Genomic DNA, 55,173 nt, shown 5'->3' on the forward strand with positions numbered 1-55,173 from the left:
ACGCTGTGGTTCTCGCTCTTCACCGCGCTCTGCTACGTCGCCCCCAACGCGAAGACCTTCGGCGCCTTCCGCTTCATCGCCGGCCTCGGCCTCTTGCCCAGCGCCGGCGTCCGATGCTGTCGCAGCAGGTCACCCGCCTGACCTACCCGACCATCACCCGCAGAGACCCTCGCCAACGATTCGACGGAGGTCAGGGTTTTGGTCTGAGGCAGGGGAGTCGGGGCGGGTCCGGCTGGACCCGCCCGCGCCACCACCTTTGGTCATTGCGGGGTGTAGGCCGCAGTGCCTTGATGGTTGGATGCGGCTGCGTCTCGTGGCCGGGGTGGCAGGGCCTCCCGAGGATTCACCCGATGCGTCGCAGCAGTGACACAGCGCGCGAATCCAAGGAGGCGACAGCCATGTCACGACGTCGAACCATCGCAGTCCTCACGGCGGTCGGGACACTCATCGGTGTCCTCGGCACGTCCAGCGCCTCGGCGCATCCGCGACCCCCGGCAGACGCCAGCGAGGTCGTCCACTGGAACCAGGTCGCCACGTCCACCCTGGGCGCCATCCCCGGCCCCGACGGCGGCGCCCCGCCCGCCTTCGCGATCAACATGGGCATCGTCCAGGGCGCCGTCTTCGACGCGGTCAACGCGATCGGCCCCAAGAAGTACCGCTCCTACGTCCTTCACCAGCGGACGGGCTCGAAGGCGTCGGTCGACGCGGCAGTCGCGACCGCGGCATACGACGTCCTGTCCTCACTCGTCTCGAGCGCACCGGAACGCGTCCCGTTCCTGACCCGTGCGGCCCTGCTGGGCACGCTGTCGACCGAGCGTGACGCCTCGCTCGACGCGATCCACCACGGTTCGTCCAAGCGGCAGGGCATCAGGATCGGCCACGCTGCCGCCAGGGCCATGCTCGAGGAACGCGAGGGGGACGGCCGGTTCGGAGCCTCCGCCTGGGTGTCCGACACCCGCGTCGGGCACTGGCAGCCGCTGATCGTCAACGGCGCACCGGCCCTCGACCCCACCCCGTGGGCCGGGAACGTCACGCCGTTCACGCTGCGGAGCACCTCGCAGTTCCGCTCGGCTCCACCGCCGGCCCTCGACAGCGCGCAGTGGGCGACCGAGTTCAACGAGGTCAAGCTCCTCGGCCGGGCGACCGGGTCCACGCGCACCGAGATGCAGACCTACATCGCCAAGTGGTGGCAGAGTCCGTCGGTCTTCAGCTGGAACGAGGTCTCGCGCCAGCTCATCCAGCGCACCCACCTGGGTGCGGCGGACAGCGCCAGGCTGCTCGCCCTGCAGAACCTCAGCGGCGCGGACGCGGCGATCAACTGCTGGAACGACAAGTACCACTTCGACTTCTGGCGACCGTGGAACGCGATTCCCCGCGCAGCGGACGACGGCAACGACGCGACCGCGCCCGACCCGACGTGGACGGCGCTCATCACGGCGCCCTATCCCGAGTGGGTGTCGGGGCACAACTGCCTCGACACGGCGAACACCACCGTGATGCGGGCCTTCTTCGGCGACGACCCGGTGGGCGGGCCGTTCGACATCACGAGCGTCGCCGCCAACCCCGGCGGTGCGGCCGTGAGGTCGTTCGACACGTTCAGCGAGCCGTTGAGCGAGCTCATCGAGGCGCGGATCTGGGCGGGTCTGCACTACCGCAGCGCCGACGTGGCCGGACAGCTCCTCGGCCGCAACGTCGCGAACTACGCGATGGTGCACTACCTCAAGCCCGTCCATCGGTGACGGCCGGAGGCGCCTGACCAACCGGTCAGGGAGGCGTGGGAGGGTCCGCGGGTGGCGCGGGCCCTCTCACCACGCTGAGGGCGTCAACCGCCTCAGAGCTTGGTCATCTTGCGGAACGGCGTGGGGATCCGCAGGGTGGCGTCGGTGAAGTCGACGGTGGCGCCGAGGGCGTCGACGCCGATGACCCGACCCAGGCCGTAGGAGTCGTGGAGCACCCGGTCATCGACGACGAAGAGCTCGACCTCTGGCTCGACGCGAGCCGCGAACGGGCTGTTGGCGTGACGAGGGCGCTGTGGTGCTGATGACGTAGCCATGGGATCCCAGTATGGCCGCTCCGGGACCGGGTGGCGAATGCCCCGTGATCCTGAGCACGCGCCGGGCGCGCCGAACGCGCCGACGAAGCTCCCTGTCGGGGGTTGACACGGAGCCCGGGCAGGGCGACCTTGAGGACATCGGTCACGTGGGCCATCTCGGCTCCTGGGAGGACGCCATGACGCTGTCGATCTTCGCCCGCATCGGGGACATCAAGGGCGAGTCGCACGACTCCCGGCACCGGGACGAGATCGAGGTCCTGTCGTGGCTGTGGGGGCTCTCCCAGAGCACCACCGCCGGTCGTCCGGGCGGCGCAGGCGGGGGTGGCGGGCGGACCGGAAGGCCGACCGTCCACGGCCTCACCTTCACGCACTCCGTCGACCGGGCGTCGCCGCTGCTCATGAAGGCGTGCGCGAGGGGCGAGCACATCAGGGACGCGACCATCACGGTGCGCAAGGCCGGCTCCGGCCAGCACGACTACCTCGTCGTCACGCTCACCGACGCCCTCGTCTCCAGCGTCTCGACGAACGTCGACGCCGAGGCGGGCACGACGATCGAGGTCGTCGTGCTCGAGTTCGGCAAGGTCGACATCGAGTACCGCCCGCAGAAGCCCGACGGCTCGCTCGACACGGGGATCCACTTCACCCACGACCAGAAGGCCCAGCACTAGCCGGGTCCCTTCGGGGCCGCCTGCGCCGCCGGGGCCGCCCGGGCGGCCTGCGCCGCCCGACCCTCGTCACTCGAGGGTGAGCAGGTCCCCGTCCGCGATGGTCGACGGCTCGGACCGCAACGCCTCGGTGAGCAGCGCCACGAGGGCCTCGAGCTGGACGTCGGCCGAGGAGCCGACCTCCTCGTCGGACCCGTCGAGCGCCCGGGCCGCGAGCCCGGCCTTGTCGTCGATGAGCTGCGCGAGCTGCGAGTCGATCGTCTGCGCCGCGATGATCCGCCACGCGGTGACGGGCTCGGTCTGGCCGATGCGGTGCACGCGGTCGATCGCCTGGGTCTGCTCCGCCGACGTCCACGACAGCTCGGCGAGCACGACGTTCGAGGCCACCTGGAGGTTGATCCCGACACCGGCCGCGGTGAGCGAGCAGACGATGACCTCGACCGAGTCGTCGGTGAGGAACGCCTCGATGTTCTCCTTGCGTGCCTTCGGGCTCTGGTCGCCACGGATCGATGCGTAGCCGATGCCCCGCTTCTCGAACGTCGCCTCGGCCACGTCCATGACGTCGAGGTGCTTGGCGAAGAAGACGACCTTGCCGACGCTGCGGGCGAGCTGGGCCGCGTAGTCGGCCGCGAGCCCGGCCTTGGCCTGGCCGATCTTGCGCATGAGCGTGAAGACGTTCTCGCCCTTCTCGCCCGAGCCTGTCCCGGTGTTCTTGAGCTCGGCGGCCGCGACCCGTCGCACGAGCTCCTCGTCGATGCCTTCCTTCTCGGCCACGACACCGGACTCCTTGCGGGTCGCGAGGGTGTAGCGGTAGCGCTCCATGAGGCGGGCCGCGAGCTCGGCCTCGGCCGCGCGGATCGATCGGCCCACGGCGTCGTCGAGCTCGACCGGCAGGTCCGCCACGCGTCGCGCCGGGATGTCGGAGGCGACGTCGACCTTGCGGCGACGCACGATCCCCATGTCGATGACCGAGGTGCGCGCGGCGGTGTAGAAGCCGTGGTCCGACGGCGCCAGCCCCGTGTCCTCGAGCTTGGCCATGAGCGCGGGACGCGGCTTCTTGTCGTCGATCCACCCGAGGAACTGCCAGATCGCCCGGAAGTCCTCGATGTCGTTGATGAGCGGCGTACCGGTGAGCGCCATGAAGAGCGCGTTGTGGGTCCGCTCGCGGATCTTCTCGGAGAGCGCGAGCACGTGCTGCGAGCGCTGCGAGGTCTTGTTCTTGATGAAGTGCGCCTCGTCGACGACCATCCCGCGGAAGCCGTGCCGGCCGAGCCAGCCGACGTGCCGGTCGAGGATCTCGTAGTTGACGATGACGATGTCGGCGAAGCCGTCGATGCTCTCGCCGTCACCGTGGATGACCGTCGCCGAGCGGCGGGGGGTCCACAGTGCCGCCTCGTGCGCCCAGTTCGCCTTGACGACGTTGGGCACGACGACGAGCAGGGGATAGGCGCTGGCGGCCTCGGCCGCGAGCAGCGCCTGCGCCGTCTTGCCCAGACCTGGCTCGTCGGCGAGCAGGAACGTCCGGTGCCCCTCCGCCGCAGCGGCGACGACCTGGCCCTGGTGGTGCATGAGCTCGAGGTCCTCGATGCCGTGCACGACGCGACCCGGCTCGGGCAGCGGCATGCAGGAGGACTCCCCGCCGTACTCGAACGACCGGAACAGCGGCGACAGCAGCTCCCAGCTGCCGAGCCGGTTCGTCTTCGGGCGGGGCGCCTGCGCCGCCGAGAAGTCCGGCGCGAGGAACGGGTTGGCCAGCTGACGGGCGATGACCGTCTGCGGGATGACGGTGCGCGGCGCCGGCGCGGCCGAGCCCATGACCTCGGGCTCCGGTGCCGCCTCGGGCTCCGGGTCGGGCTCGAGCCCCGCGGCCTTGAGCATGTCGTTGCGCAGGCTCGCGGCGGCGGGCGAGACGGCGGCGCCGTCGGCCAGCAGGGCGAGCAGCGTCGTGTCGCGCGCGGCCGTCTTGGCGAGGATCGTCGCGATCCCGTCGAGGCGGGTCATCATCGCGGTCCGCTCGCCCTCGGAGATCGTCGCGTCGCTCCTCACCCGGGCGCGCTCCTCACGAACCAGCAGGGCAACCACCTGGTATGCCGTGCGCTGGTTCGGGCGGATCCGTCCCCGTTGCGCTGCGGCCTCGACCTGGCGCACGGCCTTGGCCAGCACGGGGATGATGCCCTCGCCGTCGCGCTCCTGGGGATGACGGCGGTCACGTGACGGCGTGCGCGATCCGTTGCGGGTCGCACCGCCACGTCGCTGAGGTCGCTGTGCCAAGCGGAAACCTTCTCCTGTGTCAGGCACGGCCTGGGCGCGCGGAGCGGCGCCGGACCACCGTGCAGGGGCGCCGCGGTCGCCGCGCCGGATGCACGGCATACCGGCTCGAAGGCGAACGCGTTGCGGGGGTGACACCCCGGCCCCTTGTCGCTGAAATCGCCCCCGCCGAACGCCGGGACGCACTCCAAGGCTACGTCCTCGGTGGCCGCGACGGGTACTTCGGGCCACACGCAGGTCGATACGCTCGGGTCGTGACCGCACACGACGCCTGGCCGACCCTCGACGAGCTCGAGCGACAGGAGGCCGACGTCGTCCTCCCCGAGCTCACCGAGCAGGTCGCCTACAACCTCGGGCGTGCCGCCGTCGACGCGGCGTGGCCGGACGCGCTGCCGATCGTCGTCGGCATCTGGCGCGGCGACCACCAGCTCTTCCACTGCGCGCTGCCCGGGTCGACGGCCGACAACGACGAGTGGCTGCGCCGCAAGGGCCGGGTCGTGCGGCGGTTCGAGCGCTCCTCGCTCTACATGGGTCAGGTCTGCCGTGACGCCGGGACCACCCTGCAGGCCAAGTTCCTGCTCCCCGAGTCCGAGTACGCCGCGCACGGTGGCGCCGTCCCGCTGCGCGTCGCGTCGGCCGGGGTCGTCGGCTGGATGGGCGTCTCCGGGCTGCCGCAGCGCGACGACCACGCCTTCGTCATCCGCATCCTGCGCGAGCACCTCGCCTCACGCTCCTGACCTGCACGGCCTCCGTATGCCGGGCCCCCCGGGACGGGGGCGGCCGCACCGTGGGTTTGGGTGACCTGCGCGACCCAGTGGCACGATGACGCCCATGCAGATCGCCCAGACCTCCGCCATCGTCACCGGCGGCGCCTCCGGCCTCGGTGCCGCGACGGCCGCCGCCCTCGCCGCCCAGGGCGCCCACGTCCACGCCTTCGACCTCGCCTCGGCGATCGAGCAGGCCCCGCAGGTCGACGGTGTCACCTACGTCGCGACCGACGTCACCGACGAGGAGCAGGTCCGCTCCGCCGTCGCGCAGGCCTCCGCCGACCCCGCCGCCCCGCTGCGCATCGTCGTCAACTGCGCTGGCATCGGCCCGAGCGCCCGCATCCTCGGCAAGAAGGGCGTCCACGACCTCGCGCTCTACCGCAAGGTCGTCGAGATCAACCTCGTCGGCTCGTTCACCGTCCTCGCCATCGCGTCCGAGGCCATCGCGCAGACCGAGGCCGACGAGCACGGCCAGCGCGGCGTCATCGTCAACACGGCGAGCATCGCGGCCTACGACGGCCAGGTCGGCCAGGCGGCCTACAGCTCGTCCAAGGGCGGCATCGTCGGCCTCACCCTGCCGGCGGCCCGCGACCTCGCGCAGTACGGCATCCGCGTCTGCACCATCGCCCCCGGGATCGTCGAGACGCCGATGCTCGCCACCGTCTCCGACGAGTTCCGCGCCGGCCTCGCCGCCGGTGTGCCCTTCCCGCAGCGCCTCGCCCTGCCCACCGAGTACGCCAAGCTCGCGCTCGCGATCGTCGACAACGACTACCTCAACGGCGAGACGATCCGCATGGACGGCGCCCTGCGCATGGCCCCGCGCTGACGCGACGCCCCTCTCGCTGACATGTCCCTCACCCTCGAGCTGCTGCCGGGCGTCGACTGGTCGGTCCACGTCGTCGACCTCGGCAGCGGCGAGGTGCTCGCGTCCCACGCGCCCGACCAGCTGCTCTCGACGGCGAGCGTGGGCAAGGTCTTCGTCCTCGTTGAGCTCGCCGAGCGCCTCCGCGCCGGCACGCTGGCACCCGACCAGCCGCTCGACCGGCGGGCCGTCACCCCGGTTGCCGACTCCGGTCTGTGGCAGCACCTGTCGAGCGACGTCCTGCCGCTCGACGACGTCGCCCGGCTCGTCGGCACGGTGAGCGACAACTGGGCCACCAACGTCCTCATCGACCTGCTCAGTCTCGATCCGGTGCGCGCCCGCGCGCGCCAGTGGGCGCCCCGCGGCTCCGACCTCGTCGACGTCGTGCGCGGCCTGCGCGGCCCGGACGACCCTCCGCACCTCAGCCTCGGCTGCGCCGCCGACCACGTCGACGTGCTCGCGCGGCTCTGGGCCGAGCGCTCCACGCCCGGCTCGGTCGGTGAGCTCGTCCTCGGGTGGCTCTCGTCGGGCATGGACCTGTCGATGGTCGCGTCCGCGTGGCACCAGGACCCGCTCTCGCACGCGGAGGAGACCGCCGGTCCCGTCCTCGTCAACAAGACCGGCACCAACCTCGGCGTCCGCGCCGACGTCGGGGTGCTCGACAGCGGCGGGCGAGCCACGGCATACGCCGTCCTCGCCAACTGGACCGAGAACCCTCCCGGCACCCGCCGCGACGACGTCATGGACGCCCTGCGCGGCATCGGCGACGCCCTGCGCGCTGCCCTGTCCTGACCGCCGCCGGGCGTGACAGGCTGGCGTCCATGACTCCCAGTGACCACGGGCACTTCGACACCGCAGCCAGCACCTGGGACGACGACCCGGCCAAGGTCGAGCGCGCGCAGTCCACGGCGGCCCTCCTCGCGCAGAAGCTGCCCCTGCGCGGCGACGAGCGCGTCCTCGAGGTCGGCGGCGGGACGGGGCAGCTCAGCCTCGCGCTCGCGGACCGGGTCGGCTCGGTGCTCGTCACCGACGCCTCGTCCGGCATGGTCGAGGTGGCGCGCGCCAACATCGAGCGTGCAGGGGTGGGGGAGCGGCTGTCGGCGGAGCAGCTCGACCTCGTGTCCGACCCGCTGCCGGACGAGCGCTTCGACGGCGCCTGGGCGCAGCTCGCGTTCCACCACGTGCACGACCTCGACGCCCTGCTGGCGCGGGTCCACGAGGTCCTCGTGCCCGGTGGCTGGCTCGCCGTCGTCGACCTCGATGATGACCGCGCCGGAGCCTTCCACGCGAACCACGACGACTTCACCGGTCACCACGGGTTCGACCGTGGCGCCTTCGCCGAACGTCTGCGCCGCAACGGTTTTCGCGATGTCACCATCTCCGACGCGGGCTCGGTCGAGAAGGAGCTCGGCGGTGACGACCAGGGCCGTGGGACGTTCTCGATGTTCCTCGCGGTCGGCCACGCCTGAGGCGCGCCCCGATGACCCGCACGTTGCGCGACGACCTCGGCTTCGAGGTGTCCCTCCCGGACGACCCGGTATGCCGTGTCGTCTCGCTCGTCCCCTCCCTCACCGAGGCCGTGGCGGCGACCGCCCCCGACACGCTCGTCGGCGCGACCGACTGGTGCACGCATCCCGCCGACCTCGACGTGGCCCGGGTGAGGGGGACCAAGAACCCCGACCGCGCCGCCATCGCCGCTCTCGCACCGGACCTCGTCATCGCCAACAAGGAGGAGAACCGCGAGCTGGACGTGCAGCGGCTGCGCGCGGACGGCATGCCGGTGTGGGTCACCGACATCGAGACCGTCCCGCAGGCGCTGGCGTCGATGCGACGGCTGATCGTCGAGGCGTGCGGGTGGCACGAACCCACGTGGCTCGTCGAGGCCGAGCGGCTCTGGGCGGGCGACGTGCCCCGGGCGCGGGCCACGGTCGTCGTGCCGATCTGGCGCGACCCCTGGATGGTCGTGGGGCACCCGACGTTCACCGCCGACCTGCTCGCGCGCGTAGGGCTCGAGGTGGTCACGGCCGGTGAGCCCGGCCGCTACCCGCACGTCGACGTCGAGCGGCTCGACGCGGCGGGCGCCGACCTCGCGCTGCTGCCGGACGAGCCCTACGTCTTCACCGCTCACGACGGGCCGGAAGCGTTCTCGCGCACCGCAACCCGGCTCGTCAACGGTCGCCTCATCACGTGGTACGGCCCGTCACTCGTCGAGGCGCGATCCGCGCTGGTCGAGTCGACGTCGCTGGATCAGTCCGAGTAGAGGACGCGGAACCGCTCGCAGACGACGGGCATCTCGGTCGCGAACCCGCGGTCGTGGGTGGCCGCGTCGGTGAAGAAGCGCTGGTGCACCTCGCGCCAGTGGGCCAGCGACAGGTCGCCCTCGCCCTCGAGCCGGGCGTGCTCCTCGCCGACCTCGTCGAACGGCACGACCTCGACGGCGACCGTCTCGATGAGGGCGCGGGGCTGGCCCGAACCGTCGAGGACGATGCTCAGCGCGCCCGCCTCGGGCAGTGGCTCGTCGTCGGCCTCGTAGTCCCACAGCGCGCTCGCCGTGGCGGTCTTGGTCCCGGCGAGCACGAGGCCGAGCAGCTCGTCGGCCTGGGCCGGGTTCGCCCCGAACGACCACGCCGGCGGCGGCACCGAGTCGAGCGGCGTCGGGCCGAAGTAGGCCGCGGAGACGTTGAGCTTGGCGTGCACCCGCGCCAGCTCCCAGAAGGTGGCAACGGCGTCGTCGTGGCTCATGCGGCAACCCTAGGTGGGCAGCCCGGGCCCGGCTCGGCCGGGACGTGGAGACTGGAGGCATGAGAGCTGCGGTCCACACGGCATACGACGAGGTCCTGACCGTCCGCGAGGTGCCGGAGCCGACGTGCCCGAGCGACGGCGTCGTCATCGCCGTCGGCGCCACCGGCGTCTGCCGCTCCGACTGGCACGCCTGGAAGGGCCACGACCCCGTCGAGCTGCCGCACGTCCCCGGACACGAGCTCGCGGGCACGGTCGCCGAGGTCGGCGCCGACGTCACGCGCTGGCAGCTCGGCGACCGCGTCACCGTGCCGTTCGTCTGCGGGTGCGGTGTCTGCGAGTACTGCGCCGCCGGCGAGGCGCAGGTGTGTCCCGACCAGACCCAGCCGGGGTTCACCGGGCCGGGGTCCTTCGCCGAGCGGGTGGCGATCCACGCCGCCGACGTCAACCTCGTCGCCCTGCCGGACTCCGTCGACCTCGTCACGGCGGCGTCGCTCGGGTGCCGCTTCGCCACCGCGTTCCGGGCGATCACCGCGCACGGCCGCCTCGAGCAGGGGCAGGTGCTCGCCGTCCACGGCTGCGGTGGTGTCGGTCTGTCGGCCGTGATGATCGGCGTGGCCCTCGGTGCGACCGTCGTCGCCGTCGACGTCAATGCGGCCGCGCTCGAGCGGGCCCGCGAGCTCGGCGCCACCCACGTCGTCGACGCGAGCAGCGAGAGCGACCCGGCGGCCACGATCCGCGAGCTCACCGGGGGAGGGGCCCACGTGTCGCTCGACGCCCTCGGCGCCCCGGCGACGGCAGCCGCGTCGGTGGCCTCCCTGCGTCGCCGCGGCCGGCACGTCCAGGTCGGGCTGCTGCTCGGCGAGGCCTCGACGCCGCCGCTGCCGATGGACCGGGTGGTCGCCCACGAGCTCGAGATCCACGGCTCGCACGGCATGGCCGCGCACGAGTACCCCGCCATGCTCGCCCTCGTCGCCGACGGCACGCTGCGACCCGACCGGCTCGTCGGTGAGGTCATCGGGCTGGACGGCGCCGGGGAGGCGCTGGCCGCGATGGACCGGCCGGCGACGTCGCCCGGGATGACCGTCATCAACCTCTCGACCTGACGCCGGTCGGGGCTCCCGGGGGGTGGATTTCGTCCGCGCGCGGGAGTCCGTGTAGCATCGCCGTCGCACTCAGCCCGGGTCTGACCCGGTGCCTGATCGGCCCCCTTAGCTCAGTCGGTAGAGCGTTTCCATGGTAAGGAAAAGGTCGTCGGTTCGATTCCGACAGGGGGCTCTGGTCCGGACCAGCACCACCGCGTGATGGTCCTCGGCCCCCAAGGCGGGGTAGCTCAGCTGGTTAGAGCGCACGACTCATAATCGTGAGGTCGCGGGATCGAGCCCCGCTCCCGCTACTCAAGGCGATTTCGGGGAATACCCGAGGTCGCGTATTCTGTTGTGCTGGCGTCGCGCGAACTCGCTTCGTGAGTCGGCGCGACACGACCACCCAGATCAAACTTTTCGAGAGCAGGTTGCCCCGATGGCCAAGGCCACTGACGTCCGCCCCAAGATCACCCTGGCGTGCACGGAGTGCAAGGAGCGCAACTACATCACCAAGAAGAACCGTCGGAACGACCCCGACCGGCTCGAGCTGGCGAAGTTCTGCCCCCGCTGCAAGAAGCACACCGAGCACCGCGAGACCCGCTGACCCCAGCGTCTCAGCCTCGCCGAAGCCGCCCCCACGTCTCGTGGAGGGCGGCTTCGCCGTTCCGGGCGGGGGAGCGGGTTGCCTAGAGTGTCCGCATGCCCGTGAACGCAGACTTCCAGGGTCGGTCCTATCCGCCGAGCGGCCCGTATGCCGTGACCGCGGCCGACATCGCCGCCTTCGCCTCCGCGGTCGGTTCCGACGACCCCGTCCACCACGACCCCGAGGTCGCCCGGGGGGCCGGCTACGCCGACGTCATCGCCCCGCCGACCTTCGCCGTGACGATCGCCCAGCGGTGCGACGCCGAGTACGTCAAGGACCCCGAGTCCGGCATCGACTACAGCCGCGTCGTCCACGGCGAGCAGCGCTTCGTCCACCACCGACCGATCACGGCCGGTGACGAGATCCTCGGTGAGCTCACGGTCGACTCGATCCGTTCCGCCGGTGGGCACTCGATGATCACGACCCGCACCGAGCTCACCGCGGGCGGGGAGCCCGTGTGCACGTCGACGTCGACCATCGTCGTGCGAGGAGGGGAGGACGCATGAGCATCCGCACCGCAGCCGAGACCCAGGCCGGCGACGTCTTCGGGCCGCACACCGTGCCCGTGGCCCGCGAGACCCTCGTGGCCTACGCCGATGCCTCCGGCGACCAGAACCCCATCCACCAGGACGAGGACTTCGCGAAGTCCGTCGGCCTGCCCGACGTCATCGCCCACGGCATGTGGACCATGGGCGCCGCCGGCTCGGCCGTGTCGAGGTGGGCCGGCGGCGCCGGACGCGTCGTCGAGTTCGGCACGCGCTTCACCAAGCCCGTCGTCGTGCCCGCGACCGGTGCCGACGTCGTCATCGGCGGCACCGTCAAGAGCGTCGACAGCCAGACGCGTCGCGCCGTCGTCGACATGACCGTGACCGCCGGCGGCGAGAAGGTCCTCGGCCGCTGCGTCGCGACCGTCCAGCTCGACTGATGAAGGAGACCCACGACGCCCCGCTCTCCCAGCACACGACGATGCGGGTCGGCGGGCCCGCCCAGCGCCTCGTCGTCGCCGAGACGATCGACGAGGTCGTGGACACGGTGCGTGAGGTCGACGACGCCGACGAGCCGCTGCTCGTCCTCGGCGGTGGGTCCAACCTCGTCATCGCCGACGCCGGCTTCGCCGGGACGGTGCTCAAGCTCGCCACCTCCGGCATCGACGTCGAGTCGCAGGACACCTGCGGCGGCGCGATGGTCCGCGTGGCCGCCGGTGAGGTGTGGGACGACGTCGTGGAGCGTGCCGTCGCGGAGGGCTGGTCCGGGATCGAGGCGCTGTCCGGCATACCGGGTTCGACGGGCGCGACGCCCGTCCAGAACGTCGGCGCCTACGGCCAGGACGTCGCGCAGACGATCGCCCGCGTGCGCGTCTTCGACCGGCAGGCGCAGGAGGTGCGCACGTTCAGCGCCGCCGAGTGCGCCTTCACCTACCGGCACTCGCTCTTCAAGGCGACCTCGCAGTACGTCGTGCTCGATGTGACCTTCCAGCTGCGCGTGGCCGACCGCTCGCAGCCGATCGCGTACGCCGACCTGGCCAAGGGGCTGGGCGTCGAGGTGGGCGCGCGGGTGCCGCTCGCCGAGGCGCGCGAGGGCGTCCTCGAGCAGCGCCGTCGCCGCGGCATGGTGCTCGACCCTGCCGACCACGACACGTGGAGCTGCGGCTCCTTCTTCACCAACCCGATCATGTCGGCCCGGCGCTTCGACGAGCTCGCGACCCGGGTCTCCACTGAGCTCGGCGACGACGCCCCCACCCCGCCGCGGTTCGCCGACGCCAGCGGGGACGTCAAGACGAGTGCCGCGTGGCTCATCGACAAGGCCGGCTTCGGCAAGGGCTTCGGTATGCCGGGTCCCGCGGCCCTGTCGACCAAGCACACCCTTGCGGTGACGAACCGCGGCACGGCCACGGCGGCGGACGTCGCGGCGCTCGCCAGGCGGGTGAGGGACGGCGTGCACGACCGGTTCGGGGTCACACTGGTCAACGAGCCCGTCTTCGTCGGCCACGAGCTCTGAGAGGTGACGCATGCGGACCATGACCCTGGAGCTGTGGACCGGGGGTGAGGACGTGGTCCTCGACCTCACCGACCAGTGCGCGGAGTTCGTGCTCGACCAGGGCGACGGGCTGCTCCACGTCTTCGTCCCCCATGCGACCGCCGGCATCGCGATCATCGAGACCGGCGCGGGCTCGGACAGTGACCTCCTCGCGGCGCTCGACGACCTGCTGCCCGCGGACGGCCGGTGGCGGCACCGCCACGGCACGGTCGGACACGGCCGCTCACACGTCATGCCCGCGCTCGTGCCGCCCTACGCCTCCATCCCGGTCGAGGGTGGGCACCTCGCCCTCGGGCAGTGGCAGAGCATCTGCCTGGTCGACCTCAACGTCGACAACCACGAGCGCAGCGTGCGGCTCGACTTCCTCGCCGGCTGACGGGGCCGGCGGCGGCAGGGGCGGCTGCCCCGGCTGGGGCGGTGGGGCGGGTGGCGCGCCCGTGGTCGTCCTCGTGGGCGAGCCCGCACCGCTGGTGCTCGTGTGAGGAGTGTCTTTGCTGCACCCCGTGACGCACGTCGACGGCATACGCCGGATCGGTCGTCCGGATCGCTCGTGACGCGCGGTCACGCGACGTCGTCGTCACGGGGGAGCGCCCACGGTGCTTGCGCTGGCCGAGGTGCGTACCACTGCGGCTCCGGCACCAGCCCCCGGAAGAACTCGCGGTGCCACCACCAGTTCGGTGGGTCGACGACCGCGTGGGTCTCGTGGCGTGCAGGGAAGCGCCGGCTGCCGTCCCGCACGCGAGCAACCAGCTCGGTCTCGGACCACGAACCGGACCCCACGACCTCGGCAGCGCCCGCGTCGCCGTCGCGGTGCCGCACGAGGGCGAGGCCGAAGCCCGTCCCGTCGAGCGCCTCGACGACGTCACCGAGCGCGAACCGCGCGGCACCGGTCTCGAGGCGTGCGATGCGGCTCGCCGGCCATCCCCGCATCGCGGCGTAGGCCCGCTGCGACAGCCCGAGCCGTCGCCGGTGGTCGCGCAGGGCGAGCCCCACGGTGCCGGCGACCGTGAGCCGGGCAGTGGCTTCGTCGAGGTCCGCGGCTCGCTTGGCCGCGCGCTGCTCAGGTGTCATGCCGTCGACAGTGCGCCGACCTCCCGCCGCGCTCCAGAGCGCCACGCCCGACCTGTGGACGGCACCACCTGCCGGCCGAGGCTGTGGACAACCCGTGACTCCGTTGCCCCGCGTGCTGACGCAAAGACACCCCCATTCGCTCCCACCTGTGACGCACGGGCCTGTTGCGTCACAGGGTGGAGCAGATGGGGGTGTCTTTGCGTCCCGACGCGGAGCAAAGGCACTCCTCTGCCGGACACGTGCGCGGCGCCCCGCTGGGGCGCGACGATCAGGCTGCGCTGCGCAGCTTGAGGGTCACCGACCGGCCGCTGGTGCGGGCGACCTCGTGCGACTCCGCGAGCTGCTGGCGAGCGAGGTCGCGCAGCTCGGCCATCTGCGGCGTGACCTCCGCGAGGGTCAGCTCGGTCTCGATGACGTCGAGGTCCAGCCCCCAGACGTCCTCGAAGATCCGACGCAGGTATGCCGTGGCGTGGTCCCAGCCCTCGCGCGGGGTTCCCTCGGCGTAGCCGCCACCGCGGGCGATGACGAGGAACGCCGGCTTGCCCTTGACCGTCTCGGTGCCCGGCGCGAAGCGGGGGTCGGAGATCACGGTGTCGATCCAGGTCTTGAGGTGCTGCGAGACGCCGAAGTTGTAGAGCGAGGTCGCGACGACGATGGCGTCGGCGGCCACCAGCTCGTCGGCCAGCTCGGCGGCGACGGCCTTGGCGGCGACCTGCGCGTCGGTGCGGTCCTCCTCGGCGACGAAACCGGCGAACGCCGAGGTCGCCCAGACGTCGTTGGCGAGCGGGTTCATCCCGACGTCGCGCCGGACGACGGTCGTGTCCGCGTCCTCCGCCTCGACGATGGAGGCCTCGAGGGTGTCAGCGACGGCTCGGCTCACCGAGCCCTCGGTGCGGATGCTGGAGTCCAGCCGGAAGATCGTGCTCATCGCGTGCTCCTGGTTCAGAGGTGGGGAGACCGGGTGGTCTTCCGCCAAGATAGTATGTCAAACAGATCATCGTGCAAATCGATGATCGCGACAGCAGCCTTCTCCGCTAGACTCGACGTATGACCCAGGTGAACGACGTCCCCGTGCAGGCGCAGGCCCGCGCCGCGGACGTCGACCTCGGTCAGGCGCTCGGAGCACTGCTGCGGCGCTACCTCGAGTCCGCCCGCGGAGTCGTCGACCAGCTGCCCGGTGGACCTCGTGGGTTCCAGATCCTGTCGATCGCCGCCGAGGGTGTGTGCAGCAACCAGGCGACGATCGCCCTGCGGCTCGGCATCGACCGCACCGTCATGACCTACCTCGTCGACGACCTCGAGAAGGCCGGCATGGTGACGCGACGCCCGGACCCGGCCGACCGCCGCGCCCGGCAGGTGGTCCTCACCGGCAAGGGTGGCAAGACCTTGGGCAGCGCCTCGGCACGCATCCGCGAGGTCGAGCGCGGCGTCCTCGGCGCTCTCACGGATGACGAGGCCGATCTCTTCCGCTCTCTCCTCGCCCGCGTCACGGCCGACGTCCCCGCCGACCACTCCGCCTGCTCGGGCCCCGCGCCGGACTGCTGAGAGCCCCGCGGTCCGTGCCCAGCGGCCCGCGCTCAGCGCCCGCGCCCCGCGACCCGCTCAGCGCCCCCGCACCGGCAGGCGGTGCAGCTCGAGCCCGGAGATGACGCCACCACCGACCGTGCAGGTGAGATAGGTGCAGGTCGGCTGACGCCGCCGGTCCGTGGGCGAGCCCGGGTTGAGCAGCCGGAGCCCGTCGTGCTCGGTGTCCCACGGGATGTGGCTGTGCCCGAAGACGAGGACGTCGACGTCGGGGTGCTCCGCGCGCATCCGCTCCTCGCGCCGTTGCTTGGGGCCGGTCTCGTGGACCACGCCCCACCGCAGGCCGCCGAGCTCCACGTGCGCCACCTCGGGAAGCCGGCGTCGCAGCTCCGCGCCGTCGTTGTTGCCCCACACACCGACGACTCGTGCCGCCCTCGCCTCCAGCGCATCGAGCAGGTCAGGTGTCACCCAGTCCCCGGCGTGGATGACGACGTCGGCGGCCTCGGCCTCCGCCCACACCTGCCGGGGCAGGTCGCGCGCGCGAGCCGGAAGGTGGGTGTCGGCGAGCAGGAGGAGCCGCACGCGGCCACCATCACCGGCAGCGCCGCCACCAGCACCACCACTCCCTGACACCACCCCGGCGTCAGTCGTCGAGTCGGTCGAGCTCATCCAGCGCCTCCTCCCAGCGACGGCGCCGCTCGGCGTCGTCCTGGTCCCACCATGCCGTCCCGCGCTCACCGAGCCCGTGCTTGGCGAGGTCGACCCGACGACGCGAGGGTGCCGGGTCTTCACCGGCCTTCGTGGCCGAGCGCACCCCCGAACGTCCACGCCCGAGGTGCGACAGCAGCCGCTCGGCGACCTCGGGAGGCAGCGCCGGGTCCTGGCGCCGCCACCGGCGACCGTCGACCACGAGCCAGCGCTCGTCGTCGGTGCCCTGCGTCTCAGCCACCGTGCGTCACTGCGCGAGCCACGCGTCGATGTCGGCGTATGCCGTCTCGCGCACCTCGGTGGGCGCACGCGAGGCCCGCAGCGAGGCCCGGGCGAGGTCGGCGAGCTCGGCGTCGGTGAACTCCAGCACGCGCGCCACCTCGTACTGCTCCTGCAGCCGCGAGCCGAAGATCAGCGGGTCGTCGGCGCCCAGGGCCACCGTCGCCCCGGCATCGACGAGCTGGCGCAGCGGCACGTCGTCGATCCCGTCGTAGACGCCCAGCGAGATGTTGCTCCCCGGGCACACCTCGAGCGCGACGCCGTCCTCGACGACCCGGTCCAGGGTCCGGGGGTCCTCGATCGACCGGACGCCGTGCCCGAGCCGGTCCGGCGACAGGGATGTGAGGGTCCGCTCGATCGCGTCCGGTCCCAACAGCTCACCCGCGTGCGGCACGAGCGCGAGCCCGGCACGACGAGCGATCGCGAAGGCGGGCGCGAACGCCTCGGTCTCACCACGTCGCTCGTCGTTGCTCAGGCCGAAGCCCACGACGGCACCCGGTCCCTCGCCGGCATACCGGGCTGCGAGGCGCGCCAGGGTTCGCGCCTCGAGCTCGTGACGCATCCGCGAGGCCGCGACGATGACGCCGACCTGCGCCGCGCCCGGCTCACGCGACACCGAGGCCGCCTCGTCGAGGACGATCTCGAGGGTGGGGGTGATGCCGCCGACGAACGGCGCGTACGACGTCGGGTCGACCTGGAGCTCGAGCCAGCGCGACCCCTCGGCGCCGTCGTCGAGAGCGGCCTCGCGCACGATCCGGCGCATGTCCGACTCGCCGCGCACGCAGTGGCGGGCGGCGTCGTAGAGGCTCTGGAAGCGGAACCACCCACGCTCGTCGCGCGTCTCGAAGGTCACCGGCCAGTCGTCGCCGAGGGCGGACGGCAGCCGCAGTCCGTGCGCCTGCGACATCTCGCGCACGGTGGAGACCCGCATCGAGCCGGTGAAGTGCAGGTGCAGGTGCGCCTTGGGGAGGGTGGCGGTGTCGCGCTCGCGGACCGCCCCGGGCGGGTCGGGGCTCACTCCTCGACGATGTGCATGGCCGACTCCTCGGCCGACACGTCCGCGGAGTCGCCGCGGCCACCGAAGCCCTCCTCGGCCACGAGGGCCTTCTCCTCGTCGGGGCCAAGGCCCTCGTCCGGGCTCGTCAGCGACCCGGCGTCGAGGTCCTCGTCACCGTCGTCGTCCGGCTCCCCGAGGAAGTCGTCCTCGGCGGCGATGGAGTCGACGTCGTCCCCGCCCGCGCGCGGCTCGGGGTCGAGCCCCGACTCGTTGTCCGGTGCGCCGTAGGCCGAGTCGGGGTCAGGGACCTCCTGCGCGATGCGCTGGTCGATCGTCTCCTCCTGCGCCTGCTCCGACGCTGTGGTGCCCCACTCCGTGTTGCGCGGCTGCAGGTCCGGCGGCGACACCGGCAGGTTGTCGCCCTCGCTCGAGTCGAGCAGGTCGGGCTGGCCGCCTCCGGCGTCCACGCTGTCGTCGAGGCTCATCGAGCCCAGGTCGTCGTCGAAGCTCTCGGTTCCGGGCTGGTCGCTCATGACCTCAGCCTCGCACGCCCGCAAGCTTTTCGGCGGCAGCGAGGAGGACGCACGTCGCGACGCCCGCCATCGCGGCCTCGACCTCGTCGAGGACGGGGAACGAGGGCGCCAGGCGGATGTTGCGGTCGCGCGGGTCGTGGCCGAGCGGGAACGAGGCGCCGGCCGGGGTGAGCGCGATGCCCGCACCCTTGGCGAGCTCGACGACGCGGGAGGCCGTGCCGTCGAGGACGTCGAGGTTGACGAAGTAGCCACCCGAGGGCTTGGACCACGTCGCGACCTCACGACCGGCGAGGGCCGAGGTGAGCGCCTCGTCGACCGCGGCGAACTTCGGGCCGAGGATCTCGCGGTGCTTCCTCATGTGCTCGCGCACGCCGTCGGCGGTGCCGAAGAACTGCACGTGCCGCAGCTGGTTGACCTTGTCCGGGCCGATGGAGGCGAACTGCTGGTGCCCGAGGTACCAGTCGACGTTCGCCTTGGACGCCGCGAGGAACGCGACACCGGAGCCGGCGAAGGTGATCTTGGAGGTCGACGCGAACATGATCGGCCGGTTCGGGTGGCCCGAGCCCGAGGCGAGCGTGATGATGTCGGCGCTCTTGGCCTCGTCCTCGGTGAGGTGGTGGAAGGCGTAGGCGTTGTCCCAGAAGATGCGGAAGTCGGGGGCCGCCGTCTCCATCGACGCGAGCGCGCTGGCGACCTCCTGCGAGCAGGTCGAGCCCGACGGGTTCGCGTAGGTCGGGACGATCCACATGCCCTTGACCGCGGGGTCCTTGACGAGCTCGCGCACGGCGGCGACGTCGGGGCCGTCGTCGTTCATCGGCACGGTGAGCATCTCGATGCCGTAGGACGCGAGCATCGTGAAGTGCCGGTCGTAGCCCGGGACGGGGCAGACGAACTTCACCGTCTCCTCCTGCCCCCACGGACGCGGCGAGTCGGGAGCGCCGTGGAGCAGGAGCTGGACGAGGCAGTCGTGCATCATCGTCAGGCTCGAGTTGCCGCCGGCGACGACCTGCTCGGTCTCGACCCACAACAGGTCGGCGAACATCTGGCGCAGCTCGGTGATCCCCGACAGGCCGCCGTAGTTGCGCACGTCGGTCCCGCTCGCGTCCTTGTGCCCGCGCGGGAGGCTGAGCAGCTCGTTGCTGAGGTCGAGCTGCTCGACCGACGGCTTGCCGCGCGTGAGGTCGAGCGTGAGCCCGCGATCCTTGAGAGCGGCGTATGCCGTGCGCTGGGTTTCGAGGAACGCCTCGAGCTCGGCGGGGGAGAGGGACGACAGGGCGGTGGCGGTCGACTCGGTCACGGGTCCATGCTTCCAGACCCGGTGCAGCCGTGGCAGACCCGTTCACACTGGGGACGCCCACCGTGCGACCGGGGACTCCTCCCCATGGCCCGAGCCCTCTCACACTGCGATGGTGAGGACCCCGGGGGGCCGAGACGCGGCGTCCCATGTCCCGACTCGGGGGAGACATGACACGTACCCAGACCCGCCACGGCGCCGCGCTCGCGGTGGCCACGTTGGCCCTCACCGGCGCCATCGGCGCCGCCACCGCGACGAGCGCCCAGGCGGCGCCCTCGTCGATCTTCGTCATCTCGCACAACCTGCAGAAGAAGAACTCCGCCGTCGACCGGGTGGCCCAGCAGGCCAGGGAGCACCCGGGCGGTGAGGTCCTGCTGTTCCAGGAGGTCTGCGCCCAGCAGGTCGACCGCATCAAGAAGCTCGGCCAGGCGGTCTACCGCGAGCGCAAGGCGGTCAACAAGAACTGCGGCGGCAAGGGCGTGGGTGAGATGGCCGTGTGGACCGGCGGCAACCGTGTCGGCACGTCCAAGCACAACCTCGGCGCGCAGCAGGAGGGCGGTCACACCTACGGCCTGGCCTGCGTGACCTTCACGCACTCGGCCCGCAAGACGCGCGCCTGCTCGACCCACCTCGCCGCAGGCGGTGACCGGTTCGACCCGGTCCGTGAGGCCACCGCGTCAGCGATCCGCGACAAGGCGAACGGCTGGATCACCGGCGACAAGCTCAGGGTCATCGTCGGTGGCGACTTCAACAGCCGCCCCGGCGACGCCGCGATGGACTACATGTACGCCGATGGCGGCAGCACCGCGACGGGTCCGTTCCGTGAGCTGCACCAGATGAGGACCGGCAAGCCCGCGCGGGGCGGCCTCAACACCTTCTACAAGAAGAAGATCGACTACATCTTCGTCTCCAAGGTCGACTCGCGCTCGCAGGGTGGCACCGAGCACGCTCGCAAGATCACCGACTCCGACCACCGGGTCCTCTTCGGGTCCGTGCCGCTGAAGTCCCGCTGAGGCCATGAGTCGTCCCCGTCACGAGCGAGCGGCCCGTGACGGGGACGACGGGCGACCAGGAGCAGGGGGCGCCCTCGGCCCGGTTCCGCTCGGCTGACGGCGGTCGGGGCGCCTCGGTCCGACGGTTTCGCGTCGGGCCGGGGCGTCACGTATGCTGTTCCTTCGGTGAAAGCACCATGATTCGTCATGCCTGCCGACACCTCCGGAACCACTCACCCAACGGGTGCGTTCCTAGGGCAGTGGCTCAATTGGTAGAGCACCGGTCTCCAAAACCGGCGGTTGGGGGTTCGAGTCCCTCCTGCCCTGCACGTTCAGATCATCTCGGAGAAGAGGAACCGTGACGGAAGTGGGCGAGTCCCGCGACTCACGCCAGGCGAGCAAGCGCGCCGGCAAGAGTGGCAACCCCGTGTCACGGCTGTTCGGCTCCCTGGGTCTGTTCATCAGCCAGATCCTCGACGAGCTCCGCAAGGTCGTGCGCCCCACGCGCTCCGAGCTGTGGAACTACACGCTCGTCGTCATCGTGTTCGTCTCGGTGATGATGGCGCTCGTGTCCGGGCTCGACTTCGGCTTCCAGAAGCTCGTCGGCCTGGTCTTCGGCAACGGGGGCTGAGCCCCCGGGCGCGTCCGAGACGCCGCGCCCGCCCCACGATTGAACCCACCGCTGTACAGGAAGTAGGTCTGCAGTGTCCGACCACACGACGTCCCAGGACGCCGAGTCGACCTCCGGCGACCCCGAGACCCTCGCCGTCGACGACACCGAGAGCGCCGCTCAGCGTGAGTCGCTGTCCCTCGGCGACACCGCCCCCGCGTTCCTCGACGCCCCCATCTCCGACCCGGCCGACGACGTCGACACCGACGAGTCCGAGTCCGACGACAGCGACGAGTCCGACTCCGACGAGTCCGACGACGACGCCCCCGCCGAGAGCACCCTCGAGGCCGCGACGACCGAGTCCGACGAGGACGGCGACGTCGTCCCGACCGACATCGACCCGGTCAAGGCGTTCAAGGAGGACCTCGCCAGCAAGTTCGGCGACTGGTACGTCATCCACTCCTACGCGGGCTACGAGAACCGCGTGAAGACCAACCTCGAGACCCGGATCCAGTCCCTCAACATGGAGGACTTCATCTTCGAGATCGAGGTCCCCATGGAGGAGGTCACCGAGATCAAGAGCGGTCAGCGCAAGCTGGTCCGCCGGGTCCGGATGCCCGGATACGTCCTCGTCCGCATGGACCTCACCGACGAGTCGTGGGGCGCCGTGCGCCACACGCCCGGTGTCACCGGCTTCGTCGGCAACGCGCACCAGCCGGTGCCGCTGAGCCTCGACGAGGTCTACACGATGATCAAGCCGGCCGAGCTCGAGATGGCCGCAGCCGCTGCTGCGGCCCCCGGCTCGCCCGCCTCCTCCGGTGGCTCGTCCGCCGACACCCCGCTCGTCGACTTCGAGATCGGCGAGTCGGTCACCGTCATGGACGGCCCCTTCGAGACCCTGCCGGCGACGATCTCCGAGATCAACGCCGAGAGCCAGAAGCTCAAGGTCCTCGTCTCCATCTTCGGCCGGGAGACCCCGGTCGAGCTGTCGTTCAGCCAGGTCGCCAAGATCTGACGCTCCGCAGCACTGCAACCGGGTCATCGCCCACGGCGTGGGCCCACAACCAACAAAGGAACACAGAACATGCCTCCCAAGAGCAAGAAGGTCTCCGGCTACATCAACCTGCAGATCCAGGCAGGTGCCGCGACCCCGGCTCCCCCCGTCGGCCCGGCCCTCGGTCAGCACGGCGTCAACATCATGGAGTTCGTCAAGGCCTACAACGCTGCGACCGAGCACCAGCGGGGCAACATCATCCCCGTCGTCATCACCGTCTTCGAAGACCGCACCTTCACCTTCATCACGAAGACCCCGCCGGCCTCCGAGCTCATCAAGAAGGCCGCTGGCGTCCAGAAGGGCTCCGGCGAGCCGCACAAGACCAAGGTCGCCAAGCTCACCAAGGACCAGGTCCGCGAGATCGCCGAGCAGAAGATGCCCGACCTCAACGCCAACGACGTCGACGCCGCGATGAAGATCATCGCCGGCACCGCGCGCCAGATGGGCATCGAGACCGACCTCTCCTGAGGTCACCACGACCGTTCCGTATGCCGTCCGCCCACGCGGGCGGCCGGCATACGGGAAGCGTTTCCCCACCTGGGGCAAGCGCGTGGGAGGGCCAGCGCTGGCCCGGACCACAACTCCATCCCTGACACACAGGAGCAGACATGAAGCGCAGCAAGAGCTACCGCGCCACCGCGGAGAAGATCGACGGCGACAAGGCCTACGCCCCGCTCGAGGCCGTCCGCCTCGCCAAGGCCGGCGCCAAGGCCAAGTACGACGAGACGGTCGAGGTCGCCATGCGACTCGGCGTCGACCCCCGCAAGGCCGACCAGATGGTCCGTGGCACGGTCAACCTCCCCAACGGCACGGGCAAGACCGCCCGCGTCCTCGTCTTCGCCAACGGCGACAAGGCCGAGGCCGCCAAGGCTGCCGGCGCCGACTTCGTCGGTTCCGACGACCTGCTCGAGAAGGTCGCCGGCGGCTGGCTCGACTTCGACGCGATCGTCGCCACCCCTGACCTCATGGGCAAGGTCGGTCGTCTCGGCAAGGTCCTCGGCCCGCGTGGCCTCATGCCCAACCCGAAGACCGGCACGGTCACGATGGACACGGCCAAGGCCGTCACCGACATCAAGGGCGGCAAGATCGAGTTCCGCGTCGACAAGCACGCGAACCTCCACTTCATCATCGGCAAGGCGTCCTTCGACGAGAAGGCGCTCGTCGAGAACTACGCCGCCGCGCTGGAGGAGATCCTGCGTCTCAAGCCGGCCTCCTCCAAGGGCCGCTACATCAGCAAGGCCACGATGTCGACGACGATGGGCCCCGGTGTCCCGCTCGACTTCACCAAGACGCGCAACCTCCTCGAGGACGACGCCCAGGCCGACGCCTGATCGTCTCTCGCACGTCGCGACTACGACCCCCGTTCCTTGGAACGGGGGTCGTTTCGTCGTTGGGTCGACGCCAATCCGCCACGGAGGCCCGTTGTGACCTTGACTGCTCTCCGTGGCTGCAACTTGTTTCCGAGGTAACCCCGGGGTAACTTCGCCGAAGCCCTGTTGCACGGTCGCCCGGGCCCAGCCCGCGGCGACGACCCCCTGCCACGCAACTCGGGCCGGAAATGAGGTTGTGACATGGGTGTCGCCATCGACGTCCAAGGGCTGACGAAGTCCTTCGGGTCCCAGCAGATCTGGAACGACGTCACCCTCACCCTCCCCCCGGGCGAGATCTCCGTGATGCTCGGTCCGTCCGGCACCGGCAAGTCGGTCTTCCTCAAGACCCTCGTCGGCCTGCTCAAGCCCGACAAGGGCTCGATCATCATCAACGGCGACGACCTCGTGACGCTCAAGGAGGCCGACCTCTACGAGGTCCGCAAGCTCTTCGGCGTGCTCTTCCAGGACGGCGCCCTGTTCGGGTCGATGAGCCTCTACGACAACGTCGCGTTCCCGCTGCGTGAGCACACGAAGAAGTCCGAGAGCGACATCAGGAACATCGTCCTCGAGAAGATGGACCTCGTCGGTCTCTCCGGGGCCGAGGACAAGCTGCCCGGCGAGATCTCCGGCGGCATGCGCAAGCGCGCCGGCCTCGCCCGCGCCCTCGTCCTCGACCCCGAGATCCTCCTCATCGACGAGCCCGACTCCGGCCTGGACCCGGTGCGCACGTCCTACATCAACCAGCTCTTCATCGACCTCAACGCGCAGATCGACGCGACGTTCCTCATCGTCACCCACGACATCAACACCGCGCGCACGGTCCCCGACAACATCGGCCTGCTCTACCACCGCCACCTCGCGATGTTCGGACCGCGCGAGATGCTGCTCAGCTCGGAGGAGCCGGTGGTGCGCCAGTTCCTCAACGCGCAGACCATCGGCCCGATCGGCATGTCCGAGGAGAAGGACGCCGACGAGCTGGCTGCGGAGTCGGGCCAGGAGCTGCCGCCGCTGCCGCCCATCCCGCTCCAGCTCGGTACGAGCGACGGCACGCCCCGTCGCGCCGAGAAGGCCCCGGGGGAGTGGTGCCGCGAGAACGGCGTGACCCCGCCACCGGGCTCGTTCGAGTCCGGCAACGCCGGCGTCCCCGGCGTCAACCAGTCGCGTGACGAGGCGGCGACCCGATGAACCTCCTCACCGGCCCGCTCAAGCAGGCGGGTGCCTTCTTCGCGATGGCCCTCGACGTCCTGCGTGCCCTGCCGAAGCGGCCGTTCCAGACCAAGGAGTTCATCCAGCAGTGCTGGTTCATCGCCTCGGTGACGATCGTGCCGACGGCGCTGGTGTCGATCCCGTTCGGCGCGGTCATCGCGCTCCAGCTCGGCACGCTCACCCGTCAGCTCGGCGCCCAGTCGTTCACCGGAGCGGCCAGCGTCCTCGCGGTCGTGCGTGAGGCCTCGCCGATCGTCACGGCCCTGCTCATCGCCGGCGCCGGTGGCTCGGCCATCTGTGCCGACCTGGGCTCGCGCAAGATCCGCGAGGAGCTCGACGCGATGGAGGTGCTGGGCATCAGCCCGATCCAGCGCCTCGTCGTGCCCCGGGTGCTCGCGGCGATGCTCGTCGCGGTCCTCCTCAACGGGCTCGTCTCGGTCGTCGGTGTCGCGGGCGGCTACTTCTTCAACGTCGTCATCCAGGGCGGCACACCGGGCGCCTACCTCGCGTCGTTCACGGCCCTGGCCCAGCTCGCCGACCTCTGGACCTCGGAGATCAAGGCCCTGCTCTTCGGTGCGGTCGCGGCCCTCGTCGCCTCCTACAAGGGCCTCACGGCCGGTGGTGGCCCCAAGGGCGTCGGCGACGCGGTGAACCAGAGCGTCGTCATCACCTTCATGTTCCTGTTCGTCATCAACTTCGTCGTCTCGGCGATCTACTTCCAAGTCGTTCCGCAGAAGGTCTGAGGGGTGAGCACACGATGAGCCGGACCAAGGACCTCGCTGCCCGACCGGGCAAGGCGCTGGACTCGCTGAGCGACCAGATGCACTTCTACGTGCGCTCGATCGCCTGGAGCCCGCGCACCATCCGCCGCTACAAGAAGGAGGTCCTGCGCCTCCTGGCCGAGGTCTCCCTCGGCAGCGGTGCCCTGAGCGTCATCGGCGGCACCGTCGGAGTCCTCACCTTCATGGCGTTCTTCACCGGCAGCCAGGTGGGCCTGCAGGGCTACTCCTCGCTCAACCAGCTCGGCACGGGCGCGTTCGCCGGCTTCCTCGCGGCCTACCTCAACACCCGTGAGATCGCCCCGCTCGTCGCCGGCCTCGCTCTCGCCGCCACCGTCGGCTGCGGCTTCACCGCCCAGCTCGGAGCCATGCGCATCTCCGAGGAGGTCGACGCGCTCGAGGTCATGGGCATCCCGTCGCTGCCGTTCCTCGTGACGACCCGCATGATCGCCGGCTTCATCGCCGTCATCCCGCTCTACGTGCTCGGCCTGCTGTCGTCCTACGCGGCCACCCGGTTCATCGTCACCGACTACTTCGGGCAGTCCAAGGGGACCTACGACCACTACTTCCACCTGTTCTTACCGCCGGTCGACATCCTCTACTCGTTCCTCAAGGTGCTCGTCTTCGCGGTGATCATCATCCTGATCCACTGCTACTACGGCTACACCGCCAGCGGCGGCCCGGCCGGCGTCGGCGTGGCCGTGGGCAAGGCCGTGCGGACCTCCATCGTCGCCATCAACCTCGTCGACTTCTTCTTCTCGCTCGCCGTCTGGGGCGCGACGACGACGGTGAGGATCGCGGGTTAGCCATGGCCAACAGCGCAGCTCTCGGACGACTCGGCCACCGCACCTACGGTGTGGCGTTCCTCGTCGTCGTCGCCCTGCTCCTCTCGCTCTCGATCGCGTCGTTCAACAAGGTCTTCACCGACGTCGTCAAGGTCAACCTCGAGACCAACCGGATCGGTAGCCAGCTGCAGGAGGCCTCGGACGTCAAGATCCGCGGCCTCATCGTCGGCGAGGTCCGGTCGATCGAGCCGCACGGCGACGGTGTCACCCTGGGCCTCGCGCTCAAGCCCGAGATGGTCGACCTCATCCCTGCCAAGGTGAGCGCCCGCCTGCTGCCCAAGACGCTCTTCGGTGAGCGCTTCGTCGACCTCGTCCCGCCCGAAGGCAACCAGGGCCGCTCCATCCGGGCCGGCGACGTCATCCCGCAGGACCGCACGACCCTCGCCATCGAGCTCGAGCAGGTCTTCGAGGACCTCCTGCCGCTGCTGCGCGCGGTCGAGCCGGCCAAGCTGTCGGCCACCCTCAACGCGCTGGCCTCGGCGCTCGACGGACGCGGTGCCAAGCTCGGCAAGAACCTCGTGCTCGTCGACCAGTACTTCACCCAGCTCAACCCGCACATGCCGACGATCCAGGCCGACATCTCGGGTCTCGCGGACCTCGCGAGCACGTATGCCGTCGCGGCACCCGAGCTGCTCCGCGCGGCCAAGGCGCTGCTCACGACGAACACGACGATCGTCGAGAAGCAGAAGGAGCTCGCCGGGTTCCTGGCGGGCACGGCCGGGTTCGCCAACACGACCGCCGGGTTCCTCGAGACCAACCAGAACCGGATCATCCAGGTCGGCCGGGTCCAGCGCCCCACCCTCGAGGTCCTCGCCAAGCACTCACCGATCTATCCCTGCTTCACCCAGGGGCTCGTGGGGTGGCTGCCCCGCGCCCGCCAGATCTTCCGTGACGGGATGTTCCACATCACCATGGAGCTGCCGCAGCAGCGCCCGGGCTACCGCCCCGGCGAGGAACCTGCCTGGCGCGACAAGCGCGCGCCCGACTGCAAGGGACTGCCGACGAAGTTCGGCAACCAGGACAACCCGCGTGGCGGCTCGAAGTTCGACGACGGCTCGGCCGGTGCGCCGACCTACGTGAGCCACTCCGCCCTGCCCCAGGCCTTCCTCGCACCCGAGGGCGCCCGGATCCCCACGGTGGACGCGGGCCTCGCCGGGACGGTCGAGGAGCAGAAGGTCGTCGGCGCGCTCGTCGGTCTGCCCGAGGGTGAGGACGCCTCTCTCGCAACCCTGCTCGCCGGTCCCATGATGCGCGGCACGGTGGTGAGCCAGTGAAGACCACCTCGAGCCTCGTGAAGTTCATCATCTTCGCGATCGTCACCATCCTCGCCACGGCGACGCTCGCCGCGACCATCGCCAACATCCAGCCGGGCGACCGCAACTCGTTCACCGCACGCTTCAGCGACGTCACCGGACTGGCCAAGGGCCACGAGATCCGGATCGCGGGTGTCCGCGTCGGCACGGTCAAGAAGATCGAGGTCGCCAAGGACCGGACCAACGCCGACGTCACCTTCGACGTGCTCGCCTCGAGCGTCCTCACCCAGGGCACGGTCGCCACGATCAAGTACCGCAACCTCATCGGCGAGCGCTACATCTCCCTGACCCAGGGCCCGGGGGCGGCGACCCCGCTCAAGGACGGCGCGACCATCCCCCTCGAGCGCACCCACCCCGCCCTCGACCTCACCGTCCTATTCAACGGCTTCAAGCCGCTCTTCGCGGCGCTCTCGCCCAAGCAGGTCAACGAGCTCTCGGGCCAGATCATCTCGGTCCTGCAGGGGGAGGGCGGCAACATCAACACCCTCCTCGGCCAGACGGCCTCGCTCACGAGCACGTTGGCCGACCGCGACAAGGTCATCGGCAACGTCATCACCAACCTCACGACCACGCTCTCGACCGTCGAGCAGCACGACGACGCCCTCGGTGAGCTGCTCATCCAGCTCCAGCGCTTCGTCTCCGGGCTCTCCGCCGACCGCAAGGCGATCGGTGAGTCGCTGACCAACATCAACTCGGTCACCGACGAGACCGCGCAGCTGCTCGCGGCCGGTCGCCCGGACATCAAGAACGACATCGCCCAGCTGGGCGCGCTGGGAGCGACGCTCAACAAGCCGGCCAACACCGCGGCATACGAGAAGTTCATCACCGGTTCGCCGGGCAAGATCGCGGCGATCACGCGGACGGCGACCTACGGCTCGTGGTTCAACTTCTACCTCTGCCACTTCGACGTCAAGAACCTCGCCCTGCCGACCGGTCCCACACCGGGTGGCCTGGGCTACAACGTGGCCGCTGCGAGGTGCCGATGAGCACCCCGTTCCGCTCCCGTGACCCGCTCAAGATCGGCATCGTCGGTCTGGCGGTCATCGCGCTCGTGCTGTTCGCGGCGTTCAACGCGTCCTCGCTGCCCCTCATCGGTGGCGGCCAGGACTACTCCGCGTCGTTCACCGAGGCCGGCGGCCTGCGCTCCGGCGACGAGGTGAGGATCGCCGGCGTGCGGGTCGGCAAGGTCAAGGACATCCGCCTCGCCGGCAACAAGGTCGACGTCGACTTCCGCATCACCGAGGACGTCGCCTTTGGCCCCCAGTCGGGCGCGTCGATCCGGATGAAGACCCTGCTCGGCCAGAAGTACGTCTCGCTCGAGCCCAAGGGTCGCGGCCAGATGGCCGAGGGCACGACGATCCCGACCTCGCGCACCGTCTCGAGCTACGACATCATCGACGCCTTCTCGGACCTCACCGAGACGACCGAGCAGATCGACACCAAGCAGCTCGCCGACTCGCTCGACACGATGGCGCGCGAGTTCACCGACACCCCCGCCAACGTCACGCTCGCACTCGACGGCCTGAGCCGGCTCTCGCGCACGGTGGCCAGCCGCGACACGGAGCTCCGGACGCTGCTCAAGGCCGCCAACTCGGTCTCGGGCACGCTGGCCGACCAGAACAAGGTCATCGAGAAGATCATCGTCGACGCCGACCTGCTCCTCGCCGAGCTCTACGAGCGGCGCGACGCGATTCACACGCTCTTCACGAACACCAGCGCCATGGCGGTCCAGATCACCGGTCTCGTCCGGGACAACCGGGCCCAGCTCGGCCCGGCCCTCAAGCAGCTCAACGGCGTGCTCGCGACGCTGCGCAAGCACGAGGCCGACCTCACCCGGACCATCGACGCGATGGCGCCGTTCACCCGCGTCTTCGCGAGCACGCTCGGCACCGGCCGCTGGTTCGACACCTACATCCAGAACCTCACGGTTCCCGTCGGGACGGTGGGGCGATGAAGAACGCAGGCATCCTGAGCAAGGTCGTCGCGGCGCTCGTCGTCGTCGGCCTCGTCGCGGCCGCCTTCGTCTGGTGGCCGCGCGGCGACAAGGTCACGGTGACCGGTGAGTTCGGGCGGGCCGTCGGGCTCTTCCCCGGCTCCGACGTCCGGGTCCTCGGTGTCCGCGTGGGCACGGTGACCGCCGTCGAGCCGCGCGGCGAGAGCGTGCGGGTGATCTTCGAGGTCGACGAGGACGTCAAGGTCCCGGCCGACGCCAAGGCCGCGGTGGTGGCTCCCTCGCTCGTGAGCGACCGCTACGTCCAGCTGCTCCCCGCCTGGACGGCAGGGCCGACGATGAAGTCCGGCGCGACGATCCCGCGCGAGCGCACCGCCGTCCCCGTCGAGCTCGACCGGGTCTCGCAGAGCCTGGACGACCTCATGGTGGCGCTGGGCCCGGAGGGCGCCAACAAGGAGGGCGCCCTGACCCGGGTCCTCGACACCGGCGCCCGCAACCTCAAGGGCAACGGCGCGAACCTCCACGAGATGAACCGCAACCTCTCGCAGGCGGTCCAGACCTTCGCCGAGGGCCGCGGTGACCTCTTCGCCACGGTGAAGAACCTCGACACCTTCACCGGGATGCTCGCCACCAACGACGCCCAGGTCCGGCGGCTCAACACCGACCTGTCCAAGGTCTCGGACCAGCTCGACGGCGAGCGCGACGACCTCGCCGCGGCGCTCAAGAACCTCGCCGTCGCCCTCGCCGAGGTCTCGACGTTCGTCAAGGACAACCGTGCGCTCATCACCCAGGACGTCGACCAGCTCACAGCCCTGACGTCCGCGGTCGCGGCCAAGCGCGACAGCCTGGCCGCCACCCTGGACAACGCGCCAGTCGCCCTGTCGAACCTCCAGCTCGCCTACAACCCGTCGTCGGGCACGCTCGACACCCGGGCCAACGTCGAGGGCCTCGACGACCCGGCACTCATCCTGTGCTCGCTCATCACGGGCCCGACGGGCACCGGCAACACCAACCTCTGCGCGACGCTCCAGCAGCTCATCCCCAAGGGCGGCCTGCCGCTCCCGGGCGTGCTCAACCTGCCCGGCCTGTCGGCGGTCCCGCCCGCCCTCACGGCGGCCGGAGCCACCGCCGCGGCGCCCGCGGCGACGGCCGAGCCCGCGGCGCAGACGCCCGGCGTGGCGGTCCGGGGTGCCGACGTGACCCTCGGTGGACTGCTCCCGAAGGAGAAGCCATGACGTATGCCGGCCCACGCAGAACGTCGTACCCGCGCCCACCCCGGGGGTTCCGCCGGCTGCGCGCCGTGGCGGTGGCTGCTGCCGTGGCCGTGACCCTGACCTCCTGCCAGGGGGCCTTCGACCTCCCGCTGCCCGGGGGCGCCAAGGGTGACGGGCCGTCGATGACCATCAAGGTCGACTTCGCCGACGTCCTCGACCTCGTGCCCAAGTCGGCGGTCAAGATCGACGAGGTCGCCGTGGGCCAGGTCGAGAAGATCGAGCTCAACGGCTGGACCGCCCGGGTCACGCTGCGCGTGCCGAAGTCGAGCAAGCTGCCCGACAACGCCATCGCCGAGCTCAAGCAGTCCTCGCTGCTCGGCGAGAAGTACATCGCCCTCGCCCCGCCCAAGGACGGCAAGGGCGTGGGGACCCTGTCGCAGGGAGACCTCATCCCGCTCGAGCGCACCAACCGCAACCCCGAGGTCGAGGAGGTCCTCTCGGCGATGTCGCTGCTGCTCAACGGTGGCGGGGTCGGCCAGCTCGCCGTCATCGAGCGCGAGCTCAACAACGCACTGCGGGGCAACACCGACGAGATCAAGCACCTCATCGGCGAGCTCAACACCTTCGTCGGCGGGCTCGAGGACCAGAAGGCCGAGATCGTCCGGGCCATCGACATGATCGACCGGCTGGCGGCCCGGCTCGCGGCGCAGAAGGACCTCATCGCCCGCACCCTGGAGGAGATCCCCAAGGGGCTGAAGATCCTCGCCGACCAGCGCATCCAGCTGACCCAGATGCTCCAGGCCCTCAGCCGGCTCGGGGCCGTCGGGACGACGGTGATCCAGGGGTCCAAGAAGGACCTGCTCGCCAACCTCAAGCTGCTCGGCCCCATCCTCGGCCAGCTCAACAAGGCCGGCGACGCGCTGCCCAAGTCGCTCGAGCTGCTGCTCACCTACCCCTTCCCGGACGCCGCCCTCGGCGCGATCAAGGGCGACTACACCAACCTCTCGATCTCCGCCGACCTCGACCTGCGCGAGCTCAAGATCCTGCAGAGCGGGGGAGGCCCGGCCCTGCCGCCGGGACCGACCCTGCCCAACCTGCCGAGCGTCCCGGTGCCCCAGGTGCCGATCCCGTCGGTGCCCGTGCCCCAGGTGCCCACGCCCCGGCCCACGACGACCAAGCCGCCGGCGAACCCGCTCTGCCCGCCGCTGTGCACGGGGAGCGCCCCGGGTGACCAGTCGTGGACCTCGCTGTACGGAGGTGGTGCCGCATGATCCGCACGTTCACCCGGGTCCAGCTCGCGGCCTTCACCCTCATCACCATCGTCGCCGTGTCGATCCTGTCCGCGAACTACATCGGGCTCACCGAGCGGATCCTCGGCGGCGGCCCGAGGATCAAGGCGTCGTTCGCCCAGTCCGGCGGGATCTTCGTCGGCTCCGAGGTCACCTACCGCGGGGTCAAGGTCGGCCGGGTCTCCGGACTCGAGCTCGAGAAGGACGGCGTCCTCGTCGTCGCCCAGCTCGACCGGGGGACCGAGGTGCCCAAGGACACCAAGGCCGTCGTCGAGAACCGCTCCGCCGTGGGCGAGCAGTACCTCGACCTCCAGCCACGCACCGCGGACGGCCCCATGCTCGTGTCGGGAGACCTCATCCCGCGCAAGGACACGGCATACCCGATCCGCGTCGACGAGCTCCTCCTCCACGTCGACAAGACCGTCCGCTCGGTCGACCAGGACGACCTCCGGACCGTCGTCGACGAGCTCGGCAAGGGCTTCGACGGCGCCGGACCCGACCTCTCGCGCCTCATCGACAACGGTGACCTGCTCACGCAGGCCGCGATCGACGCGCTCCCAGAGACCATCCGGCTCATCAACCAGAGCAAGACCGTGCTCGACACCCAGCGGGACACGTCCCCGCAGATCCGGAACTTCGCGACCGACTTCGCCAACCTCTCCGAGACGCTCCAGGCCTCGGACGGCGACCTGCGGCTCATCCTCGACCGCGGCGTCGTCGCGTCCAAGGAGCTCGAGGGCCTCGTCAAGGACAACCAGGCCGACCTCGCCGTGCTCATCGCGAACTTCATCACCATCGGCCAGGTGACGACCTCTCGCGTCGACGGCCTCGAGCAGATGTTCGTCACCTACCCCGAGGTCGTCGTCGGCGGCTACACCGTGGTCCCGGGCGACGGCACCGCGCACTTCGGCGTGCAGACCGCCCACGACCCGGTCGTGTGCACCAAGGGCTACTCCGGGACCAAGCGCACCGACCCGAACCAGACGCAGAACCTCCCGCCGCTCAACACCAAGGCCGGCTGCACCCTGCCCCGAGGCTCTGCCTCCAACGTCCGCGGCGCCCAGAACGCCCCGCGGCCGCGCAGCGGGGTCGCGTCGTCGCACCCGCTCTCGCTCGCCGACCGGATGCTGCCGCTGGGCAACGCGGCGGCCGCCGACGGGGCACCGCAGGTGTCGGCACCCCTGGCTCCGACCGGTGGGGCGGCCGGTGCAGACTCGTGGTCGTGGATCATGCAGGAGGCCGCTCGATGAGCCGCGCGACACCCGTGCGGGTGCTGTGGGCGCTCACCGCCCTGGTGCTCGTCGCCACCGTCGTGCTCGCCGCCACGCGCGGCCGCGACTGGTGGCAGGCCCGGGTCACCGAGAACGCCCAGAACGACGCGCTCGCGGCCGGGCGCCAGCTCGCGGTGAACTTCGCGACGATCGACTACCGCAAGGTCACCGAGGACACCGACCGGGTCAAGTCCGGGGCGACGGGGGAGTTCCTCGCGAGCTACACCTCGCAGCTCGACGACCTGCGCAAGGTCATCGTCGACAACAAGTCGGTGAGCAAGGTCGAGCGGTCCGAGGCCGCCCTGGTCGACGGCGACGAGGACTCGGCGACCGTCATCGTCGGCATCATCGCGCCCACGAGCAACACCGTCGTGCCGCAGGGCGAGAAGAAGACCTATCGCACCAAGCTCGGCCTGCGCCGGGTGGGGGAGCAGTGGAAGGTGGAGCGCCTTGAGTTCGTCGGCTAACCGTCGTCCCCGCGTCGCCGGGCAGCGTCGCCGGCCCGTGCCGGGGGTCGAACCGGCGACGCCGGAGACCACCCCCGAGGTCGAGACCGCCGGGCCCGCGGACGCTCCCGCGGACGGCGACGACGCCGACGCCGGCGACGAGCTCCCCACCGAGCCCGGGACCGCCACCGACACCGACACCGAGACGGAGACCGAGAGCGACGCCGCTCCGGACACCGACACCGACACCGAGCCCACGGTGGCGACCGGCTCCGATGCCGATGCGCCGGCGACGGCGCCGACCCGCCGGCGGCTGCTCATCCCCGCCGTGGCGCTCGCCCTGAGCCTCGCCCTGCTCGCTGCGCTCCTCCTCGTCACCCGCGAGGACCCGGCGCAGCGCAGCCGCGACGCGAGCGCCGCCAGTGCGACAGCGCGCTCGACGCTCGAGCAGATCCTCAGCTACAACCACGCCACGATGACCCAGCAGGTCCCGGCCAACCAGGCGCTGCTCACCGGGAAGTTCAAGGACGAGTTCGCGACGACGATGACCAAGACCATCGTGCCGCTGGCGACCAAGGACAAGACCGTCGTCAAGGCCCGCGCCTACGAGGTCGGGGTGATGTCGCAGGGTGACGACACCGTCACCGTGCAGGCCTTCGTCGACCAGGCGCGCACGAGCGACGCCCAGAAGGAGCCCTCGATCGACCAGAACCGCGTCATCGCCACGATGACGAAGGTCGGCAACCGCTGGCTCGTCTCGGCGCTCAAGGCCTACTGAGCCCACCTGACAGGGCGAGTTCGGCCCTCGGCCCGCACCGCGGCTACGCTCGAAGGACTCAACTGGGAGGGAACCCACACACCATGACACTCTCGATGCGCCGCTCCAGCGGCGCCGCACTTGCACTCGCCGGGCTGCTCGCACTCGGTGCCTGCGGCTCCTCCGACGGTGGCTCCGGCTCCGGCAGCGGCACCTCCGAGACCGGCACCAAGGACTCCGGCTCCGACGCCGCGGCCAAGGGCGACAAGGTCGACGCCGGCGAGGTCGCCGGTCGCATGGTCAAGGCCATGGAGAAGGCCGGCAGCGGCACGATGACGATGAAGACCGGTGGCCAGGAGGCCAAGGGCGACTTCCGCTACGTCGACGGCAAGCTCGAGCAGCACACCAACGTCCCCGTCGAGGGCTCCGAGATGGAGATCATCGCGGTCGGAGACTTCGTCTACCTCAAGGGTCTTCCGGGCCAGGCCAAGCCGTGGGTCAAGATCGACCCCAAGGCCGACGACCCGATCAGCCAGATGTTCAAGGGGATCGTCGAGGGCGGCGTGAGCGACCCGGCAAAAATGGCGGCGAACCTCAAGGGCACCGAGGCCACGGTCAAGGCCACGGATGGCGACAAGACGACCTACGAGTTCTCGGTCGACCCGGCCAAGGCCATGGGCTCCACCCCCAGCCCGTCGCCGAGCGCGACGATGAAGCCGCTGACGATGACCTACGTCCTCGACAAGGACGACCGTCCCGTGACGATCTCGACGTCGGCCGCCGGCCAGTCGATCGAGGTCACCTACGGCGACTGGGGCAAGAAGGTCGACATCTCCGCACCACCGGCCGACCAGGTCGGCCCGATCAGCATGCCCTCCGCAGGCTGACCCACCCGCTGCTCGACTCCTTGCCCGGCTGGGACAGCGCGCCGGCGCTCGCCGTCCCGCCGGGGCAAGGAGTCGAGGTGGATTTGGCCGTGGGGTCCTCGCCCGTCTACTGTGTCCCTTGACCAAAGACCGCCGGTGGTCGGGTGCACCCGCACCAGACCGAAGGTTCCGCGAGAGCGGGCGACCAGCGCAGGCCGAGTTTCACCGTGACCGACGGCGTATGCCGCAGTGTCACCTCGTGAGCCCCGCGCCCTGCGCCGGGGCTCGATCTGTTTGACGCGGTCCTTCCCGGAGGTCGAACCGACGGAAGGAGGCCCGAATGTCTCGTGCAGACAAGTCCGCGGCGATCGCCGAGCTCGCGGAGAAGTTCCGTAGCTCCAACGCCGCTGTTCTCACGGAGTACCGCGGGCTCTCGGTGGCACAGATCACCGAGCTTCGTGGTGCCCTTCGTGGCAACGCGACCTACGCCGTGGTCAAGAACACGCTGACCGAGATCGCCGCCAAGGAGGCCGGAGTCACGGCCTTCGACGGCCAGCTCGTGGGCCCGTCCGCCATCGCCTTCGTTGAGGGCGATCCGGTCGAGGCTGCCAAGGGTCTGCGTGACTTCGCCAAGGCAAACCCCCTCCTCGTGATCAAGAGCGGCCTGCTCGACGGCAAGGCGCTCTCGTCCGACGAGATCAAGAAGCTCGCGGACCTCGAGTCCCGCGAGGTGCTCCTCGCCAAGCTGGCCGGCGCCATGAACGCGTCGCTCACGCAGGCTGTCTACCTCTTTGCCGCGCCGCTGTCGCAGACCGCTCGGGTCGTCGACGCACTGCGCGCCAAGGTCGAGACGGAGGGTCCGGCCGTGGCCGAGCCCGCCGCCGAGGCCGCTTCCGAGGAGACCCCCGCCGACGCCGCACCTGCGGCCGAGGCCACCGAAGACGTCGCCACGGGTGGCGACGACGCCTGAGCAGCCGCGCGTCAGCGCAGCTGTCCCAGGGACACACCACCGCCACTCACGGCATACACACAGTAGAAAGGCGCCACCATGGCCAAGCTCAGCACCGACGAGCTCCTTGAGGCCTTCAAGGAGATGACCCTCATCGAGCTCTCCGAGTTCGTCAAGCAGTTCGAGGACACCTTCAACGTCACCGCCGCCGCGCCCGTCGCGGTCGCCGGTGTCGCTGCCGCCGCCGGTGGCGGCGACGCTGCCGCCGCGGAGGAGCAGGACGAGTTCGACGTCATCCTGACCGCCGCCGGCGACAAGAAGATCGCCGTCATCAAGGAGGTCCGCGCGCTGACCTCCCTCGGTCTCAAGGAGGCCAAGGACCTCGTCGACGGCGCCCCGAAGCCCGTCCTCGAGAAGGTCGACAAGGCCGCGGCCGACAAGGCCAAGGAGCAGCTCGAGGGCGCAGGCGCGACCGTCGAGCTCAAGTGAGCTGAGCCTCGACAGAGGCTGACTCGCCGTGAACGGGCGGGATGGATCCACGAGATCCGTCCCGCCCGTTCCGCATGTCCGGGCCCCTGACGTGGGCCGACACGCCAAGGGAGTGGGCACCGGCGCTTGACGTTCGCCGCGCCGCCAGTCATCCTGTGCGGGTCACACCGCGTGCCTCCCGCATGCGACGGCTGGCCGCACCCGCAACTCGCCCGCAGGGCGGAATTGGACAGGGTTGGACTGTTGCGCCCTTTTTGTCTAGACTGTTGCTTTGCCCTGCCCATGACCTCCGCCCGCTCTCGCCGAGCGACCTCCGTCGTGCCCCCGCCGCATCCCGGCTCCCGCACGAGTGAGAGGTCCGCCGACTTCACGAGATCGGACGGGGCGCCGCAAGCAGAGCGACCACCGTTGAAAACACATGGCCAGTGGAAGGACCATCCTTGGCTGCCTCGCGCACCGCGTCCAAGACCGTGACCACCGCATTGACGGCTTCGGGCCGTCTCTCGTTCGGCAAGATCCGTGAGCCCCTGGAGGTCCCCGACCTCCTCGCCCTGCAGACCGAGAGCTTCGACTGGCTCCTCGGCAACGAGCGCTGGCAGGAGCGTGTCGCTGAGGCGCGCGCCGCCGGTCGCGACGATGTCCCGGAGCGTTCGGGGCTCGAGGACATCTTCGAGGAGATCTCTCCGATCGAGGACTTCAGCGGCTCCATGTCGCTGTCGTTCCGCGACCACCGCTTCGAAGATGTCAAGTACTCCATCGAGGACTGCAAGGAGCGCGACCAGACCTACTCCGCGCCCCTGTTCGTCACCGCGGAGTTCATGAACAACACGACTGGCGAGATCAAGAGCCAGACGGTCTTCATGGGCGACTTCCCGCTCATGACCGAGCGTGGCACGTTCGTCATCAACGGCACCGAGCGTGTCGTCGTCTCACAGCTCGTCCGCAGCCCGGGCGTCTACTTCGAGCGCACCGCCGACAAGACGTCCGACAAGGACATCTACACGGCCAAGATCATCCCGAGCCGTGGCGCCTGGCTCGAGTTCGAGATCGACAAGCGCGACATGGTCGGCGTCCGCGTCGACCGCAAGCGCAAGCAGTCCGTCACCGTGCTCCTCAAGGCCCTCGGCATGACCGAGGCCCAGATCCGTGAGGAGTTCGCCGGCTACGAGTCGATCGAGCTCACCCTCGACAAGGACAACACCGAGGGCCAGGACGACGCGCTGCTCGACATCTACCGCAAGCTCCGTCCGGGCGAACCGCCCACCCGTGAGGCCGCGCAGAACCTGCTCGACAACCTCTACTTCAACGGCAAGCGCTACGACCTCGCCAAGGTGGGTCGCTACAAGATCAACAAGAAGCTCGGCCTCGACGGCGAGCTCACCAACTCGACGCTCGCCATCGACGACATCGTCGCGACGATCAAGTACATCGTGGCGCTGCACAACGGTGACGAGACCCTGCCGGGCACCCGCAAGGGCGAGGCCGTCGACATCCGCGTCGAGACCGACGACATCGACCACTTCGGCAACCGTCGCCTGCGCAACGTCGGCGAGCTCATCCAGAACCAGGTCCGCACGGGCCTGTCCCGGATGGAGCGCGTCGTCCGCGAGCGGATGACGACCCAGGACGTCGAGGCGATCACGCCGCAGACCCTGATCAACATCCGCCCCGTGGTGGCCTCGATCAAGGAGTTCTTCGGGACGTCGCAGCTGTCGCAGTTCATGGACCAGAACAACCCGCTCTCCGGGCTGACGCACAAGCGTCGTCTGTCCGCGCTGGGCCCGGGTGGTCTCTCCCGTGACCGCGCCGGCATGGAGGTCCGTGACGTCCACCCGTCGCACTACGGCCGCATGTGCCCGATCGAGACCCCTGAGGGTCCCAACATCGGCCTCATCGGCTCGCTCGCCTCCTACGGCCGCATCAACGCGTTCGGCTTCATCGAGACCCCGTACCGCAAGGTCGTCAAGGGTCGCATCACCGACGAGATCCACTACCTGTCGGCTGACGAGGAGGACGAGCACGTCATCGCGCAGGCCAACGCCACGCTCGACGCCGATGGTGAGCGCTTCGCCCACGAGCGCGTCCTCGTGCGCGTCAAGGGTGGCGAGGTCGAGTACATCCCGGCCGACGACGTCGACTACATCGACGTCTCCGCCCGCCAGATGGTCTCGGCCGCGACCGCGCTCATCCCCTTCCTCGAGCACGACGACGCCAACCGTGCGCTCATGGGTTCCAACATGCAGCGCCAGGCCGTCCCGCTCGTCAAGGCAGAGGCCCCGCTCGTCGGCACCGGCATGGAGTACCGCGCAGCGGTCGACTCCGGTGACGTCGTCGTGGCCGAGAAGGCCGGTGTCGTGACCGAGGTCTCCGCCGACCTCGTCACGGTCGCCGCCGACGACGGCACCTCGCGCACCTACCGGATCGACAAGTTCACCCGCTCCAACCAGGGCAACAGCTACAACCAGCGTGTCGTCGTGGGCGAGGGTGACCGGCTCGAGAAGGGTGGCCTCATCGCCGACGGTCCCGCGACCGACGGTGGCGAGATGGCCCTGGGCCGCAACCTCCTCGTGGCGTTCATGCCGTGGGAGGGCCACAACTACGAGGACGCGATCATCCTCAGCCAGCGTCTGGTGCAGGACGACGTCCTCTCCTCGATCCACATCGAGGAGCACGAGGTCGACGCCCGCGACACCAAGCTCGGCCCGGAGGAGATCACCCGCGACATCCCCAACGTCTCCGAGGAGGTCCTCGCCGACCTCGACGAGCGCGGGATCATCCGCATCGGTGCCGAGGTCCGCGACGGCGACCTCCTCGTCGGCAAGGTCACGCCCAAGGGCGAGACCGAGCTGACCCCGGAGGAGCGCCTGCTCCGTGCGATCTTCGGTGAGAAGGCCCGCGAGGTGCGCGACACCTCGCTCAAGGTCCCTCACGGTGAGACCGGCACGGTCATCGCGGTCAAGGTCTTCGACAAGGACGACGGCGACGAGCTGCCCCCGGGCGTCAACTCGCTCGTGCGCGTCTACGTGGCCAACAAGCGCAAGATCACCGATGGTGACAAGCTCGCCGGCCGCCACGGCAACAAGGGCGTCATCTCCAAGATCCTCCCGGTCGAGGACATGCCCTTCCTCGAGGACGGCACCCCGGTCGACGTCGTGCTCAACCCGCTCGGTGTCCCCGGTCGAATGAACATCGGCCAGATCCTCGAGCTGCACCTGGGCTGGGCCGCGAGCCGTGGTTGGGACATCGAGGGCACGCCCGAGTGGGCCAACCTCATCCCCGACGACGCCCGTGCGGCCGAGCCCGGCACCCGGGTCGCCTCGCCGGTGTTCGACGGTGTCCGCGAGGACGAGATCGTCGGTCTGCTCGACAGCACCCGCAAGACCCGCGACGGCGTCCGCCTCATCGACGGTTCCGGCAAGACCCGGATGTTCGACGGCCGCTCCGGTGAGCCGTACCCGGACCCCGTGTCGGTCGGCTACATGTACATCCTCAAGCTGCACCACCTCGTGGACGACAAGATCCACGCGCGCAGCACGGGGCCGTACTCGATGATCACCCAGCAGCCGCTCGGCGGTAAGGCCCAGTTCGGTGGCCAGCGCTTCGGTGAGATGGAGGTGTGGGCCCTCGAGGCCTACGGCGCCGCCTACGCGCTGCAGGAGCTCCTCACGATCAAGTCCGACGACGTCAACGGTCGCGTCAAGGTCTACGAGGCGATCGTCAAGGGCGACAACATCCCCGAGCCCGGCATCCCCGAGTCCTTCAAGGTGCTCATCAAGGAGATGCAGAGCCTCTGCCTCAACGTCGAGGTCCTGTCCAGCGATGGCCAGGCGATCGAGATGCGTGAGGCCGAGGACGACGTCTTCCGCGCTGCGGAGGAGCTCGGCATCGACCTGTCGCGCCGCGAGCCCAGTTCGGTCGAAGAGGTCTGATCCGTATGCCGTGCGCTCGCCCCACGCACACCGCGCTCGGCGAGCGCACGGCATACCCAGCCCGCTTCCGACCCACATTCTGATTTAGCTAGAGCAACGAGAGAAGGAACCACGTGCTCGACGTCAACTTCTTCGACGAACTGCGCATTGGCCTCGCCACCGCTGACTCCATCCGCGAGTGGAGCCACGGCGAGGTGAAGAAGCCCGAGACCATCAACTACCGCACCCTCAAGCCGGAGAAGGACGGACTCTTCTGCGAGAAGATCTTCGGCCCCACCCGGGACTGGGAGTGCGCGTGCGGCAAGTACAAGCGCGTCCGCTTCAAGGGCATCATCTGTGAGCGCTGCGGCGTCGAGGTGACCCGTGCGGCCGTCCGTCGTGAGCGGATGGGCCACATCGAGCTCGCCGCCCCCGTCACCCACATCTGGTACTTCAAGGGCGTCCCGTCGCGCCTGGGCTACCTGCTCGACCTCGCGCCGAAGGACCTCGAGAAGGTCATCTACTTCGCCGCCTACATGATCACGAGCGTCGACGAGGACCAGCGTCACACCGACCTGCCCTCGCTCGAGGCCCAGATCGAGGTCGAGAAGAAGGAGCTCGAGAACCGTCGCGACGCCGACGTCGAGACCCGCGCCAAGAAGCTCGAGGACGACATCGCCGCCCTCGAGGCCGAGGGTGCCAAGTCCGACGCCAAGCGCAAGGTCCGCGACTCGGCCGAGCGCGAGATGAACCAGATCCGCAAGCGTGCGGACGCCCAGGTCGAGCGCCTCGCGCAGGTCTGGGACCGGTTCAAGAACCTCAAGGTCCAGGACCTCGAGGGCGACGAGATCCTCTACCGCGAGATGCGTGACCGCTTCGGTCTGTACTTCGAGGGTGGCATGGGTGCCGCGGCGATCCAGAAGCGTCTGCAGTCCTTCGACCTCGACGCCGAGGCCGAGCTGCTCCGCGAGATCATCGCCACCGGCAAGGGTCAGAAGAAGACCCGCGCCCTCAAGCGCCTCAAGGTCGTCTCCGCCTTCATGACGACGACCAACAAGCCCGACGGCATGGTCCTCGACGCCGTCCCGGTCATCCCGCCGGACCTGCGCCCGATGGTGCAGCTCGACGGTGGCCGCTTCGCGACGTCGGACCTCAACGACCTCTACCGTCGCGTCATCAACCGCAACAACCGCCTCAAGCGACTGCTCGACCTCGGTGCTCCCGAGATCATCGTCAACAACGAGAAGCGGATGCTGCAGGAGGCCGTCGACAGCCTCTTCGACAACGGCCGTCGTGGTCGCCCGGTCACGGGCCCCGGCAACCGTCCGCTCAAGTCGCTGTCCGACATGCTCAAGGGCAAGCAGGGCCGGTTCCGCCAGAACCTCCTCGGCAAGCGCGTCGACTACTCCGGCCGTTCGGTCATCGTCGTCGGCCCGCAGCTCAAGCTGCACCAGTGCGGTCTGCCCAAGCAGATGGCGCTCGAGCTCTTCAAGCCGTTCGTCATGAAGCGCCTGGTCGACCTCGACCACGCGCAGAACATCAAGTCGGCCAAGCGCATGGTCGAGCGTCACCGCTCGGTCGTGTGGGACGTCCTCGAAGAGGTCATCACCGAGCACCCCGTGCTGCTCAACCGCGCACCCACCCTGCACCGCCTCGGCATCCAGGCCTTCGAGCCGCAGCTCGTCGAGGGCAAGGCCATCCAGATCCACCCGCTCGTCTGCACCGCCTTCAACGCGGACTTCGACGGTGACCAGATGGCCGTGCACGTGCCGCTGTCCGCAGAGGCGCAGGCCGAGGCCCGCATCCTCATGCTGTCGAGCAACAACATCCTCAAGCCGGCCGACGGCCGTCCCGTGACCATGCCCACCCAGGACATGATCATCGGCCTCTACCACCTCACGTCGCCCATCGAGGGCAGCCAGGGTGAGGGACGGGTCTTCTCGACCGTCTCCGAGGCCCGCATGGCGTTCGACGCCGGCGAGATCCTGCTCGGTACCCCCGTCAAGATCCGCCTCAAGCACGTCGTGCCCACGCCCGGGACCGAGCTGCCCGAGGGTGTCGAGCCCGACGCCGAGGGCTTCGTCGAGGAGTGGCTGCCGGAGACCTCCCTCGGCAACGCGCTCTTCAACGAGACGCTGCCGGAGGACTACCCCTACGTCAACGACCAGGTCGACAAGAAGCGTCTCTCGACGATCGTCAACGACCTCGCCGAGCGCTACAGCAAGGTGCAGGTCGCGGCCTCGCTCGACGCGCTCAAGGAGTACGGCTTCCACTGGGCCACCCGGTCCGGCATCACGGTCGCCATCTCCGACGTCGTCACGCCTCCTCGCAAGCTCGAGATCCTCGAGGGCTACGAGACCAAGGCCACCAAGGTCCAGACGCAGTACGAGCGTGGTCTCATCACCGACGACGAGCGCCGTCAGGAGCTCATCGAGATCTGGACCCAGGCCACCAACGAGGTCGCCAAGGAGATGGAGGCCAACATCCCGGCCACCAACACCATCTTCCGCATGGTGTCCTCGGGTGCTCGAGGCAACTGGATGCAGCTGCGTCAGATCGCCGGTATGCGAGGCCTGGTGTCCAACCCGAAGGGTGACATCATCCCGCGCCCGATCCGCGCGAACTTCCGCGAGGGCCTGTCCGTGCTCGAGTTCTTCATCTCGACGCACGGCTCGCGAAAGGGTCTGGCCGACACCGCCCTGCGCACCGCCGACTCCGGCTACCTCACGCGACGTCTCGTCGACGTGTCGCAGGACGTCATCATCCGCGAGGACGACTGTGGCACCGAGCGTGGCCTGCCCATGCCGATCGCCGCGACCGACGAGCGCACGGGTACCCGTGCGGTCCACGACGACGTCGAGACCTCGGTCTACGCCCGCACGCTGGCCGAGGACGTCGTCAAGGACGGCGAGACGCTGGCCGAGGCCGGCATCGACCTCGGTGACATCGTCATCGGTGCGCTCTTCGCCGCCGGTGTCGACAGCGTCAAGGTCCGCTCGGTCCTCACCTGCGACAGCAAGGTCGGCACCTGTGCCGCGTGCTACGGCCGTTCGCTCGCGACGGGCAAGCTCGTCGACATCGGCGAGGCCGTCGGCATCATCGCGGCCCAGTCGATCGGTGAGCCCGGTACCCAGCTGACGATGCGTACCTTCCACACCGGTGGTGTGGCCGGTGACGACATCACGCAGGGTCTGCCCCGTGTCGTCGAGCTCTTCGAGGCCCGCACCCCCAAGGGTGTGGCCCCGATCGCCGAGGCCAGCGGCCGGATCACGATCGAGGAGACCGACAAGGCTCGTCGCATCCTGCTCACGCCGGACGACGGCTCCGAGGAGCACGCCTACCCGGTCACCAAGCGTGCGCGTCTGCTCGTCACCGACGGTCAGAGCGTCGAGGTCGGCACCCAGCTGACGGTCGGCTCCATCGACCCGAAGCAGGTCCTGCGCATCCTCGGTCCCCGCGCCGTCCAGATCCACCTGGTCGACGAGGTGCAGCACGTCTACCGCCAGCAGGGCGTGTCGATCCACGACAAGCACATCGAGGTCATCGTCCGGCAGATGCTCCGCCGGATCACGATCATCGAGGCCGGCAACGCCGACCTGCTGCCGGGCATGCTCGCCGAGCGTGGCCGCTTCGAGGACGAGAACCGTCGCGTCGTCGCCGAGGGTGGCACCCCTGCCTCGGGTCGTCCCGAGCTCATGGGCATCACCAAGGCCTCGCTCGCGACCGAGTCGTGGCTGTCCGCGGCGTCGTTCCAGGAGACCACCCGCGTCCTCACCGAGGCCGCGATGGAGGGCAAGTCCGACTCCCTCCTCGGTCTCAAGGAGAACGTCATCCTGGGCAAGCTCATCCCGGCCGGCACCGGTCTGTCGCGCTACCGCAACATCAACGTGGAGCCGACCGAAGAGGCCAAGGCCGCGATGTACTCCATGCCGAGCTACGACGAGTTCGCCTACCCGGCCTTCGGTCCGGGCTCGGGCGAGGCCGTCCGCCTCGACGACAGCGAGCTGGGTCTCGACCGCCTCTGAGGCGCGTCCTGCCTGACACGTGAGGGCGGGTGTGCCGTGTGGTTCCCACACGGCACACCCGCCCTTCGTCGTCCGGTCCCGCCCGACCCGACCCGACCTGCTCCGGTCGGGAGGGCACCACCGAGGTGAGAGGCTTGCCCCATGCGTGACGACATGATCATCCGGCGCGAGCGTGCCGAGGACTTCGCGGCGATCGCGGCCCTGCACGACGACGCCTTCGAGCGGGTCGACGGCGCGGCGCGGTCGGTCGAGTCCAGCCTCGTCGACGAGCTGCGCGGTGACGGTGACGTGCTCGAGGAGCTGACCTTCGTCGCCGAGCTCGACGGCGAGGTCGTCGGCCACGTGCTGTGCTCCGCGGCGACGCTGGGGGAGGGGCCCTCGGTCGGCCTCGGCCCCATCGCCGTCGCCCCGCACCTGCAGCGGCAGGGCATCGGCGCCGCCCTCATGGCCTCGGTCATCGCCTCGGCCGAGCAGCGGGGTGACGCGGCGATCGTGCTGCTGGGGGACCCGGACTACTACGGCCACTTCGGCTTCGTGCCGGCGTCCGAGCGGGGCATCGGCTCGCCCGGGCCCTGGAAGGACCGCTACTTCCAGGTCAAGACCCTGCGGGCCTGGCGCCCCGAGCTCGCCGGGCCGTTCCGCTACGCCCCCGCGTTCGAGCGGCTCGACGCCTGAGGCGGCCGTCGCGATTTGGAGCACTCACGGCATACCGGTATCGTTGATCACCGTGTCTGGCTAGGCCCAGACGTTGGCCAGGTCCACACCGCCGAGCGGTGTGCCGAGCTGGCCGCCCACCTTTCGCCGGGCGCCCCTCACCACGACCGAGTCACTTCGCTGTGACGCGGGATGGAGCAGGGGAGAGCAGGGGAAAGCACCCGGTGCGACACGCCCGACCTCGGGGGTCGAGCACCGGACACACAAGGAGTCCCGGCAGCCGCCGGTGACATCGACCAGACAGACAAAGGATCCAGGTTGCCTACCATCAACCAGCTGGTGCGCAAGGGCCGGCAGGACAAGACCACCAAGGTCACCACTCCTGCCCTCAAGGGCTCTCCGCAGCGCCGCGGTGTGTGCACGCGTGTGTACACCACCACCCCCAAGAAGCCGAACTCCGCGCTCCGCAAGGTCGCGCGCGTCAAGCTCACCTCGGGCATCGAGGTGACGGCCTACATCCCCGGTGAGGGCCACAACCTCCAGGAGCACTCCATCGTGCTCGTCCGCGGTGGCCGTGTGAAGGACCTTCCCGGCGTCCGCTACAAGATCATCCGCGGCTCGCTCGACACCCAGGGTGTCAAGGGCCGCAAGCAGGCTCGCAGCCGTTACGGCGCCAAGAAGGAGAAGAAGTAATGCCTCGTAAGGGCCCCGCTCCGAAGCGCCCCCTCGTCATCGACCCGGTCTACCAGAGCCCGCTCGTGACCCAGCTCGTCAACAAGATCCTCCTCGACGGCAAGAAGTCCATCGCCGAGACGATCGTCTACGGCGCCCTCGAGGGTGCCCGCGAGAAGAGCGGCACCGACCCCGTGCTGCTGCTCAAGCGCGCGCTGGACAACATCAAGCCGACCCTCGAGGTCAAGTCCCGCCGCGTCGGCGGTGCGACCTACCAGGTCCCGATCGAGGTCAAGCCCAACCGCGCCGTGACGCTGTCGCTGCGCTGGCTCGTGGGCTACTCGCGTCAGCGTCGTGAGAAGACGATGACCGAGCGCCTCATGAACGAGATCCTCGACGCCTCCAACGGCCTCGGCGCTGCAGTCAAGCGTCGCGAGGACACGCACAAGATGGCCGAGTCCAACCGGGCCTTCGCGCACTACCGCTGGTGACGTCCCGGTGTGCCGGCTCACGCAGGACGTGGGACCCACGCCCACCGCGAGGGCCGGCATACCGGAGGCCGCAGTTCCGTTGGAACTGCACGCACCACACAGCACCACCGCAGCACCGCACAGCAGAACTTCCGCAACGAGCGAGATGAGATAACCGAGTGGCACTCGACGTCCTGACGGACCTGACCAAGGTCCGCAACATCGGCATCATGGCGCACATCGACGCCGGCAAGACGACGACGACGGAGCGCATCCTCTTCTACACCGGCGTCAACCACAAGATCGGCGAGACGCACGACGGCGCCTCGACGACCGACTGGATGGAGCAGGAGAAGGAGCGCGGCATCACGATCACGTCTGCCGCCGTGACCTCCTTCTGGGGCGACAACCAGATCAACATCATCGACACCCCCGGCCACGTCGACTTCACCGTCGAGGTCGAGCGCTCGCTGCGCGTCCTCGACGGCGCCGTCGCCGTCTTCGACGGCAAGGAGGGCGTCGAGCCCCAGTCCGAGACCGTGTGGCGTCAGGCCGACAAGTACGACGTCCCCCGCATCGCGTTCGTCAACAAGATGGACAAGCTCGGCGCGGACTTCTACTTCACGGTCCAGACCATCAAGGACCGCCTCGGCGCCGAGCCGCTCGTCATCCAGCTGCCGATCGGCGCGGAGAACGACTTCATCGGTGTCGTCGACCTCGTCGAGATGCGTGCCCTCGTGTGGCCCGGCGACGCCAAGGGCGACGTGACCATGGGTGCCAAGTACGAGGTCCAGGAGATCCCCGCGGACCTCCAGGCCAAGGCCGAGGAGTACCGCCACCACCTCATCGAGCGCGTCGCCGAGTCCGACGACGCCCTCATGGAGAAGTACCTCGGTGGCGAGGAGCTCACGGTCGCCGAGATCAAGGCCGGCATCCGCGCCCTCACCGTCTCCTCCACGCTGTACCCGATCCTGTGTGGCTCGGCGTTCAAGAACCGTGGCGTCCAGCCGATGCTCGACGCGGTCGTCGACTACCTCCCCTCGCCGATCGACGTGCCCCCGATGGTGGGTCACAAGGCCGGCGACGAGACCGTCCCGATGACGCGCAAGCCCGACCGCGACGAGCCGTTCTCGGCCCTCGCGTTCAAGGTCGCCAGCCACCCGTTCTTCGGCACGCTGACCTTCATCCGCGTCTACTCCGGCCGCATCGCGGCGGGCTCCCCGGTCGTCAACACGACCAAGGGCCGCAAGGAGCGCGTCGGCAAGCTCTTCCAGATGCACGCCAACAAGGAGAACCCCGTGGACGAGGCCCTCGCGGGCCACATCTACGCGGCGATCGGTCTCAAGGACACCACCACCGGTGACACCCTGAGCGACCCCGACCAGCAGATCGTGCTCGAGTCGATGTCGTTCCCGGACCCGGTGATCCAGGTGGCCATCGAGCCCAAGACCAAGGGTGACCAGGAGAAGCTCTCCACGGCCATCCAGAAGCTCTCCGCCGAGGACCCGACCTTCCAGGTCCACCTCGACGAGGACACGGGCCAGACGATCATCGCCGGCATGGGCGAGCTCCACCTCGACATCCTCGTGGACCGCATGAAGCGCGAGTTCAAGGTCGAGGCCAACGTCGGCAAGCCGCAGGTCGCCTACCGCGAGACCATCCGTCGCACGGTCGAGAAGCACGACTACACCCACAAGAAGCAGACGGGTGGGTCGGGCCAGTTCGCCAAGATCCAGATCCGCCTCGAGCCGCTCGACACCACCGAGTCCGGTGAGCTGTACGAGTTCGAGAACAAGGTCACCGGTGGTCGCGTCCCGCGCGAGTACATCCCGTCGGTGGACGCCGGTATCCAGGACGCGATGCAGTACGGCGTCCTCGCCGGCTACCCGCTCGTGGGCATCAAGGCCGCGCTGCTCGACGGCGCCTACCACGACGTCGACTCCTCGGAGATGGCGTTCAAGATCGCTGGGTCGATGGCGCTCAAGGAGGCCGTCCGCAAGGCCGACCCCGTGATCCTCGAGCCGATGATGGCTGTCGAGGTGCGTACGCCCGAGGAGTACATGGGCGACGTCATCGGCGACATCAACTCCCGCCGTGGCCACATCCAGGCCATGGAGGACATCAGCGGTGCCAAGGTCGTCAAGGGCCTTGTCCCGCTGTCCGAGATGTTCGGTTACGTCGGAGACCTCCGGTCGAAGACGCAGGGCCGGGCGAACTACTCGATGGAGTTCGACTCCTACGCAGAGGTTCCCAAGTCCGTCGCCGAAGAGATCATCGCCAAGACCCGGGGCGAGTGACCGCTAGACTGGTCGCTGGTCCGGATCTGGCACACGGCAACCGCCAAAGTTCCAGAAACACCACCCCCAAGTACGACGCCACGTCCTGCCCGGTCGTGAGGCGTTTCACCAAAGAGTCCTGAGGAGGACACCAAGTGGCGAAGGCAAAGTTCGAGCGGACCAAGCCGCACGTCAACATCGGCACCATTGGTCACATCGACCACGGTAAGACGACGCTGACGGCTGCGATCTCCAAGGTCCTGCACGACAAGTACCCGGACCTGAACCCGCAGTTCGCGTTCGACGACATCGACAAGGCGCCCGAGGAGAAGCAGCGCGGTATCACCATCTCCATCGCGCACATCGAGTACCAGACCGAGAAGCGTCACTACGCGCACGTTGACTGCCCCGGTCACGCGGACTACGTCAAGAACATGATCACCGGTGCTGCTCAGATGGACGGTGCGATTCTCGTCGTCGCCGCCACTGACGGCCCGATGCCGCAGACCAAGGAGCACATCATCCTGGCCCGCCAGGTTGGTGTCCCCTACATCGTCGTGGCGCTCAACAAGGCCGACATGGTCGACGACGAGGAGATCCTCGAGCTCGTCGAGATGGAGGTCCGCGAGCTGCTGTCCACCTACGAGTTCCCGGGCGACGACGTCCCCGTGGTCAAGGTCTCGGCGCTCAAGGCGCTCGAGGGCGACGCCGAGTGGGGCCAGACGGTCATCGAGCTCATGGACGCCGTCGACGAGTCCATCCCGGAGCCCGAGCGTGACATCGACAAGCCGTTCCTCATGCCCGTCGAGGACGTCTTCACGATCACCGGTCGTGGCACCGTCGTCACCGGTCGTATCGAGCGTGGCGTCCTGACCGTCAACGAGGACGTCGAGATCGTCGGCATCCACGAGGGTCCGGCCACCAAGACGACCGTCACCGGCATCGAGATGTTCCGCAAGCTCCTCGACGAGGGTCGCGCTGGCGAGAACGTCGGTCTGCTCATCCGCGGTATCAAGCGCGAGGACGTCGAGCGCGGCCAGGTCATCGTGAAGCCGGGTTCCATCACCCCGCACACGAACTTCGAGGCCAACGTCGTCATCCTCTCCAAGGACGAGGGCGGCCGTCACACGCCGTTCTACGACAACTACCGCCCGCAGTTCTACTTCCGCACCACGGACGTCACCGGCGTCGTCTCGCTGCCCGAGGGCACCGAGATGGTCATGCCCGGTGACAACACCGAGATGTCGGTCGAGCTCATCCAGCCGATCGCCATGGAAGAGGGCCTGAAGTTCGCCATCCGTGAGGGTGGCCGGACCGTCGGCGCCGGTCGCGTCACCAAGATCACCAAGTGATCACTGGTTGACCGACTGCGTCACTGACGCATTCGAGAAGGGCCCCGTCTGCTTCGGCAGGCGGGGCCCTTCCGCATGCCGGGGAGCAACCTGACAGGTTCGTGACAGGTTCGCCATGGGGTCGCCCCAGATCGGCGCACCACTGTGGAGTGAGCAAGGTCGGCCAGACCGGGTCGACCGCCACGAGAGGACACACCTCATGCCCAGGATCACCACGACCAGCGTGCTCGCCGGTGTGGCCGGCGCCGCCGCCGTCACCCTCGCCGGCTTCGGCGCCAACGCCGCCCTGGCCGAGAGCACGCCGACCCCCACCCCGAGCTCGTCGACCTCGACGGCGCAGCCCGGCACTCCCGCCGCTCCCGGCGACCTGGGCGACCGCGGAGGTCGCGGGCACGGCCCCGGTGGTATGAAGGGTGCCGACGGCGCGGCCCTGGCCAAGGCGCTCGGACTCGACGAGGCCAAGGTCGAGGCCGCCATCACCAAGGTGCGCGAGGCCAACCGGCCGACCGAGAAGCCGGCCGAGGGCACCGCGCCGAGCGAGGCGGACCGCGAGGCCCGCGAGACGGCATACGTCACCGCCCTGGCCAAGGAGCTCGGGGTGACGCAGGCCAAGCTCACGGCGGCCCTGCAGACGGTGCGCAGCGCCCACGAGGCAGAGCACCGCACGCAGCTGGGGGAGCGGATCGACGCCGCGGTCAAGGCGGGCCAGCTCACCGCCGCGGACAAGGCGTCGGTGCTCAAGGCGTTCGACGCCGGAGTCCTCGGCGGCGGCCCCCGCTGACCGACGCCCCACGCACGACAGAGCCCTCGCGGGACAGGGAGCCGCGGGGGCTCCGTCGTGCCTCGAGGGGGAGGGCGGGCGACGCGCCACCGGTGCCGGTATGCCGTCCGCTCCCGCCTCGATTTGGTAGGTCGCCCCCGCCTCTGGCACACTTGTCAGGTTGCTTGGTGCGGGATGCCGTCCCCTCGAAAACTCGAGGAGACACGTACCGCCACTGCACGTGAGAACACACCGAACCGGCCAGCGCCGGGGCGACACACGGCAGGCACGAGCAGCTCCGGTTCACCGGAGTTTCGATCCAACCGACGGACAGGCGCGAGATCGCGTATGCCGTTGGACTGCGGAGCGGGCGCGACACGCCCGACCTCGGGGGTCGGAGCCAGAACCGACCTGAGACAGAAGTAAGAAGACGGCGAGAGAGAGACGGAAGCCAAGATGGCGGGACAGAAGATCCGCATCCGCTTGAAGTCGTATGACCACGAGGTCATCGACAACTCGGCGCGGAAGATCGTCGACACGGTGACCCGTGCCGGCGCAACGGTGGTCGGCCCTGTGCCGCTGCCCACGGAGAAGAACGTCTTCGTGGTCATCCGTTCGCCGCACAAGTACAAGGACAGCCGCGAGCACTTCGAGATGCGCACGCACAAGCGCCTCATCGACATCATCGACCCGACGCCCAAGGCCGTCGACTCGCTGATGCGTCTCGATCTGCCGGCTGACGTCAACATCGAGATCAAGCTCTGAGGGTTGACTGATGACTGACATTGCAACCAAGACCGTGAAGGGTGTGCTGGGCAAGAAGCTCGGCATGACCCAGGTGTGGGACGCCGACAACAAGCTCGTCCCCGTCACCGTCATCGAGGCTGGCCCCTGCGTCGTGACGCAGGTGCGCAACGCCGAGACGGATGGCTACGCCGCCGTGCAGATCGCCTTCGGTGCGATCGACCCGCGCAAGGTGACCAAGCCGCTCACCGGCCACTTCGAGAAGGCCGGCGTCACGCCGCGCCGCCACATCGTCGAGCTCCGCACCGCGGACGCCGGCGAGTACTCGCTGGGCCAGGAGCTCACCGCCGCGACGTTCGAGGCCGGCACGGCCGTCGACGTCTCCGGCACCACCAAGGGCAAGGGCTTCGCCGGTGTCATGAAGCGTCACGGCTTCCACGGCGTCTCGTCCTCGCACGGTGCGCACAAGAACCACCGCAAGCCGGGCTCGATCGGTGGCTGCGCCACCCCGGGTCGTGTCTTCAAGGGCATGCGCATGGCCGGCCGCATGGGTGGCGTGCGCCAGACCACCCAGAACCTCACGATCCACGCTGTGGACGCCGACAAGGGCCTGCTGCTCGTCAAGGGCGCCGTCCCCGGTCCCCGCGGTGCGGTCGTCCTCGTCCGCAACGCCGTGAAGGGAGCGTGACCTCAATGGCCGCCAACACCGTGAACGCCGAGCTGCCCGCCGAGATCTTCGACGTGCAGACCAACATCCCGCTCATCCACCAGGTCGTCGTCGCCCAGCTCGCCGCCGCGCGTCAGGGCACGCACTCGACCAAGTCCCGCGGCGAGGTCCGCGGTGGTGGACGCAAGCCGCACCGCCAGAAGGGCACTGGTCGCGCCCGTGCGGGCTCGACCCGCGCGCCGCACTGGACCGGCGGTGGCGTGGTCCACGGACCGACGCCTCGCGACTACGCGCAGCGCACCCCCAAGAAGATGAAGGCCGCTGCCCTGCGCGGCGCCCTCTCGGACCGCGCCCGCAACGGCCGCATCCACGTCGTCACCTCGCTGGTGACGGGTGACGCCCCGTCCACCAAGGACGCCGTCGCGCTGCTCGCGGGCCTGACCGAGCGCAAGAACATGCTCGTCGTCCTGGACCGCAGCGACATCGTGTCGATGAAGTCGGTGCGCAACCTCGAGAACCTCCACGTCATCGCCGTCGACCAGCTCAACACGTACGACGTGCTGTGCGCCGACGACGTGGTCTTCACGCAGGCCGCGCTCGACGCCTTCATCGCCGGCCCGACCGCGACCGTCGCGTCGCTCGACGCCGCCGTCGTCACCGAGGCCGCTCCGGCGCCCAAGGCCGACAAGGCTGCGAAGGCCGACAAGCCCGCCAAGGCCGACAAGCCCGCCAAGGCTGCCAAGGCCGAGAAGCCGGCCGCGGTCGCCGAGGCCGACGGTGGCTTCGGCCCCGACAGCGCCGCCGCCCTCGAGGACGGGTCCGCTCCCGCGGGCTTCGACGTCAAGGGCAACAAGGACTCGATGAAGTACCACGTGCCCGGTTCGCGCTGGTACGACGCCACGGACGCCGAGGTCTGGTTCCGCACCGCGGACGCCGCCAAGGCTGCCGGGTTCGTCCCGGCCGGTGGCGAGGCCGCCCAGCAGATCTCCGAGGAGGAGGGCAAGTGAGCTCCGCAACCACGGGCAAGAACCCCCGCGACATCCTGATCGCACCGGTCGTGTCCGAGAAGTCCTACGGGCTGCTCGACGAGGGCAAGTACACCTTCATCGTCGACCCCCGTTCGAACAAGACCGAGATCAAGATCGCCGTCGAGCAGATCTTCAACGTCAAGGTCGACTCCGTCCACACGCTCAACCGCAAGGGCAAGACGCGTCGCACGCGTTTCGGCCTGGGCAAGCGCAAGGACACCAAGCGCGCGATCGTCACCCTCCGCGAGGGCACGATCGACATCTTCGGCAGCGCCGGCGCCTGAGAGACGACTGAGGAACTTAAGGAAACACGACATGGGTATCCGCAAGTACAAGCCGACGACGCCTGGCCGTCGCGGCTCCAGCGTCGCCGACTTCGTCGAGGTCACGCGCTCCACGCCTGAGAAGTCGCTCGTGCGACCGCTCACCAAGAGCGGTGGCCGCAACAACAACGGCCGCATCACGACGCGTCACATCGGTGGTGGCCACAAGCGCGCCTACCGACTCATCGACTTCCGTCGCCACGACAAGGACGGCGTGCCGGCCAAGGTCGCTCACATCGAGTACGACCCCAACCGCACCGCCCGCATCGCACTGCTGCACTACGCTGACGGTGAGAAGCGCTACATCCTGGCCCCCAAGGGTCTGGAGCAGGGCGCCAACATCGAGAACGGTCCCGGTGCGGACATCAAGCCCGGCAACAGCCTGCCGCTGCGCAACATCCCGACCGGTACGGTCATCCACGCCGTCGAGCTCCGCCCCGGTGGCGGCGCGAAGATCGCGCGTTCGGCCGGCGTCCGCGTCCAGCTCGTTGCCAAGGACGGTCCCTACGCCCAGCTGCGTATGCCGTCCGGCGAGATCCGCAACGTCGACGCGCGTTGCCGCGCGACGATCGGTGAGGTCGGCAACGCCGAGCAGTCCAACATCAACTGGGGTAAGGCCGGCCGCATGCGCTGGAAGGGCAAGCGCCCGACCGTCCGTGGTGTCGTCATGAACCCGGTCGACCACCCCCACGGTGGTGGCGAGGGCCGCACCTCCGGTGGACGCCACCCGGTGAGCCCTTGGGGCAAGCCCGAGGGCCGCACCCGCCGCCCCGGCAAGCCCAGCGACAAGATGATCGTCCGCCGACGCCGCACTGGCAAGAAGCGCTGACAAGGAGCCTTTGACACATGCCTCGTAGCTTGAAGAAGGGCCCCTTCATCGACGACCACCTTCAGAAGAAGGTGGACGTCCAGAACGAAGCGGGCACCAAGAACGTCATCAAGACCTGGTCGCGCCGTTCGGTCATCAGCCCGGACATGCTCGGCCACACCCTCGCCGTCCACGACGGCCGCAAGCACGTCCCGGTGTTCGTCACCGAGTCGATGGTCGGCCACAAGCTCGGCGAGTTCGCACCCACGCGCACCTTCAAGGGTCACGTGAAGGACGACAAGAAGGGCCGGCGCCGCTGATGGCCACCACGACCGAGAACAACGCCGCACAGGTCACCCTGGAGTCACGGGCCCAGGCCCGCCACGTCCGGGTGACCCCGCAGAAGGCGCGTCGGATCATCGACCTCATCCGCGGCAAGAACGCCAGCGAGGCCATCGCCACGCTGCGCTTCGCCCCGCAGTCGGCGTCCGACCCGATCCTCAAGGTGCTCGAGAGCGCCATCGCCAACGCCCGCGTCAAGGCCGACAAGACGGCCGAGC

59 protein-coding genes and 3 tRNA genes (2 of these 62 running past the window's edge) are annotated in these 55,173 nt (G+C 69.6%); 52 read left to right on the top strand and 10 right to left on the bottom strand.

The window, feature by feature from the left end; all coding sequences use genetic code 11:
• Positions 1-141, top strand: the end of a protein-coding gene (locus tag KLO01_RS10050; protein ID WP_147064651.1) for an MFS transporter. Its footprint begins 276 nt before the window's first position; 141 of the gene's 417 nt are visible here — the last part of the coding sequence; the start codon falls outside the window, past its left edge; it ends in the stop codon at positions 139-141.
• A 257-nt stretch (positions 142-398) separates the two neighbouring features.
• On the top strand, positions 399-1,739 hold the full coding sequence (locus KLO01_RS10055) for a vanadium-dependent haloperoxidase (RefSeq protein ID WP_147064653.1): 1,341 nt from the start codon (positions 399-401) through the stop codon (positions 1,737-1,739).
• 92 nt (positions 1,740-1,831) lie between these two features.
• On the opposite strand, the gene KLO01_RS10060 is transcribed toward KLO01_RS10055, so the two are convergent.
• Positions 1,832-2,053 (bottom strand): hypothetical protein, encoded by a 222-nt coding sequence (locus tag KLO01_RS10060; protein WP_147064654.1) that lies wholly within the window; start codon positions 2,051-2,053, stop codon positions 1,832-1,834.
• 176 nt (positions 2,054-2,229) lie between these two features.
• Between KLO01_RS10060 and KLO01_RS10065 the strand changes: the two genes are divergently transcribed.
• A complete protein-coding gene (locus tag KLO01_RS10065; protein ID WP_186828000.1) occupies positions 2,230-2,721 on the top strand; it encodes an Hcp family type VI secretion system effector in 492 nt (163 codons plus the stop codon).
• A gap of 66 nt (positions 2,722-2,787) precedes the next feature.
• Here KLO01_RS10065 and KLO01_RS10070 read toward each other — a convergent pair whose 3' ends face one another.
• Entirely contained in the window at positions 2,788-4,989 is a 2,202-nt protein-coding gene (locus KLO01_RS10070; RefSeq protein WP_371860269.1) for a DEAD/DEAH box helicase, read from the bottom strand.
• Between the two features lie 251 nt (positions 4,990-5,240).
• Here KLO01_RS10070 and KLO01_RS10075 point away from each other — a divergent pair, with 251 nt between their 5' ends.
• From KLO01_RS10075 to KLO01_RS10095, 5 genes are all read left to right on the top strand, one after another.
• The gene (locus KLO01_RS10075) at positions 5,241-5,723 is read left to right on the top strand and encodes a heme-degrading domain-containing protein (protein WP_147064660.1); all 483 of its coding nucleotides are present in this window, start codon (positions 5,241-5,243) and stop codon (positions 5,721-5,723) included.
• A 94-nt stretch (positions 5,724-5,817) separates the two neighbouring features.
• Positions 5,818-6,579 (top strand): SDR family NAD(P)-dependent oxidoreductase, encoded by a 762-nt coding sequence (locus tag KLO01_RS10080; RefSeq protein WP_147064661.1) that lies wholly within the window; start codon positions 5,818-5,820, stop codon positions 6,577-6,579.
• A 21-nt stretch (positions 6,580-6,600) separates the two neighbouring features.
• Positions 6,601-7,407, top strand: a complete 807-nt coding sequence (locus KLO01_RS10085; RefSeq protein WP_147064663.1) for a serine hydrolase — start codon at positions 6,601-6,603, stop codon at positions 7,405-7,407.
• 29 nt (positions 7,408-7,436) lie between these two features.
• The gene (locus KLO01_RS10090; RefSeq protein ID WP_147064666.1) at positions 7,437-8,084 is read left to right on the top strand and encodes a class I SAM-dependent methyltransferase; all 648 of its coding nucleotides are present in this window, start codon (positions 7,437-7,439) and stop codon (positions 8,082-8,084) included.
• A gap of 11 nt (positions 8,085-8,095) precedes the next feature.
• The gene (locus tag KLO01_RS10095) at positions 8,096-8,875 is read left to right on the top strand and encodes a helical backbone metal receptor (RefSeq protein ID WP_147064668.1); all 780 of its coding nucleotides are present in this window, start codon (positions 8,096-8,098) and stop codon (positions 8,873-8,875) included.
• Here the strand turns inward: KLO01_RS10095 and KLO01_RS10100 are convergent.
• Entirely contained in the window at positions 8,863-9,357 is a 495-nt protein-coding gene (locus KLO01_RS10100) for an ASCH domain-containing protein (RefSeq protein ID WP_147064670.1), read from the bottom strand. The two genes, KLO01_RS10095 and KLO01_RS10100, sit on opposite strands and share 13 nt — an antisense overlap.
• A 59-nt stretch (positions 9,358-9,416) precedes the next feature.
• Here KLO01_RS10100 and KLO01_RS10105 point away from each other — a divergent pair, with 59 nt between their 5' ends.
• The 8 genes from KLO01_RS10105 to KLO01_RS10140 all read left to right on the top strand — a co-directional run bounded on the left by KLO01_RS10105 (position 9,417) and on the right by KLO01_RS10140 (position 13,495).
• Entirely contained in the window at positions 9,417-10,460 is a 1,044-nt protein-coding gene (locus KLO01_RS10105) for a zinc-dependent alcohol dehydrogenase family protein (protein ID WP_147064672.1), read from the top strand.
• A gap of 99 nt (positions 10,461-10,559) precedes the next feature.
• Positions 10,560-10,632, top strand: a tRNA-Thr gene (locus KLO01_RS10110).
• Between the two features lie 44 nt (positions 10,633-10,676).
• Positions 10,677-10,750, top strand: a tRNA-Met gene (locus KLO01_RS10115).
• 125 nt (positions 10,751-10,875) lie between these two features.
• Positions 10,876-11,043: a 50S ribosomal protein L33 gene (gene rpmG, locus KLO01_RS10120; RefSeq protein WP_009776014.1), complete on the top strand. Its 168-nt coding sequence runs from the start codon at positions 10,876-10,878 to the stop codon at positions 11,041-11,043.
• A 95-nt stretch (positions 11,044-11,138) separates the two neighbouring features.
• The gene (locus KLO01_RS10125) at positions 11,139-11,588 is read left to right on the top strand and encodes an FAS1-like dehydratase domain-containing protein (protein WP_147064674.1); all 450 of its coding nucleotides are present in this window, start codon (positions 11,139-11,141) and stop codon (positions 11,586-11,588) included.
• Positions 11,585-12,007, top strand: a complete 423-nt coding sequence (locus KLO01_RS10130) for a MaoC/PaaZ C-terminal domain-containing protein (RefSeq protein WP_147064676.1) — start codon at positions 11,585-11,587, stop codon at positions 12,005-12,007. Before KLO01_RS10125 ends, KLO01_RS10130 begins: the two co-directional genes overlap by 4 nt.
• Positions 12,007-13,080 carry a UDP-N-acetylmuramate dehydrogenase gene (locus tag KLO01_RS10135; protein ID WP_147064678.1) on the top strand — a complete coding sequence of 358 codons (1,074 nt, stop codon included), beginning with the start codon at positions 12,007-12,009 and terminating at the stop codon, positions 13,078-13,080. The genes KLO01_RS10130 and KLO01_RS10135 overlap by 1 nt, the downstream gene beginning before the upstream one ends.
• Positions 13,081-13,090: 10 nt before the next feature.
• On the top strand, positions 13,091-13,495 hold the full coding sequence (locus tag KLO01_RS10140; RefSeq protein ID WP_147064680.1) for a YjbQ family protein: 405 nt from the start codon (positions 13,091-13,093) through the stop codon (positions 13,493-13,495).
• A gap of 185 nt (positions 13,496-13,680) precedes the next feature.
• Here the strand turns inward: KLO01_RS10140 and KLO01_RS10145 are convergent, their stop codons facing one another.
• Positions 13,681-14,190: a helix-turn-helix domain-containing protein gene (locus tag KLO01_RS10145; RefSeq protein ID WP_147064682.1), complete on the bottom strand. Its 510-nt coding sequence runs from the start codon at positions 14,188-14,190 to the stop codon at positions 13,681-13,683.
• Between the two features lie 268 nt (positions 14,191-14,458).
• Positions 14,459-15,118, bottom strand: a complete 660-nt coding sequence (locus KLO01_RS10150; protein WP_147064684.1) for an FMN-dependent NADH-azoreductase — start codon at positions 15,116-15,118, stop codon at positions 14,459-14,461.
• Positions 15,119-15,237: 119 nt separating this feature from the next.
• Here KLO01_RS10150 and KLO01_RS10155 point away from each other — a divergent pair, with 119 nt between their 5' ends.
• Positions 15,238-15,735, top strand: a complete 498-nt coding sequence (locus KLO01_RS10155; protein WP_147064686.1) for a MarR family winged helix-turn-helix transcriptional regulator — start codon at positions 15,238-15,240, stop codon at positions 15,733-15,735.
• Positions 15,736-15,792: 57 nt separating this feature from the next.
• On the opposite strand, the gene KLO01_RS10160 is transcribed toward KLO01_RS10155, so the two are convergent.
• The 5 genes from KLO01_RS10160 to KLO01_RS10180 form a co-directional block, all read right to left on the bottom strand.
• Positions 15,793-16,296, bottom strand: coding sequence for a metallophosphoesterase family protein (locus KLO01_RS10160; protein ID WP_147065239.1), 504 nt, complete (start codon positions 16,294-16,296; stop codon positions 15,793-15,795).
• Positions 16,297-16,357: 61 nt separating this feature from the next.
• Entirely contained in the window at positions 16,358-16,663 is a 306-nt protein-coding gene (locus KLO01_RS10165; protein WP_147064689.1) for a biopolymer transporter Tol, read from the bottom strand.
• 6 nt (positions 16,664-16,669) lie between these two features.
• Complete coding sequence (locus KLO01_RS10170; RefSeq protein ID WP_147064690.1) at positions 16,670-17,719, bottom strand: adenosine deaminase; 1,050 nt, start codon at positions 17,717-17,719, stop codon at positions 16,670-16,672.
• Entirely contained in the window at positions 17,716-18,231 is a 516-nt protein-coding gene (locus KLO01_RS10175) for a DUF5709 domain-containing protein (protein ID WP_147064692.1), read from the bottom strand. Before KLO01_RS10175 ends, KLO01_RS10170 begins: the two co-directional genes overlap by 4 nt.
• Positions 18,232-18,235: 4 nt before the next feature.
• Positions 18,236-19,528 (bottom strand): aspartate aminotransferase type Ic, encoded by a 1,293-nt coding sequence (locus tag KLO01_RS10180; protein ID WP_147064695.1) that lies wholly within the window; start codon positions 19,526-19,528, stop codon positions 18,236-18,238.
• Positions 19,529-19,695: 167 nt separating this feature from the next.
• On the opposite strand from KLO01_RS10180, the gene KLO01_RS10185 reads away from it, so the two are divergent.
• The 35 genes from KLO01_RS10185 to rplV form a co-directional block, all read left to right on the top strand.
• The gene (locus KLO01_RS10185) at positions 19,696-20,538 is read left to right on the top strand and encodes an endonuclease/exonuclease/phosphatase family protein (protein ID WP_186828001.1); all 843 of its coding nucleotides are present in this window, start codon (positions 19,696-19,698) and stop codon (positions 20,536-20,538) included.
• Positions 20,539-20,771: 233 nt separating this feature from the next.
• Positions 20,772-20,844 (top strand) — tRNA-Trp (locus tag KLO01_RS10190).
• Between the two features lie 31 nt (positions 20,845-20,875).
• Entirely contained in the window at positions 20,876-21,148 is a 273-nt protein-coding gene (secE, locus tag KLO01_RS10195; protein WP_186828002.1) for a preprotein translocase subunit SecE, read from the top strand.
• Between the two features lie 73 nt (positions 21,149-21,221).
• Positions 21,222-22,142 (top strand): transcription termination/antitermination protein NusG, encoded by a 921-nt coding sequence (gene nusG, locus KLO01_RS10200; RefSeq protein ID WP_147064701.1) that lies wholly within the window; start codon positions 21,222-21,224, stop codon positions 22,140-22,142.
• Between the two features lie 69 nt (positions 22,143-22,211).
• The gene (rplK, locus tag KLO01_RS10205; protein WP_147064703.1) at positions 22,212-22,649 is read left to right on the top strand and encodes a 50S ribosomal protein L11; all 438 of its coding nucleotides are present in this window, start codon (positions 22,212-22,214) and stop codon (positions 22,647-22,649) included.
• Positions 22,650-22,789: 140 nt separating this feature from the next.
• Complete coding sequence (gene rplA / locus KLO01_RS10210; RefSeq protein WP_147064706.1) at positions 22,790-23,512, top strand: 50S ribosomal protein L1; 723 nt, start codon at positions 22,790-22,792, stop codon at positions 23,510-23,512.
• 240 nt (positions 23,513-23,752) lie between these two features.
• Positions 23,753-24,736 (top strand): ABC transporter ATP-binding protein, encoded by a 984-nt coding sequence (locus KLO01_RS10215; RefSeq protein ID WP_147064708.1) that lies wholly within the window; start codon positions 23,753-23,755, stop codon positions 24,734-24,736.
• The gene (locus KLO01_RS10220; protein ID WP_147064710.1) at positions 24,733-25,500 is read left to right on the top strand and encodes an MlaE family ABC transporter permease; all 768 of its coding nucleotides are present in this window, start codon (positions 24,733-24,735) and stop codon (positions 25,498-25,500) included. Before KLO01_RS10215 ends, KLO01_RS10220 begins: the two co-directional genes overlap by 4 nt.
• Positions 25,501-25,514: 14 nt before the next feature.
• Positions 25,515-26,342 carry an MlaE family ABC transporter permease gene (locus tag KLO01_RS10225; protein ID WP_147064712.1) on the top strand — a complete coding sequence of 276 codons (828 nt, stop codon included), beginning with the start codon at positions 25,515-25,517 and terminating at the stop codon, positions 26,340-26,342.
• Positions 26,343-26,344: 2 nt separating this feature from the next.
• Positions 26,345-27,655: an MCE family protein gene (locus KLO01_RS10230; protein WP_147064713.1), complete on the top strand. Its 1,311-nt coding sequence runs from the start codon at positions 26,345-26,347 to the stop codon at positions 27,653-27,655.
• A complete protein-coding gene (locus KLO01_RS10235; protein ID WP_147064715.1) occupies positions 27,652-28,680 on the top strand; it encodes an MCE family protein in 1,029 nt (342 codons plus the stop codon). The genes KLO01_RS10230 and KLO01_RS10235 overlap by 4 nt, the downstream gene beginning before the upstream one ends.
• Complete coding sequence (locus tag KLO01_RS10240; protein ID WP_147064717.1) at positions 28,677-29,648, top strand: MCE family protein; 972 nt, start codon at positions 28,677-28,679, stop codon at positions 29,646-29,648. The genes KLO01_RS10235 and KLO01_RS10240 overlap by 4 nt, the downstream gene beginning before the upstream one ends.
• A complete protein-coding gene (locus tag KLO01_RS10245; protein ID WP_147064719.1) occupies positions 29,645-30,880 on the top strand; it encodes an MCE family protein in 1,236 nt (411 codons plus the stop codon). The genes KLO01_RS10240 and KLO01_RS10245 overlap by 4 nt, the downstream gene beginning before the upstream one ends.
• On the top strand, positions 30,877-32,130 hold the full coding sequence (locus KLO01_RS10250) for an MCE family protein (protein WP_147064721.1): 1,254 nt from the start codon (positions 30,877-30,879) through the stop codon (positions 32,128-32,130). The genes KLO01_RS10245 and KLO01_RS10250 overlap by 4 nt, the downstream gene beginning before the upstream one ends.
• Positions 32,127-33,398 carry an MlaD family protein gene (locus tag KLO01_RS10255; RefSeq protein WP_147064722.1) on the top strand — a complete coding sequence of 424 codons (1,272 nt, stop codon included), beginning with the start codon at positions 32,127-32,129 and terminating at the stop codon, positions 33,396-33,398. Before KLO01_RS10250 ends, KLO01_RS10255 begins: the two co-directional genes overlap by 4 nt.
• Positions 33,395-33,886, top strand: a complete 492-nt coding sequence (locus tag KLO01_RS10260; RefSeq protein ID WP_147064724.1) for an Rv1363c family protein — start codon at positions 33,395-33,397, stop codon at positions 33,884-33,886. Before KLO01_RS10255 ends, KLO01_RS10260 begins: the two co-directional genes overlap by 4 nt.
• Positions 33,870-34,643: a hypothetical protein gene (locus KLO01_RS10265; protein WP_147064726.1), complete on the top strand. Its 774-nt coding sequence runs from the start codon at positions 33,870-33,872 to the stop codon at positions 34,641-34,643. Before KLO01_RS10260 ends, KLO01_RS10265 begins: the two co-directional genes overlap by 17 nt.
• A gap of 83 nt (positions 34,644-34,726) precedes the next feature.
• Positions 34,727-35,509, top strand: coding sequence for a hypothetical protein (locus tag KLO01_RS10270; RefSeq protein ID WP_147064728.1), 783 nt, complete (start codon positions 34,727-34,729; stop codon positions 35,507-35,509).
• 319 nt (positions 35,510-35,828) lie between these two features.
• A complete protein-coding gene (gene rplJ / locus KLO01_RS10275) occupies positions 35,829-36,458 on the top strand; it encodes a 50S ribosomal protein L10 (protein WP_147064730.1) in 630 nt (209 codons plus the stop codon).
• 78 nt (positions 36,459-36,536) lie between these two features.
• The gene (gene rplL / locus KLO01_RS10280; RefSeq protein WP_147064732.1) at positions 36,537-36,926 is read left to right on the top strand and encodes a 50S ribosomal protein L7/L12; all 390 of its coding nucleotides are present in this window, start codon (positions 36,537-36,539) and stop codon (positions 36,924-36,926) included.
• Between the two features lie 440 nt (positions 36,927-37,366).
• A complete protein-coding gene (gene rpoB / locus KLO01_RS10285) occupies positions 37,367-40,855 on the top strand; it encodes a DNA-directed RNA polymerase subunit beta (RefSeq protein ID WP_147064734.1) in 3,489 nt (1,162 codons plus the stop codon).
• Positions 40,856-40,968: 113 nt separating this feature from the next.
• Positions 40,969-44,859: a DNA-directed RNA polymerase subunit beta' gene (locus KLO01_RS10290; protein ID WP_147064736.1), complete on the top strand. Its 3,891-nt coding sequence runs from the start codon at positions 40,969-40,971 to the stop codon at positions 44,857-44,859.
• A 141-nt stretch (positions 44,860-45,000) separates the two neighbouring features.
• Entirely contained in the window at positions 45,001-45,534 is a 534-nt protein-coding gene (locus tag KLO01_RS10295; protein ID WP_147064738.1) for a GNAT family N-acetyltransferase, read from the top strand.
• Between the two features lie 297 nt (positions 45,535-45,831).
• Positions 45,832-46,206, top strand: coding sequence for a 30S ribosomal protein S12 (rpsL, locus tag KLO01_RS10300; protein WP_147064741.1), 375 nt, complete (start codon positions 45,832-45,834; stop codon positions 46,204-46,206).
• Complete coding sequence (rpsG, locus tag KLO01_RS10305) at positions 46,206-46,676, top strand: 30S ribosomal protein S7 (protein ID WP_147064743.1); 471 nt, start codon at positions 46,206-46,208, stop codon at positions 46,674-46,676. The genes rpsL and rpsG overlap by 1 nt, the downstream gene beginning before the upstream one ends.
• A gap of 158 nt (positions 46,677-46,834) precedes the next feature.
• Positions 46,835-48,952, top strand: coding sequence for an elongation factor G (fusA, locus tag KLO01_RS10310; protein ID WP_147064745.1), 2,118 nt, complete (start codon positions 46,835-46,837; stop codon positions 48,950-48,952).
• A gap of 134 nt (positions 48,953-49,086) precedes the next feature.
• Positions 49,087-50,283 (top strand): elongation factor Tu, encoded by a 1,197-nt coding sequence (tuf, locus tag KLO01_RS10315; RefSeq protein ID WP_147064747.1) that lies wholly within the window; start codon positions 49,087-49,089, stop codon positions 50,281-50,283.
• Between the two features lie 199 nt (positions 50,284-50,482).
• Positions 50,483-51,064 (top strand): hypothetical protein, encoded by a 582-nt coding sequence (locus KLO01_RS10320; protein ID WP_246136145.1) that lies wholly within the window; start codon positions 50,483-50,485, stop codon positions 51,062-51,064.
• Between the two features lie 435 nt (positions 51,065-51,499).
• Positions 51,500-51,808, top strand: a complete 309-nt coding sequence (gene rpsJ / locus KLO01_RS10325; protein WP_009775966.1) for a 30S ribosomal protein S10 — start codon at positions 51,500-51,502, stop codon at positions 51,806-51,808.
• A gap of 10 nt (positions 51,809-51,818) precedes the next feature.
• Positions 51,819-52,475 carry a 50S ribosomal protein L3 gene (gene rplC, locus KLO01_RS10330; protein ID WP_186828003.1) on the top strand — a complete coding sequence of 219 codons (657 nt, stop codon included), beginning with the start codon at positions 51,819-51,821 and terminating at the stop codon, positions 52,473-52,475.
• Positions 52,476-52,480: 5 nt separating this feature from the next.
• The gene (rplD, locus tag KLO01_RS10335; protein WP_147064749.1) at positions 52,481-53,461 is read left to right on the top strand and encodes a 50S ribosomal protein L4, sunset domain variant; all 981 of its coding nucleotides are present in this window, start codon (positions 52,481-52,483) and stop codon (positions 53,459-53,461) included.
• Positions 53,458-53,766, top strand: coding sequence for a 50S ribosomal protein L23 (gene rplW / locus KLO01_RS10340; RefSeq protein ID WP_147064751.1), 309 nt, complete (start codon positions 53,458-53,460; stop codon positions 53,764-53,766). The genes rplD and rplW overlap by 4 nt, the downstream gene beginning before the upstream one ends.
• A gap of 31 nt (positions 53,767-53,797) precedes the next feature.
• A complete protein-coding gene (rplB, locus tag KLO01_RS10345; RefSeq protein WP_147064754.1) occupies positions 53,798-54,634 on the top strand; it encodes a 50S ribosomal protein L2 in 837 nt (278 codons plus the stop codon).
• Between the two features lie 17 nt (positions 54,635-54,651).
• Positions 54,652-54,933 (top strand): 30S ribosomal protein S19, encoded by a 282-nt coding sequence (gene rpsS / locus KLO01_RS10350; protein WP_009775961.1) that lies wholly within the window; start codon positions 54,652-54,654, stop codon positions 54,931-54,933.
• Between the two features lie 38 nt (positions 54,934-54,971).
• Positions 54,972-55,173 carry the 5' portion of a 50S ribosomal protein L22 gene (gene rplV, locus KLO01_RS10355; RefSeq protein WP_147065245.1) on the top strand. 167 nt of this gene lie beyond the right edge of the window, so only the first 202 of its 369 coding nucleotides appear in the window; it begins with the start codon at positions 54,972-54,974; its stop codon lies beyond the right edge, outside the window.

Source organism: Knoellia locipacati, assembly GCF_007992835.1.
Classification (GTDB): domain Bacteria; phylum Actinomycetota; class Actinomycetes; order Actinomycetales; family Dermatophilaceae; genus Knoellia; species Knoellia locipacati.

What these genes read in the sequence shown, in the direction of transcription:
- KLO01_RS10080 (WP_147064661.1), top strand. Translation starts at nt 5,818, where the DNA reads ATGCAGATCGCCCAGACCTCCGCCATCGTCACCGGCGGCGCCTCCGGC.
- rplA (WP_147064706.1), top strand. Translation starts at nt 22,790, where the DNA reads ATGAAGCGCAGCAAGAGCTACCGCGCCACCGCGGAGAAGATCGACGGC.
- KLO01_RS10150 (WP_147064684.1), bottom strand. Translation starts at nt 15,118, where the DNA reads ATGAGCACGATCTTCCGGCTGGACTCCAGCATCCGCACCGAGGGCTCG.
- rpsS (WP_009775961.1), top strand. Translation starts at nt 54,652, where the DNA reads ATGCCTCGTAGCTTGAAGAAGGGCCCCTTCATCGACGACCACCTTCAG.
- KLO01_RS10155 (WP_147064686.1), top strand. Translation starts at nt 15,238, where the DNA reads ATGACCCAGGTGAACGACGTCCCCGTGCAGGCGCAGGCCCGCGCCGCG.
- rplB (WP_147064754.1), top strand. Translation starts at nt 53,798, where the DNA reads ATGGGTATCCGCAAGTACAAGCCGACGACGCCTGGCCGTCGCGGCTCC.
- KLO01_RS10215 (WP_147064708.1), top strand. Translation starts at nt 23,753, where the DNA reads ATGGGTGTCGCCATCGACGTCCAAGGGCTGACGAAGTCCTTCGGGTCC.
- KLO01_RS10250 (WP_147064721.1), top strand. Translation starts at nt 30,877, where the DNA reads ATGACGTATGCCGGCCCACGCAGAACGTCGTACCCGCGCCCACCCCGG.
- KLO01_RS10240 (WP_147064717.1), top strand. Translation starts at nt 28,677, where the DNA reads ATGAGCACCCCGTTCCGCTCCCGTGACCCGCTCAAGATCGGCATCGTC.
- KLO01_RS10125 (WP_147064674.1), top strand. Translation starts at nt 11,139, where the DNA reads ATGCCCGTGAACGCAGACTTCCAGGGTCGGTCCTATCCGCCGAGCGGC.
- KLO01_RS10100 (WP_147064670.1), bottom strand. Translation starts at nt 9,357, where the DNA reads ATGAGCCACGACGACGCCGTTGCCACCTTCTGGGAGCTGGCGCGGGTG.
- KLO01_RS10220 (WP_147064710.1), top strand. Translation starts at nt 24,733, where the DNA reads ATGAACCTCCTCACCGGCCCGCTCAAGCAGGCGGGTGCCTTCTTCGCG.
- KLO01_RS10245 (WP_147064719.1), top strand. Translation starts at nt 29,645, where the DNA reads ATGAAGAACGCAGGCATCCTGAGCAAGGTCGTCGCGGCGCTCGTCGTC.
- rplD (WP_147064749.1), top strand. Translation starts at nt 52,481, where the DNA reads ATGGCCGCCAACACCGTGAACGCCGAGCTGCCCGCCGAGATCTTCGAC.
- rpsG (WP_147064743.1), top strand. Translation starts at nt 46,206, where the DNA reads ATGCCTCGTAAGGGCCCCGCTCCGAAGCGCCCCCTCGTCATCGACCCG.
- KLO01_RS10145 (WP_147064682.1), bottom strand. Translation starts at nt 14,190, where the DNA reads ATGACACCTGAGCAGCGCGCGGCCAAGCGAGCCGCGGACCTCGACGAA.
- KLO01_RS10140 (WP_147064680.1), top strand. Translation starts at nt 13,091, where the DNA reads ATGCGGACCATGACCCTGGAGCTGTGGACCGGGGGTGAGGACGTGGTC.
- rplJ (WP_147064730.1), top strand. Translation starts at nt 35,829, where the DNA reads ATGTCTCGTGCAGACAAGTCCGCGGCGATCGCCGAGCTCGCGGAGAAG.
- rplK (WP_147064703.1), top strand. Translation starts at nt 22,212, where the DNA reads ATGCCTCCCAAGAGCAAGAAGGTCTCCGGCTACATCAACCTGCAGATC.
- KLO01_RS10260 (WP_147064724.1), top strand. Translation starts at nt 33,395, where the DNA reads ATGAGCCGCGCGACACCCGTGCGGGTGCTGTGGGCGCTCACCGCCCTG.
- KLO01_RS10320 (WP_246136145.1), top strand. Translation starts at nt 50,483, where the DNA reads ATGCCCAGGATCACCACGACCAGCGTGCTCGCCGGTGTGGCCGGCGCC.
- KLO01_RS10255 (WP_147064722.1), top strand. Translation starts at nt 32,127, where the DNA reads ATGATCCGCACGTTCACCCGGGTCCAGCTCGCGGCCTTCACCCTCATC.
- KLO01_RS10185 (WP_186828001.1), top strand. Translation starts at nt 19,696, where the DNA reads ATGACACGTACCCAGACCCGCCACGGCGCCGCGCTCGCGGTGGCCACG.
- KLO01_RS10090 (WP_147064666.1), top strand. Translation starts at nt 7,437, where the DNA reads ATGACTCCCAGTGACCACGGGCACTTCGACACCGCAGCCAGCACCTGG.
- rplC (WP_186828003.1), top strand. Translation starts at nt 51,819, where the DNA reads ATGACTGACATTGCAACCAAGACCGTGAAGGGTGTGCTGGGCAAGAAG.
- KLO01_RS10175 (WP_147064692.1), bottom strand. Translation starts at nt 18,231, where the DNA reads ATGAGCGACCAGCCCGGAACCGAGAGCTTCGACGACGACCTGGGCTCG.
- KLO01_RS10135 (WP_147064678.1), top strand. Translation starts at nt 12,007, where the DNA reads ATGAAGGAGACCCACGACGCCCCGCTCTCCCAGCACACGACGATGCGG.
- KLO01_RS10085 (WP_147064663.1), top strand. Translation starts at nt 6,601, where the DNA reads ATGTCCCTCACCCTCGAGCTGCTGCCGGGCGTCGACTGGTCGGTCCAC.
- KLO01_RS10130 (WP_147064676.1), top strand. Translation starts at nt 11,585, where the DNA reads ATGAGCATCCGCACCGCAGCCGAGACCCAGGCCGGCGACGTCTTCGGG.
- KLO01_RS10060 (WP_147064654.1), bottom strand. Translation starts at nt 2,053, where the DNA reads ATGGCTACGTCATCAGCACCACAGCGCCCTCGTCACGCCAACAGCCCG.
- KLO01_RS10065 (WP_186828000.1), top strand. Translation starts at nt 2,230, where the DNA reads ATGACGCTGTCGATCTTCGCCCGCATCGGGGACATCAAGGGCGAGTCG.
- KLO01_RS10055 (WP_147064653.1), top strand. Translation starts at nt 399, where the DNA reads ATGTCACGACGTCGAACCATCGCAGTCCTCACGGCGGTCGGGACACTC.
- rpsJ (WP_009775966.1), top strand. Translation starts at nt 51,500, where the DNA reads ATGGCGGGACAGAAGATCCGCATCCGCTTGAAGTCGTATGACCACGAG.
- KLO01_RS10270 (WP_147064728.1), top strand. Translation starts at nt 34,727, where the DNA reads ATGACACTCTCGATGCGCCGCTCCAGCGGCGCCGCACTTGCACTCGCC.
- rpmG (WP_009776014.1), top strand. Translation starts at nt 10,876, where the DNA reads ATGGCCAAGGCCACTGACGTCCGCCCCAAGATCACCCTGGCGTGCACG.
- KLO01_RS10225 (WP_147064712.1), top strand. Translation starts at nt 25,515, where the DNA reads ATGAGCCGGACCAAGGACCTCGCTGCCCGACCGGGCAAGGCGCTGGAC.
- KLO01_RS10105 (WP_147064672.1), top strand. Translation starts at nt 9,417, where the DNA reads ATGAGAGCTGCGGTCCACACGGCATACGACGAGGTCCTGACCGTCCGC.
- KLO01_RS10295 (WP_147064738.1), top strand. Translation starts at nt 45,001, where the DNA reads ATGCGTGACGACATGATCATCCGGCGCGAGCGTGCCGAGGACTTCGCG.
- KLO01_RS10095 (WP_147064668.1), top strand. Translation starts at nt 8,096, where the DNA reads ATGACCCGCACGTTGCGCGACGACCTCGGCTTCGAGGTGTCCCTCCCG.
- rplL (WP_147064732.1), top strand. Translation starts at nt 36,537, where the DNA reads ATGGCCAAGCTCAGCACCGACGAGCTCCTTGAGGCCTTCAAGGAGATG.
- KLO01_RS10230 (WP_147064713.1), top strand. Translation starts at nt 26,345, where the DNA reads ATGGCCAACAGCGCAGCTCTCGGACGACTCGGCCACCGCACCTACGGT.